General features: G+C 72.2%; 55 protein-coding genes and 1 tRNA gene (1 of these 56 cut by a window edge). 42 read left to right on the forward strand and 14 right to left on the reverse strand.

Translation table 11 applies throughout. The features are described from left to right. Position 1: 1 nt before the first annotated feature. The 3 genes from AOM00_RS12590 to AOM00_RS12600 are packed head-to-tail and all read right to left on the reverse strand — an operon-like array spanning position 2 to position 2,179. Complete coding sequence (locus AOM00_RS12590) at positions 2-772, reverse strand: energy-coupling factor transporter transmembrane component T family protein (RefSeq protein ID WP_062518124.1); 771 nt, start codon at positions 770-772, stop codon at positions 2-4. Then, positions 769-1,476, reverse strand: coding sequence for an energy-coupling factor ABC transporter ATP-binding protein (locus AOM00_RS12595; RefSeq protein ID WP_062518125.1), 708 nt, complete (start codon positions 1,474-1,476; stop codon positions 769-771). The genes AOM00_RS12590 and AOM00_RS12595 overlap by 4 nt, the downstream gene beginning before the upstream one ends. A gap of 10 nt (positions 1,477-1,486) precedes the next feature. Further along, a complete protein-coding gene (locus AOM00_RS12600; RefSeq protein ID WP_062518126.1) occupies positions 1,487-2,179 on the reverse strand; it encodes a biotin transporter BioY in 693 nt (230 codons plus the stop codon). Between the two features lie 131 nt (positions 2,180-2,310). Between AOM00_RS12600 and AOM00_RS12605 the strand changes: the two genes are divergently transcribed. Next, positions 2,311-3,909, forward strand: a complete 1,599-nt coding sequence (locus tag AOM00_RS12605) for an ABC-F family ATP-binding cassette domain-containing protein (protein ID WP_062518127.1) — start codon at positions 2,311-2,313, stop codon at positions 3,907-3,909. A gap of 113 nt (positions 3,910-4,022) precedes the next feature. Here the strand turns inward: AOM00_RS12605 and AOM00_RS12610 are convergent, their stop codons facing one another. Then, a complete protein-coding gene (locus tag AOM00_RS12610; protein ID WP_062518128.1) occupies positions 4,023-4,859 on the reverse strand; it encodes an SURF1 family protein in 837 nt (278 codons plus the stop codon). A 60-nt stretch (positions 4,860-4,919) separates the two neighbouring features. Between AOM00_RS12610 and fabG the strand changes: the two genes are divergently transcribed. The 4 genes from fabG to AOM00_RS12630 are packed head-to-tail and all read left to right on the forward strand — an operon-like array spanning position 4,920 to position 7,914. After that, on the forward strand, positions 4,920-5,627 hold the full coding sequence (gene fabG / locus AOM00_RS12615; protein ID WP_062518129.1) for a 3-oxoacyl-ACP reductase FabG: 708 nt from the start codon (positions 4,920-4,922) through the stop codon (positions 5,625-5,627). A gap of 52 nt (positions 5,628-5,679) precedes the next feature. Continuing rightward, positions 5,680-6,447, forward strand: coding sequence for an enoyl-ACP reductase FabI (gene fabI / locus AOM00_RS12620; RefSeq protein WP_062518130.1), 768 nt, complete (start codon positions 5,680-5,682; stop codon positions 6,445-6,447). A 4-nt stretch (positions 6,448-6,451) separates the two neighbouring features. Beyond that, entirely contained in the window at positions 6,452-6,964 is a 513-nt protein-coding gene (locus tag AOM00_RS12625) for a SixA phosphatase family protein (protein WP_062518131.1), read from the forward strand. Continuing rightward, positions 6,961-7,914, forward strand: coding sequence for a glycoside hydrolase family 88 protein (locus AOM00_RS12630; protein ID WP_062518132.1), 954 nt, complete (start codon positions 6,961-6,963; stop codon positions 7,912-7,914). The genes AOM00_RS12625 and AOM00_RS12630 overlap by 4 nt, the downstream gene beginning before the upstream one ends. A gap of 45 nt (positions 7,915-7,959) precedes the next feature. Here AOM00_RS12630 and serB read toward each other — a convergent pair whose 3' ends face one another. The 3 genes from serB to AOM00_RS12645 all read right to left on the reverse strand — a co-directional run bounded on the left by serB (position 7,960) and on the right by AOM00_RS12645 (position 10,512). After that, a complete protein-coding gene (gene serB, locus AOM00_RS12635; protein WP_062518133.1) occupies positions 7,960-8,592 on the reverse strand; it encodes a phosphoserine phosphatase SerB in 633 nt (210 codons plus the stop codon). Further along, on the reverse strand, positions 8,589-9,830 hold the full coding sequence (gene glgC, locus AOM00_RS12640; RefSeq protein ID WP_062307131.1) for a glucose-1-phosphate adenylyltransferase: 1,242 nt from the start codon (positions 9,828-9,830) through the stop codon (positions 8,589-8,591). The genes serB and glgC overlap by 4 nt, the downstream gene beginning before the upstream one ends. 88 nt (positions 9,831-9,918) lie before the next feature. Next, complete coding sequence (locus AOM00_RS12645; protein WP_062518134.1) at positions 9,919-10,512, reverse strand: RodZ family helix-turn-helix domain-containing protein; 594 nt, start codon at positions 10,510-10,512, stop codon at positions 9,919-9,921. Positions 10,513-10,717: 205 nt separating this feature from the next. Between AOM00_RS12645 and glgA the strand changes: the two genes are divergently transcribed. The 6 genes from glgA (at position 10,718) to AOM00_RS12675 (ending at position 15,814) form a co-directional block, all read left to right on the forward strand. Continuing rightward, positions 10,718-11,920, forward strand: coding sequence for a glycogen synthase (gene glgA, locus AOM00_RS12650; protein ID WP_062518135.1), 1,203 nt, complete (start codon positions 10,718-10,720; stop codon positions 11,918-11,920). A 10-nt stretch (positions 11,921-11,930) separates the two neighbouring features. Next, a complete protein-coding gene (locus AOM00_RS12655; protein ID WP_062518136.1) occupies positions 11,931-12,713 on the forward strand; it encodes an ABC transporter ATP-binding protein in 783 nt (260 codons plus the stop codon). A gap of 4 nt (positions 12,714-12,717) precedes the next feature. After that, entirely contained in the window at positions 12,718-13,191 is a 474-nt protein-coding gene (locus AOM00_RS12660; RefSeq protein WP_062518137.1) for an RrF2 family transcriptional regulator, read from the forward strand. A gap of 85 nt (positions 13,192-13,276) precedes the next feature. After that, positions 13,277-14,182: a sulfite exporter TauE/SafE family protein gene (locus AOM00_RS12665; protein ID WP_062518138.1), complete on the forward strand. Its 906-nt coding sequence runs from the start codon at positions 13,277-13,279 to the stop codon at positions 14,180-14,182. A gap of 104 nt (positions 14,183-14,286) precedes the next feature. Then, the gene (locus AOM00_RS12670) at positions 14,287-14,733 is read left to right on the forward strand and encodes an NfeD family protein (protein WP_062518139.1); all 447 of its coding nucleotides are present in this window, start codon (positions 14,287-14,289) and stop codon (positions 14,731-14,733) included. A 1-nt stretch (position 14,734) separates the two neighbouring features. Continuing rightward, positions 14,735-15,814, forward strand: a complete 1,080-nt coding sequence (locus tag AOM00_RS12675) for an SPFH domain-containing protein (RefSeq protein ID WP_062518140.1) — start codon at positions 14,735-14,737, stop codon at positions 15,812-15,814. 90 nt (positions 15,815-15,904) lie between these two features. On the opposite strand, the gene AOM00_RS12680 is transcribed toward AOM00_RS12675, so the two are convergent. Continuing rightward, the gene (locus AOM00_RS12680) at positions 15,905-16,900 is read right to left on the reverse strand and encodes a DUF2157 domain-containing protein (protein ID WP_062518141.1); all 996 of its coding nucleotides are present in this window, start codon (positions 16,898-16,900) and stop codon (positions 15,905-15,907) included. Positions 16,901-16,995: 95 nt separating this feature from the next. Between AOM00_RS12680 and AOM00_RS12685 the strand changes: the two genes are divergently transcribed. Continuing rightward, entirely contained in the window at positions 16,996-17,796 is an 801-nt protein-coding gene (locus AOM00_RS12685; RefSeq protein ID WP_062518142.1) for a TrmH family RNA methyltransferase, read from the forward strand. Between the two features lie 6 nt (positions 17,797-17,802). Here the strand turns inward: AOM00_RS12685 and AOM00_RS12690 are convergent, their stop codons facing one another. Beyond that, positions 17,803-19,635: an alpha-amylase family glycosyl hydrolase gene (locus AOM00_RS12690; protein WP_228373502.1), complete on the reverse strand. Its 1,833-nt coding sequence runs from the start codon at positions 19,633-19,635 to the stop codon at positions 17,803-17,805. Positions 19,636-19,799: 164 nt separating this feature from the next. On the opposite strand from AOM00_RS12690, the gene imuA' reads away from it, so the two are divergent. From imuA' to AOM00_RS12705, 3 genes are read left to right on the forward strand one after another with little or no spacing between them, the layout of a single operon-like run. Next, positions 19,800-20,486: a DnaE2-dependent mutagenesis accessory factor ImuA' gene (gene imuA', locus AOM00_RS12695; protein ID WP_062518143.1), complete on the forward strand. Its 687-nt coding sequence runs from the start codon at positions 19,800-19,802 to the stop codon at positions 20,484-20,486. Beyond that, a complete protein-coding gene (locus tag AOM00_RS12700; RefSeq protein ID WP_082097052.1) occupies positions 20,483-22,183 on the forward strand; it encodes a Y-family DNA polymerase in 1,701 nt (566 codons plus the stop codon). Before imuA' ends, AOM00_RS12700 begins: the two co-directional genes overlap by 4 nt. Beyond that, complete coding sequence (locus AOM00_RS12705; protein WP_062518144.1) at positions 22,176-25,550, forward strand: error-prone DNA polymerase; 3,375 nt, start codon at positions 22,176-22,178, stop codon at positions 25,548-25,550. The genes AOM00_RS12700 and AOM00_RS12705 overlap by 8 nt, the downstream gene beginning before the upstream one ends. 3 nt (positions 25,551-25,553) lie before the next feature. Here the strand turns inward: AOM00_RS12705 and AOM00_RS12710 are convergent, their stop codons facing one another. Next, positions 25,554-25,925 (reverse strand): hypothetical protein, encoded by a 372-nt coding sequence (locus tag AOM00_RS12710; protein ID WP_062518145.1) that lies wholly within the window; start codon positions 25,923-25,925, stop codon positions 25,554-25,556. Between the two features lie 233 nt (positions 25,926-26,158). Here AOM00_RS12710 and AOM00_RS15645 point away from each other — a divergent pair, with 233 nt between their 5' ends. The 5 genes from AOM00_RS15645 to AOM00_RS12730 all read left to right on the forward strand — a co-directional run bounded on the left by AOM00_RS15645 (position 26,159) and on the right by AOM00_RS12730 (position 29,969). Next, positions 26,159-26,302, forward strand: a complete 144-nt coding sequence (locus tag AOM00_RS15645; protein ID WP_169746856.1) for a GPGG-motif small membrane protein — start codon at positions 26,159-26,161, stop codon at positions 26,300-26,302. A gap of 127 nt (positions 26,303-26,429) precedes the next feature. Further along, positions 26,430-26,517, forward strand: a tRNA-Leu gene (locus AOM00_RS12715). A 156-nt stretch (positions 26,518-26,673) separates the two neighbouring features. Beyond that, on the forward strand, positions 26,674-28,074 hold the full coding sequence (locus AOM00_RS12720; RefSeq protein ID WP_062518146.1) for a glycosyltransferase family 39 protein: 1,401 nt from the start codon (positions 26,674-26,676) through the stop codon (positions 28,072-28,074). 19 nt (positions 28,075-28,093) lie between these two features. After that, positions 28,094-29,392 (forward strand): M20/M25/M40 family metallo-hydrolase, encoded by a 1,299-nt coding sequence (locus AOM00_RS12725; RefSeq protein WP_062518147.1) that lies wholly within the window; start codon positions 28,094-28,096, stop codon positions 29,390-29,392. A gap of 1 nt (position 29,393) precedes the next feature. Next, positions 29,394-29,969, forward strand: a complete 576-nt coding sequence (locus tag AOM00_RS12730) for a GNAT family N-acetyltransferase (RefSeq protein WP_062518148.1) — start codon at positions 29,394-29,396, stop codon at positions 29,967-29,969. 14 nt (positions 29,970-29,983) lie between these two features. On the opposite strand, the gene AOM00_RS12735 is transcribed toward AOM00_RS12730, so the two are convergent. Continuing rightward, complete coding sequence (locus AOM00_RS12735; protein WP_228373503.1) at positions 29,984-30,241, reverse strand: DUF5703 family protein; 258 nt, start codon at positions 30,239-30,241, stop codon at positions 29,984-29,986. A 42-nt stretch (positions 30,242-30,283) separates the two neighbouring features. Between AOM00_RS12735 and AOM00_RS12740 the strand changes: the two genes are divergently transcribed. Further along, on the forward strand, positions 30,284-30,595 hold the full coding sequence (locus AOM00_RS12740; protein WP_062518149.1) for a hypothetical protein: 312 nt from the start codon (positions 30,284-30,286) through the stop codon (positions 30,593-30,595). Between the two features lie 64 nt (positions 30,596-30,659). On the opposite strand, the gene AOM00_RS12745 is transcribed toward AOM00_RS12740, so the two are convergent. Next, positions 30,660-31,622, reverse strand: a complete 963-nt coding sequence (locus AOM00_RS12745) for an aldo/keto reductase (protein WP_062518150.1) — start codon at positions 31,620-31,622, stop codon at positions 30,660-30,662. Positions 31,623-31,688: 66 nt separating this feature from the next. Here AOM00_RS12745 and AOM00_RS12750 point away from each other — a divergent pair, with 66 nt between their 5' ends. Further along, positions 31,689-32,552 (forward strand): undecaprenyl-diphosphate phosphatase, encoded by an 864-nt coding sequence (locus tag AOM00_RS12750; protein ID WP_062518151.1) that lies wholly within the window; start codon positions 31,689-31,691, stop codon positions 32,550-32,552. A gap of 222 nt (positions 32,553-32,774) precedes the next feature. On the opposite strand, the gene AOM00_RS12755 is transcribed toward AOM00_RS12750, so the two are convergent. After that, positions 32,775-33,641, reverse strand: coding sequence for a PAC2 family protein (locus tag AOM00_RS12755; RefSeq protein WP_062518152.1), 867 nt, complete (start codon positions 33,639-33,641; stop codon positions 32,775-32,777). 24 nt (positions 33,642-33,665) lie between these two features. Here AOM00_RS12755 and AOM00_RS12760 point away from each other — a divergent pair, with 24 nt between their 5' ends. Continuing rightward, complete coding sequence (locus AOM00_RS12760; RefSeq protein WP_062518153.1) at positions 33,666-34,355, forward strand: HAD family hydrolase; 690 nt, start codon at positions 33,666-33,668, stop codon at positions 34,353-34,355. A 64-nt stretch (positions 34,356-34,419) separates the two neighbouring features. Here the strand turns inward: AOM00_RS12760 and AOM00_RS12765 are convergent, their stop codons facing one another. Then, positions 34,420-35,253: a RecB family exonuclease gene (locus AOM00_RS12765; RefSeq protein WP_228373504.1), complete on the reverse strand. Its 834-nt coding sequence runs from the start codon at positions 35,251-35,253 to the stop codon at positions 34,420-34,422. Positions 35,254-35,355: 102 nt separating this feature from the next. Between AOM00_RS12765 and AOM00_RS12770 the strand changes: the two genes are divergently transcribed. From AOM00_RS12770 to gltB, 19 genes are all read left to right on the forward strand, one after another. Continuing rightward, the gene (locus AOM00_RS12770) at positions 35,356-36,471 is read left to right on the forward strand and encodes a M50 family metallopeptidase (protein ID WP_169746857.1); all 1,116 of its coding nucleotides are present in this window, start codon (positions 35,356-35,358) and stop codon (positions 36,469-36,471) included. Positions 36,472-36,544: 73 nt separating this feature from the next. Then, positions 36,545-37,552 carry a tRNA (adenine-N1)-methyltransferase gene (locus AOM00_RS12775; protein WP_062518155.1) on the forward strand — a complete coding sequence of 336 codons (1,008 nt, stop codon included), beginning with the start codon at positions 36,545-36,547 and terminating at the stop codon, positions 37,550-37,552. Next, positions 37,552-38,961 (forward strand): proteasome ATPase, encoded by a 1,410-nt coding sequence (gene arc / locus AOM00_RS12780; RefSeq protein ID WP_062518156.1) that lies wholly within the window; start codon positions 37,552-37,554, stop codon positions 38,959-38,961. Before AOM00_RS12775 ends, arc begins: the two co-directional genes overlap by 1 nt. Continuing rightward, positions 38,961-40,475 (forward strand): depupylase/deamidase Dop, encoded by a 1,515-nt coding sequence (dop, locus tag AOM00_RS12785; RefSeq protein ID WP_062518157.1) that lies wholly within the window; start codon positions 38,961-38,963, stop codon positions 40,473-40,475. Before arc ends, dop begins: the two co-directional genes overlap by 1 nt. Positions 40,476-40,485: 10 nt before the next feature. Next, positions 40,486-40,674 (forward strand): ubiquitin-like protein Pup, encoded by a 189-nt coding sequence (locus AOM00_RS12790; protein ID WP_062518158.1) that lies wholly within the window; start codon positions 40,486-40,488, stop codon positions 40,672-40,674. Between the two features lie 18 nt (positions 40,675-40,692). Then, positions 40,693-42,102, forward strand: a complete 1,410-nt coding sequence (pafA, locus tag AOM00_RS12795; protein WP_062518159.1) for a Pup--protein ligase — start codon at positions 40,693-40,695, stop codon at positions 42,100-42,102. Between the two features lie 41 nt (positions 42,103-42,143). Further along, complete coding sequence (locus AOM00_RS12800) at positions 42,144-43,070, forward strand: FKBP-type peptidyl-prolyl cis-trans isomerase (RefSeq protein ID WP_156159171.1); 927 nt, start codon at positions 42,144-42,146, stop codon at positions 43,068-43,070. After that, positions 43,070-43,840 (forward strand): imidazole glycerol phosphate synthase subunit HisF, encoded by a 771-nt coding sequence (gene hisF, locus AOM00_RS12805; protein WP_062518161.1) that lies wholly within the window; start codon positions 43,070-43,072, stop codon positions 43,838-43,840. Before AOM00_RS12800 ends, hisF begins: the two co-directional genes overlap by 1 nt. Further along, positions 43,837-45,705, forward strand: a complete 1,869-nt coding sequence (locus AOM00_RS12810; protein WP_062518162.1) for an ABC transporter ATP-binding protein — start codon at positions 43,837-43,839, stop codon at positions 45,703-45,705. The genes hisF and AOM00_RS12810 overlap by 4 nt, the downstream gene beginning before the upstream one ends. Then, entirely contained in the window at positions 45,702-47,477 is a 1,776-nt protein-coding gene (locus tag AOM00_RS12815; protein ID WP_062518163.1) for an ABC transporter ATP-binding protein, read from the forward strand. Before AOM00_RS12810 ends, AOM00_RS12815 begins: the two co-directional genes overlap by 4 nt. A 158-nt stretch (positions 47,478-47,635) precedes the next feature. Further along, entirely contained in the window at positions 47,636-48,043 is a 408-nt protein-coding gene (locus tag AOM00_RS12820; protein ID WP_156159172.1) for a hypothetical protein, read from the forward strand. A 144-nt stretch (positions 48,044-48,187) separates the two neighbouring features. Beyond that, positions 48,188-48,553, forward strand: coding sequence for a phosphoribosyl-AMP cyclohydrolase (gene hisI / locus AOM00_RS12825; RefSeq protein WP_062518165.1), 366 nt, complete (start codon positions 48,188-48,190; stop codon positions 48,551-48,553). Beyond that, positions 48,550-50,100 (forward strand): anthranilate synthase component I, encoded by a 1,551-nt coding sequence (locus AOM00_RS12830; RefSeq protein ID WP_062518166.1) that lies wholly within the window; start codon positions 48,550-48,552, stop codon positions 50,098-50,100. The genes hisI and AOM00_RS12830 overlap by 4 nt, the downstream gene beginning before the upstream one ends. Before the next feature lie 35 nt (positions 50,101-50,135). Further along, positions 50,136-50,372: an HGxxPAAW family protein gene (locus AOM00_RS12835; RefSeq protein ID WP_062518167.1), complete on the forward strand. Its 237-nt coding sequence runs from the start codon at positions 50,136-50,138 to the stop codon at positions 50,370-50,372. A 77-nt stretch (positions 50,373-50,449) separates the two neighbouring features. Further along, positions 50,450-51,259: an indole-3-glycerol phosphate synthase TrpC gene (trpC, locus tag AOM00_RS12840; RefSeq protein ID WP_062518168.1), complete on the forward strand. Its 810-nt coding sequence runs from the start codon at positions 50,450-50,452 to the stop codon at positions 51,257-51,259. Continuing rightward, a complete protein-coding gene (gene trpB / locus AOM00_RS15845) occupies positions 51,256-52,470 on the forward strand; it encodes a tryptophan synthase subunit beta (protein ID WP_062518169.1) in 1,215 nt (404 codons plus the stop codon). The genes trpC and trpB overlap by 4 nt, the downstream gene beginning before the upstream one ends. Further along, entirely contained in the window at positions 52,467-53,255 is a 789-nt protein-coding gene (gene trpA, locus AOM00_RS15850) for a tryptophan synthase subunit alpha (RefSeq protein ID WP_062518170.1), read from the forward strand. Before trpB ends, trpA begins: the two co-directional genes overlap by 4 nt. After that, a complete protein-coding gene (lgt, locus tag AOM00_RS12855; protein ID WP_062518171.1) occupies positions 53,252-54,181 on the forward strand; it encodes a prolipoprotein diacylglyceryl transferase in 930 nt (309 codons plus the stop codon). Before trpA ends, lgt begins: the two co-directional genes overlap by 4 nt. Before the next feature lie 123 nt (positions 54,182-54,304). Continuing rightward, a protein-coding gene (gene gltB, locus AOM00_RS12860) for a glutamate synthase large subunit (protein WP_062518172.1) crosses the window boundary here: on the forward strand, positions 54,305-55,981 show its beginning. 2,859 nt of this gene lie beyond the right edge of the window; only the first 1,677 of its 4,536 coding nucleotides appear in the window; the start codon lies at positions 54,305-54,307; the stop codon falls past the right edge of the window.

The raw sequence follows: 55,981 nt of genomic DNA on the forward strand, positions 1-55,981 counted from the left end.
GCTAGCGCTCGCTCCGGTCCGCCTGGCCCCGGCGTCGCTCTCGGCGGCTGAGCCTGGGCACCTCGGGGATCTCCTCCGACGGCGCCTCGCGCACGGGCGGCTCGGCGAGCAGGGGAGCGGGCACCTCGGTCTCCCGCTCGCGCTCGGGCGTGCGCCTCGAGGAGCGTCCGTGCTCGGCGATGCCGCGCGCGTGGAGCGCCTGACCCAGCTGGAGCGCGAAGCCCACGGTGCGGGCGCCGGAAGGGATGAGGATCGCGCGAGGGTCCCGCTCGAGGCCTCGCGCACGGGCGGCCACGCGCGACTCGGTGAGGATCTGCGCCGCCTCGGGGATCGCGCGGAGCGTGAGCGCCACCAGCAGCCCGAGCGTCTCGGGCGGCAGGATCCACCGGATGGGGCGCGCGAGCGCGACCACCAGGTCCATCATCTGCGCCATCGACGTCGAGGAGGTGACGGCGAGCGCCAGCGCGGAGATCGCGATGAGGTCGCCCGCGAGGTCGAGCGCGCGAACGTAGTCGCCCAGCCAGATCTGGAAGCCCGCGGCCATGATGGCGAGCACGGTGATGAGGGCCATGCCCTTGAGCGTCGCCTTGAGGGGAGGCCTGGTGGAGGCCAGCAGCAGCAGGCTCGCGGCAAGGATGCCGAGGCTGGTGACGGGGTCGGAGATCGCGAGGCTCGCGATGGAGATCCCCAGCAGCATGAGCATCTTGAACCACGCCGGCGCGAGGTGCAGGGGCGTCCGGGCGGGACGGTAGATGCCCAGGAGCGTGATCACGCGGTGGCGCCCTGCGAAGCGCGGCCGAACATGAGGTCGCGGTAGAGCTGGACGGCCTCCTTGGGGTCGCCGTCGAAGACCACGCGGCCCAGGTCGACCACGAGCGTGCGCTCGGCGCGCGCCGCGGAGTCGAGATCGTGCGTGACCTCGATGACCTGGAGGGGGAGCGAGCGCAGCAGCGCGCCCACGTGGGCACGCCAGCGAAGGTCCAGCAGCGTGGTGGGCTCGTCGGCGACCACGATGGACGGCGTGCACGCGAGCACGCCCGCGAGCGCGAGGAGCTGGCGCTGACCGCCCGAGAGCGCGTTCACGGAGACGTCGGCCTTGGACGCGAGCCCGATCTCCTTGAGCGCGGCGAGCGCCGCATCGTCCCTCTCCCTGCGGTTCTTGATGACGCGTCGCAGCGACAGCGCGACGTCCTCGACCGCGGTGGGCATGATCAGCTGCGCGGAGGCGTCCGTGAAGAGGTAGCCGACCTTGCGGCGTACCTGGGCGCCCTGCCGCTGCGTGTCGAGGCCGTCGACCTCGACCGAACCGGTCACGGGCAGCACCAGCCCGTTGATGAGACGCGCGAGCGTCGACTTCCCCGAGCCGTTGGCGCCGATGATGCTGATGCGGTCCTCGGTGAGGGTGAGCGTGGTGGGCTCGAGGATCGGCACGCCGGAATCGGGCGCGACGACAGCCGCGTCCTTGAACTCGATCATGCGGACAAGGCTACGCGGTGGCGCGGGCCTGCTCGTCCTCCTGGTCCGACTGCTCGGCGGACGATGCGGCGGTCACCCGCCGCGCGGCGCCCAGCAGGCCGGGGTAGGCCCGGTGGATCGCGGCGGCGACGATGCCCGCGGTGACCACCTTGAGGATGTCGCCGGGGATGAACGGCACGACGCCGAGCGTGACGCCCGAGGCGCAGTCGACGTCGAGGAGGCCGCTGCAGTCCGGGCCGGGAAGCATCGGAAGGCCCAGGCGGTAGGCGAGCCAGGGGGCGCCCACCGCGTAGATCACCGGGATCGACACGAGACCCCCCCCGATGAGCCAGAAGGTCGCGCGGAGGCTGCCGCGCAGCCGTCCCAGGCGGGCGCCGAGCTGCGCGAGGCCGCCCACCACCACCGCGGCGACCAGGAAGCCGATCAGGTAGCCGCCGCTCGGCCCGACCAGGACCTCGATACCGCTGGCGCGTCCGGCGAAGACCGGCAGGAACAGTCCCATGAGCAGGTAGACGCCCACGGCGGCGAGGCCGCGCCAGGGTCCGAGCACGAGCGCCGTGAGCACCACGGCGAACGTCTGCAGCGTGAGCGGCACGCCGCCGAGCAGCTCGATGCCGGGCACCATCGACGCGGCGGCGATGAACGCGGCGAAGACGGCGACGAGCGCGATGGACTGGCCGGTGAGGCCGCGGTGCTGAGACATGGGGACCCCCTGGGATAATGGACGCCGTCACCCTAACGGCGCCGCCTGTCCCCATGGCCGGGTTCCGGCCGGGGTGCAGAAACGTTGTGGGGTCCCCACAACTCAGGTCGCATCGACAGCAGGGAGAACGCGTGATCATCGCCAAGGATCTGGAGGTCCGCATCGGCGCCCGAGTGCTGCTGCACCCCGCGAGCTTCCAGATCGGGCCCGGTGACCGCGTGGGCCTGGTGGGCCGCAACGGTGCAGGCAAGACCACGATGACGCGCCTCCTCGCCGGCGAGGGCCAGCCCACCGGCGGCACCGTGACCCACAAGGGCTCCATCGGCTACCTCCCTCAGGACCCGCGCGAGGGCGAGCCCACGCAGCGCGCGCTCGACCGCATCCTGTCCGTGCGCGACCTTGCCGGGCTCATGGCCAAGCTCCGCGAGGCGGAGGAGGGCATGGCGAGCACGGACCCCAAGGTGATGGAGAAGGCGATGAACGCCTATCCGCGCCTCGAGGAGCGCTTCCGGGCGGCCGGCGGCTACGCGGCCGAGTCCGAGGCCCAGCGCATCGCGGCCAACCTGGGCCTCGACGAGCGCATCCTCGGTCAGCCGCTCGGCACGCTCTCCGGCGGCCAGCGCCGCCGCGTCGAGCTGGCCCGCATCCTCTTCTCCGACGCGGAGACGCTCCTGCTGGACGAGCCGACCAACCACCTCGACGCGGACTCGATCGTGTGGCTGCGCGGCTTCCTCGCCAACTTCCCCGGCGGGCTCGTGGTGATCTCCCACGACGTCGAGCTGCTGCGCGCCTCGGTCACGCGCGTGTTCCATCTCGACGCCAACCGCGGCGAGCTCGACCAGTACGCGCTCGGCTGGGACCTGTACCTGCGCCAGCGCGAGACGGATGAGAAGCGCCGTCGCCGCGAGCGCGACAACGCCGAGAAGAAGGCCGCGGCCCTCATGGCGCAGGCCAACAAGATGAAGGCCACCGCCACCAAGGCCGTCGCCGCGCAGAACATGGCCAAGCGCGCCGAGCGCATGCTCCAGGGCGTCGAGGGGGAGCGGGTGCAGGACCGCGTCGCGGCGCTGCGCTTCCCGACCCCGGCGCCGTGCGGCAAGACCCCGCTCCGGGCCGCCGAGCTGTCGAAGTCCTACGGCTCCCTCGAGGTGTTCACCGATGTCGAGCTCGCGATCGACCGCGGCTCGCGCGTGGTGGTGCTGGGCCTCAACGGCGCGGGCAAGACCACGCTGCTGCGGCTCCTGGGCGGCGTCGAGGACCCCGACACCGGCGAGGTCCAGCCGGGCCACGGCCTCAAGCTCGGCTACTACGCGCAGGAGCACGACACCCTGGACATGAACGCCACGGTGCTCGAGAACCTGCGCCACGCCGCGCCTGACCTCGACGACACGGCGGTGCGCAACGTGCTGGGCTCGTTCCTGTTCATCGGCGACGACGCGCACAAGCCCGCCAAGGTGCTGTCCGGCGGCGAGAAGACGCGCCTCGCGCTCGCGACCCTGGTGGTGTCGCAGGCCAACGTGCTGCTGCTCGACGAGCCCACGAACAACCTCGACCCGGCGTCGCGTGCCGAGATCCTCCGCGCGCTGCGCACGTATGAGGGCGCCGTGGTGCTGGTGACGCACGACGAGGGCGCCGTCGAGGCGCTCGAGCCCGAGCGCGTGCTGCTCCTGCCCGACGCGGTGGAAGACCTCTACAACGAGTCCTACCGCGAGCTCATCTCCCTCGCCTGACCTCTCCCGCCCGACACTGCCAACGGAGCTGGTCCTGGTTCTGCGGCGTGTTGCCGCAGAACCGCGTGTCCACCGCGGCGTGTCGTGACGAACTCCGTTGGAGCTGTCAGCGGCTAGAGGGCGTCCTCGATCTCCTCGTCCGAGGGGCCGCGCTCGCGCCGGCGGCGCGGCGCCTTCGGCGGCGACGATGCACGGGCGGGCTCGGGCGCATCATCTCCGGCCTCGCCCGTGAGCTGCCAGTCGCGACGCGCGAGCAGCGCGCCCCCGATCGGGGCGATGAGCGCGAAGCCGAACCACTGCCACGTGTACGCGAGGTGCGGGCCCAGCGAGAGCGAGGGGAGCGGAACCGGGGAGCCGAGCGCCGCGACACAGGACTCGCCGTCGCAGATCGAGCGCACCATGCCGTAGCCGTCGATGGCCTCGGCGCCGGGATCGGGCATCTGAAGCGGGGTGATCCGGGTGGCGCCCTCGTCGCGGCGGCCGTCGTCGGGCTCGGCCGCGCGGAGCACCGCGGTGATCGTCACGGGGCCCTCGGGAAGCGCGGGCACCGCATCGGCGGGGTCGCCGCTGTCGGGGATGGGGACCCACCCGGCATCGACCATGAGGGAGCGACCGTCGTCGGTGTCGAACCACGCGAGCACGTGCCACGTGCGCTCGCGGTCGACCGGCCGGTTGCGCAGCAGCGTGGTCGAGCCTGCCTCGAACTCTCCCTCGACCTCGACCAGGGTCCACTCCGCGTCGCCGACGGCCTCGCCGGGCGCGACCGCGTCGGCGAGCGGGACGGGCTCGGCGCTCGTGTTCGCCTCGTAGCGCTCGATCGCGGTGGCGCGCTGGACATGCCTGCCGTGCTGCCAGAACCCGGCACGCACCGCCACGGCCGACATCACGAGCGCCACCAGCACGATGGCGACCACACGCGCGATGCGCGTGGAACGGGAGGCGGTGGTCACCCGACGATGCTAGTGCCGCGGTTTCGCGCATCCGTCCGGGGCTCCGCTAGCGTTGCCCCCATGACCTCCCGCCATGTCCTCGTCACCGGTGCCGCGCGCGGCATCGGCCGCTCGATCGCCGAGGCTTTCGTCGCCAACGGCGACATCGTCTCCACCATCTACCGTGGAGGCGACCTCCCCGAGGGCGTGACCGGCGCGATCGCCGACATCACCGACACCGACGCCGTCAACGCCGCCTTCGACGAGCTCGAGGCGCAGCACGGCCGCGTCCGGGTGCTCGTCGCGAACGCCGGCATCACCAAGGACGGCCTGCTCATGCGCATGAGCGACGAGGACTTCGCGAACGTCGTCGACGTCAACCTGACCGGCACGTTCCGCTGCGTGCGGCGAGCGGTGAACTCGATGATGCGCGAGAAGTACGGCCGCATCGTCCTCATCGGCTCCGTCGTGGGCCTCATGGGCAACCCCGGCCAGGTCAACTACTCGTCCTCGAAGTCGGCGCTCGTGGGCATGGCCCGCTCGATCACGCGCGAGGTCGGGGCACGCGGCATCACCGCGAACGTCATCGCGCCCGGCTTCATCACCACGGACATGACCGCCGAGCTGCCGGAGTACACCGTCAAGCAGTACGAGGCGACCATCCCCGCCAAGCGCTTCGGCGCGACCGCGGAGGTCGCCGCCGCAGCCGTCTACCTGGGTTCCGACGCCGCAGGCTACGTCTCGGGCGCGGTGCTGCCGGTCGACGGCGGCCTCGGCATGGGCCACTGAACCGGCGTCCGCCCCCTCCCACCCCGCATCGTCCCCTCGCATAGGAGCAACCATGGGAATCCTCGAAGGCAAGAACATCCTCGTCACCGGCGTCCTCACGGAGGGCTCGATCGCGTTCGAGGTGGCGCGGCTGTGCCAGGAGCAGGGCGCCACGGTCGTGCTGACCGGCGTGGGCCGCTCGCTCAAGATCACGCAGGCGATGGGTCGCCGCCTCCCGGTCGAGGCGAAGGTGGTCGAGCTCGACGTCACCAACCCCGAGCACCTCTCCGCGCTCGCCGACCAGGTCCGCGAGCACGTCCCGCACCTCGACGGCGTGGTGCACAGCATCGGCTTCGCGCCGCAGTCCGTCATGGGCGGCAACTTCATGTCGGGGGAGTGGGAGGACGTCTCGACGGCGATCCACATCTCCGCCTACTCGCTCAAGGCGCTCGCGCAGGCCACGGCGCCGCTCATGTCGCACGGCGGATCCATCGTCGGCCTCACCTTCGACGGCCGCTACGCGTGGCCGGTCTACGACTGGATGGGCGTCGCGAAGGCCGCCTTCGAGGCCGTCAACCGCTACGTCGCGCGCGACCTGGGTCCCCAGGGCATCCGCTGCAACGTGGTGTCCGCCGGCCCCATCAAGACCACCGCCGCGAAGCACATCCCCGGGTTCGAGCAGATGGAGGGCAACTGGGCCCAGCGCGCGCCGCTCGGCTGGGACTCCGAGGCCACCGAGCCCACCGCCCGCGCGGTGACGGCCCTGCTGTCGGACTGGTTCCCCGCCACCACCGGCGAGATGATCCACGTAGACGGCGGCGTGCACGCCATGGGACAGTGACACCGTGCCTACGCTGATCCTCGCCCGCCACGCCAAGGCCGAGGCCCCCGCGGCCGGCCTCCAGGACTCCGACCGAGCCCTCGAGCTCATCGGTCGCAAGGCCTCGACCCGCCTGGGCCAGGTGATCGCCGAGGCCGGCCTCACCCCTGACCTCGCGCTGGTCTCGCCGTCCGTGCGCACGCAGCAGACGTGGAAGCTCATGTCGGCCGCCTTCGGCGAGTGCGAGACGCGCCTGGACGAGGAGCTCTACGAGACCCACGTCGCGGGCCTCCTCGACGTCCTGCGCGGCGCCGGGGACGCTCAGACCGTGGTGGTCGTCGGGCACGAGCCCACGTCCTCCGCCGCTGCCGCCCATCTCGCCGGCTCGGGCTCCGACAAGACGGCGCTCCAGCGGGTCGCCCACGGGCTTCCCACGGCCACGGCGGCGGTCCTCGAGTTCTCCTGCCCGTGGACCGAGGTCACCTCGCGCTGCGGCCGCCTCGTCTCGGTCCTGTCGGGCCGCGACGTCGAGGAGTGAGCGCGTCCCGTCCCGCCACACCGGACACCGGGGCGCTGTGGCGCGCCCTCCTCGCGATGCAGCGGTTCGGCTGGGAGCAGGGCGTCGCGTCGCACGCCGCGATCGACAGCGGCGACCTCGCGCTCGCACGCGCGCTCGCACGTGACGCCGTGGCGCGCCAGGACGCCGACGGTCAGCTGGGCGGCATGGACGATGCCGCCGCGGTGAACTCGGGCTCGCTGCTCGAGGCGGCCCTGCTGCTCGGCTCGGAGGACCCGGACGCGGCGGAGGCGGCGCAGCGCCAGCGCTGGTGGCTCCTGCGGTTCTCTCCGCGCGACGACTGGGGCGTCCTCCATCACCTCAAGGGCGCGACCGAGGTGTGGGCGGACTCGGTCTACATGGTGGTGCCCGCGCTCGTCGCCGCCGGGGACCTGGCGCCCGCGGACATGCAGTACCGCATGCACCGCGAGCAGCTGTGGGATCAGCCCACGGGGTTGTACCGGCATCGCTTCGACATGGCCTCGCGGCAGTTCACGCGCGACGCCTTCTGGGCGAGCGGCAACGGGTGGATCGCGGCGGGCGTGGCCCGCGCGCTCCACCTGGGCGTCGAGGCGGAGACCGTGCGCGAGCGGTGGCAGGCGGAGACCCGGGCGCTGCTCGACGCCTGCGCGCGCCACGAGCGCGCCGACGGCCGCTTCCACGACGTCCTCGACGACGCATCGTCGTTCGTCGACGGCGCCGCGGGCCTGATGCTCGCGTACGCGGCGTTCACCGGCGTGGCCGACGGCTGGCTTCCCGCGCGCTACGCGGACGATGCCTCGCGATGGGCCGATGCCGCGCTCGCCCACGTCGACGACGCTGGCCTCGTGCATGACGTGTGCGGCGCGCCCGCCTTCGACTCGCCGGGCACGAGCGCCGAGGCGCAGGCCTTCGCGATCATGGCCCTGGCGGCACGCGCGCGCCTGGGCTGAGCGGACCCCGGCCCGACCGAGCGTCGGGCACCGGGGCCACCTCGCCTACGGGCGGTCGAGGATGAGGGGCAGCGCCTCGGCGAGGCTGGGACCGTTGAGCGCGACGTCCGCCTGCTCCTGAACCACAGGCTTCGCGTGCCACGCGATGCCGAGCCCGGCGGCGGCCATCATGTCCAGGTCGTTCGCGCCGTCGCCGATCGCGACCGCATCGGCGGGCTCGCAACCGACCTCCGCCGCGAACTCCCGGAGCGCCGCGGCCTTCGCCGCACGATCGATCACGGGGCCGACGGTGCGCCCGGTGAGGCGTCCCTCCGCCACCTCGAGCCGGTTCGCGCGGAACCGCGTGATCCCCAGGGATGCCGCGAGGGATCCCACGACCTCCTCGAAGCCGCCCGAGACGAGCGCGACCTCCCAGCCGGCGTCCTGCAGGCCGCCGATGAGCTCGCGCACGCCCGGCGTGAGCTCGACCTCGGCGCGTACCTCGGCGAACACGGTGTCGGGCACGCCGGCGAGGGTCGCGACGCGCTCCTTGAGGGACGCCGCGAAGTCGAGCTCGCCGCGCATCGCGCGCTCGGTGATCCGGGCCACCAGCTCACGCGCGCCCGCGCGCGCGGCGATGAGCTCGATGACCTCGGCGGTGATCAGGGTGGAATCGACGTCGAGGACGCACAGCCTCATCGGGCGACGACCGTCCCCTTCGCCACGACGGTGATGCCCGTCTCGGTCACGGTGAAGCCGCGTGCGAGGTCCGCCTCGCGGTCGATGCCCACGCGTGCGCCCTCCTCGACCACCACGTTCTTGTCGAGGATCGCGCGGTGCACCTGGGCGTGGCGGTGGATCTGGACGCCGTCGAGCAGCACCGAGTCCGACACGGTGGACCAGGAGTGCAGGCGCACGCCGGGCGAGAGCACGGATCCGGTCACGGTCGCGCCGGACACGATGACCCCGGGGGAGACGATCGAGTCCGCGGCGTGGCCCAGGCGGCCCTCCTCCGAGTGGATGAACTTGGCCGGCGGGTGCGTCACGAGGCCCTGATGCAGCGGCCACTTGTCGTTGTACACGTTGAAGACGGGCTGGACCGCGATGAGATCCATGTGCGCGTCGAAGTACATGTCGAGCGTTCCCACATCGCGCCAGTAGTCGCGGTCGCGGTCGGTCGAGCCGGGGACGTCGTTGCGGATGAAGTCGTAGAAGCCGCACGTGCCCTTGTCGACGAAGTAGGGGACGATGTCGCCGCCCATGTCGTGCTTCGAGGACGGGTTGTCGGCGTCCGCGGTGAGCGCCTCGAGCAGCGCATCGGCGTTGGCGACGTAGTTGCCCATCGACGCGAGGATCTCGCCGGGGCTGTCCGGCAGGCCCGCGGGGTCCTTGGGCTTCTCGAGGAATGCGCGGATGCGGTCGGGGCTCGCAGGATCGACGTCGATGACGCCGAACTGGTCGGCGAGCGAGATGGGCTGGCGGATGCCCGCGACCGAGAACTCGGCGCCGGACGCGATGTGCGCGTCCACCATCTGCGAGAAGTCCATGCGGTAGACGTGGTCCGCGCCGACGATCACGACGATGTCGGGCGACTCGTCCTCGATGATGTTGACCGTCTGGTAGATCGCGTCGGCGCTGCCGAGGTACCAGTGCGGACCGCGTCGCTGCTGCGCGGGAACCGGGGCGACGTAGTTGCCCAGCAGCGGCGACATGCGCCACGTGCGGGCGATGTGGCGGTCGAGCGAGTGCGACTTGTACTGCGTCAGCACCACCACGTGGAGGTACCCGGAGTTCACCAGGTTGCTCAGGGCGAAGTCGATGAGCCGGTAGGTGCCTCCGAAGGGCACGGCGGGCTTCGCACGCGATGCGGTGAGGGGCATCAGTCGCTTGCCCTCACCTCCTGCAAGGACGATGGCGAGAACTTTCGGCGCTGACATATGTCCAGCCTAGGCGATATCGGTCCGGTCGCGTATCAGGGAGTTTCGCGCGTGGCGCGAGCGGCCTCGCGAACGCCGACGCGGAGCGTCACCCCGTGATGCCCACGGGATCCGCGTGGACGGGGGCGGCGGGCTCCGCCCCGTCGACCTGCGGCGCGAGGCCCGTGGTCGACGGCTCCGCGGCCCGCGCCGGCGTGGACCCCGTGAGGGTGGGCGGGTCCGTCGCGGCGCTCGCGTCCGGGGTGGTCGCCGTGGCGTCGGCGGGCATGGTCGGCGCGACCTGCGGCGTCCCGGGCGCGGCCTTGCGGATGCGGCTGGGCGCCACCGCCTGGGGAGCCTTCGCCTGCTCCGACACCTTCGGGGGCTTCCGGACGGGCGCCGGGGTGCCCTGCACGGCCGCGGTGGGCGTGGGCAGCGGCGTCGGCACGAGCTGCTCGGCGCCGTCCGCGGGCAAGGGCGTGGGGACAGCGTGGCAGCGGTCGCCCGCGAGCGAGGCGGACGCCTCCTCCGTGAGCTCGAGGGTGGTCCGGTAGCTGAACGTGCCGCCGTCCGGGGCCTCGCAGACGACCACGACCTCGCGTGGCTCGACCTGTGCGGAGGCGACCTGCGCTGAGGCGACCGGTGCGGCGGCGAGGGTGGCGACGGCGGCGAGGCCGGCGGCGGCGAGCGGCGTGATGGACATGAACGATCCTCCAGACGGGTCGGGGTGGTGGTCCCCATCGTCCTGACGGGGGGAGATCCTCCGGCGGGACCATCGGGACGGAACGGGCGAAGTGTCCGCCGATGCGGTACGGCGTCGGGGTGCACGTGTACCGCGGGCGCGGTAGGCCGTGCCTTCCAGGGGTGAGGGGAGACCTCGCGCGGGGGGAGCCGCTAGCGTGGGGGGCATGCGCGTCGACATCCTCACCCGTGAGTACCCGCCCCACATCTATGGAGGCGCCGGCGTCCATGTGACAGAGCTCGCGGCGGTGCTCCGCGACCACATCGACGTGCGCGTGCGCGCCTTCGACGGCCCGCGCGACGAGGCCGGCGTGACGGGGTACGACGCGCTCGGCGGCGGTGTGGGCGACGCCGCGCTCGACGTGCTCGCGCACAACCTCCCCATGGCGAAGGACTGCGCGGGCGCCGACCTGGTGCACTCGCACACGTGGTACGCCAACATGGCCGGTCACCTCGCCGCGCGGCTCCACGGGATCCCGCATGTGCTGTCCGCCCACTCGCTCGAGCCGCTGCGCCCGTGGAAGGCCGAGCAGCTGGGCGGCGGCTACCGCGTCTCGAGCTGGATCGAGAAGACCGCGTACGAGGCCGCGGACGCCGTGATCGCGGTGAGCGAGGGCATGCGCCAGGACGTGCTGCGCTGCTATCCCGACGTGGACCCGGCGAAGGTCCAGGTGGTCCACAACGGCATCGACGTCGACGGCTGGGCCGCGCCGTCGACCGACGCCGAGCGGGCCAAGGCCGATGCGGTGGTCGCCGAGCACGGCATCGACCCCTCGCGTCCCGCGATCGTGTTCGTGGGCCGCATCACGCGTCAGAAGGGTCTGCCGTACTTCCTCAAGGCGGTCGAGCAGCTCCCCAAGGACATCCAGGTGGTCCTGTGCGCGGGCGCGCCGGACACCAAGGAGATCGCGGCGGAGGTCTCGGGCGCCGTCGCGAAGCTCCAGCAGGAGCGCGACGGCATCGTGTGGATCGAGAAGATGCTGCCGCGTCCCGAGCTGGTCGCGGTGCTCGACGCGTGCACGGCGTTCGTGTGCCCGTCCGTCTACGAGCCGCTCGGCATCGTCAACCTCGAGGCCATGGCCGTCGGGCTGCCCGTGGTCGCGACCGCGACCGGCGGCATCCCCGAGGTGGTGGTGCCGGGGGAGACCGGCACGCTGGTCCCGATCGAGCAGGTGCAGGACGGCACCGGGACGCCTCTGGACCCGGAGGGCTTCGCGAGCGACCTCGCGGCCGCGCTGACCGACATGGTGTCGGACGGGTCCCGCGCGAAGGCGATGGGAGAGGCCGGTCGCAGGCGCGCAGCGGAGAGCTTCTCGTGGGACGCGATCGGCGAGCGCACCTTGAGCGTCTACCGCTCGATTCTTGGATAGGCTCGCCGCCATGACTGAGGTGCTCGGCTTCGAGGGCGTGCGGGTGCGCCGTGGTGACAACGAGATCCTGCGGGACGTGTCCTGGACCGTGTCCGCCGCGGATCGGTGGGTGATCCTCGGTCCGAACGGCGCCGGGAAGACCACCCTGATGTCGATCGCCTCGGCGCGCATGTTCCCCACCGAGGGCGAGGCGCGCATCCTGGGCGAGCGGTTGGGCGAGACGGACACACGAGAGCTGCGCGTCCGGGTGGGGCTGTCGAGCGCCGCCCTCGCCGACCGCATCCCCGCGCACGAGACGGTGCGCAACGTGGTGATGACCGCCGCGCACGGCGTGACGGGCCGGTGGCACGAGGACTACGACGGCGTCGACGAGGACAGGGCCGATGCGCTCCTCTGGGCCTTCGGCATGGAGAGCTTCGCGGATCGCGAGTTCGGCACGCTCTCGGAGGGCGAGCGCAAGCGCGTCCAGGTGGCGCGTTCGCTCATGCCTGATCCGGAGCTGCTGCTGCTCGACGAGCCCGCCGCGGGCCTCGACCTGGGCGGACGCGAGGAGCTGCTCGGCGCGCTCACGGAGCTCGCGGGCGACGACCGCTCGCCGGCGATCGTCATGGTGACGCACCACGTGGAGGAGATCCCTGTGGGCTTCACCCACGCGATGCTGCTGCGCGGGGGAGAGGTGGTCGCCGCGGGTCCGCTCGAGCCGACCCTGACCGCCGAGAACCTGTCGCGCACCTACGGCATGTCGGTCGAGCTCGCCGCGAGCGGCGGACGCTACTCCGCGCGCCGCGCGTGAGCCGATGAAGGTCTCCGCGCGCGCCGACTACGCCCTGCGGGCCACCGCCGAGCTCGCGCGGGCGGGGGAGCCTCGCACCACCGGCGCGCTCGCGGCCAGCCAGGGCATCCCGCGCAAGTTCCTCGAGGGGATCCTCACGGCGCTGCGCGACGACGGCCTCGTGGTGGGCCAGCGCGGCATCGGCGGGGGGTACCGGCTCACGCGTCCCGCCGCCGAGATCACCCTCGCGGACGTGGTGCGCGCGGTCGACGGCCCGCTCATCTTCGTGCGTGGTGAACGCCCGTCGGGCCTCGAGTACGGGGGTGCCGCGTCGGAGCTGCTCACCATCTGGGTGGCGGTGCGCGCCTCGATCCGCGCGGTGCTCGAGCGCGTGACCGTCGCGGACCTCGCTGCCGGTGCGCTTCCCGATGAGATCCGGACCCTTGTCGAGGACCAAGCTGCCTGGGAGGACGCCCAAACAAACCTATCTGGCGAGTAGGAATTGATTCCTACCCACTAGGTAGGTATGGTTTATCTCTACCGACCCATGGGCGCGCCCGCGCCCGGCTCGGGTGGAGGGATCCATGCGCACTCTCGTCCTCGTGGCGATCGTCGGCTTCGGAGCGCAGCTCGTCGACGGGAGCCTCGGCATGGCGTACGGCGTCACGTCGTCCACGCTCATGCTCGCCGTGGGCCTCAGCCCGGCGCTCGCCTCCGCCACGGTGCACCTCGCGGAGGTGGGCACGACCCTCGCCTCGGGCGTGGCGCACGCGCGGTTCGGCAACGTCGACTGGCGGGTCGTGTGGCGCGTCGGCGTCCCCGGTGCCATCGGCGCGTTCGCGGGTGCGACCTTCCTGTCGAGCATCTCGACCGAGGCCGCCGGCCCGGTCATGGCGATGCTGCTCTTCGGCCTCGGCATCTACGTGCTGACGCGCTTCACCGGGACCAAGGTCGACGCCGACAAGGCCAAGCGCCCCCTGCGTTCACGCTTCCTCGCGCCGCTCGGCCTCGTCGCGGGCTTCGTGGACGCCACCGGTGGCGGCGGCTGGGGCCCCATCGGCACCCCGACGCTGCTCGCCTCGGGCCGCATGGAGCCCCGCAAGGTCATCGGATCGATCGACACCTCCGAGTTCCTGGTCGCCGCCGCGGCATCGGTGGGCTTCCTCGTCGGCCTCGGCACGTCGGGGATCGACTTCGGCTGGGTCCTCGCGCTCCTCGCGGGCGGGCTGGTCGCCGCGCCTCTCGCGGCCTACCTGGTCCGTCACGTCCCGCCGCGCATGCTCGGCGCGGCGGTCGGAGGCATGATCCTCCTCACCAACGCGCGCACCCTGCTGCACACCGATGCGCTGTCCGCGGTCGCGCCCTACAGCTGGGCCGTGTACCTCGTCATCGTCGCGGTGTGGGCGTGGGCCATCACCCGGGCTTGGAAGGGCCACCGCGCCGAGAAGGCGGCCGCCCAGGCGCTCGACGTCGAGCCTCAGACGGTCTGACACCAGGCGCGACGCACCCTTCCGGGGGAGGAGGCCCGCATCGTCCCGACGGACGATGCGGGCCTCTCGTCATCCCTGCTAGCGTGCCGAGAGACAAGGAGGCCATGGTGGAGCAGTTCCTGTGGTGGTTCATCGGCGCGATGATCCTCGGTGCGATCGAGATCTTCACGCTCGACCTGTTGTTCGCGATGCTCGCCGTGGGTGCGCTCGCGGGAGGCGTCGCCGCGCTGCTGGGCGCGCCGTGGTGGCTGAGCGTCATCATCGCGCTCGCCGTCGCCTCGCTGCTGATCGGCGGCCTGCGGCCGTTCCTGCTGCGCTCGCTGCGCGCACGGGGCGAAGGCGCCGCCGAGACCAACACCGCGGCGCTCGTGGGCCGTGCGGCCCGCGCGATCGACACGGTGACCGAGACCAGCGGCCGCGTCAAGCTCAACGGGGAGGTATGGACGGCGCGCACCGAGGACGATGCGCCCGCGATTCCCGAGGGCTCCGACGTGACGGTGCTGAGGATCCAGGGCGCGACCGCTGTGGTCGCGCCCGAGAAGGAGAGCTGAGATGGGTGACAACGTAGGCACGATCATCGTGTGGATCGCGATCGCGGTCCTCGCGATCTTCGTGATCGCCGCGATCGCGAGGGCGATCATCGTGGTGCAGCAGACGCAGGCCTACCTGGTCGAGCGCCTGGGCCGCTACCACTCGACCATGGACGCGGGCCTCCACCTGCTGGTCCCGTTCATCGACAAGGTGCGTGCCAAGGTCGACCTGCGCGAGATGGTCTACTCGTTCCCGCCGCAGTCGGTCATCACGTCCGACAACCTGGTGGTCGACATCGACACGGTGATCTACTTCCAGGTGACCGACCCGAAGTCCGCGGTCTACGAGATCGCGAACTACATCACCGGCGTCGAGCAGCTCACCACGACCACGCTGCGCAACATCGTCGGCACCATGGACCTCGAGCAGACGCTCACCAGCCGCGACCAGATCAACGGTCAGCTCCGCGGCGTGCTCGACGACGCGACCGGCAAGTGGGGCATCCGCGTCAACCGCGTCGAGCTCAAGTCGATCGAGCCGCCGCTGTCCATCAAGGACTCGATGGAGAAGCAGATGCGTGCCGAGCGCGACCGTCGTGCCGCGATCCTCACGGCGGAGGGCGTCAAGCAGTCGGCGATCCTCACGGCGGAGGGCGAGAAGCAGTCGGCGATCCTCAAGGCCGAGGGTGAGGCGCAGTCCAAGATCCTCAAGGCCGAGGGTGAGGCGCGCGCGATCCTCCAGGTGTTCGACGCGATCCACGAGGGCGACGCCGACTCCAAGCTGCTGTCCTACCAGTACCTCCAGATGCTCCCGGAGGTCGCGAAGGCCAACAACAACCAGATGTGGTTCGTGCCGACCGAGTTCACGGGTGCGCTCAAGGCGGTCGCCGCCGGCTTCGGCGTCACGGACGAGTCCGAGCCGCTCGAGCGCGACCCCGAGCGTGCACGCTCGCGCACCTCGCGCATCACCTCGGCGCTCGCGGACCCGCGTGCCGCGCTCGAGGAGGCGCGTCGCCAGGCCGAGGGCATCTCGGGCGAGGCCGAGCAGGCCGGGACGCGCTCCGGCAAGCCGTTCGACCCGGACGCCGAGAAGGGCCAGTAGGGACGCAAGGCACGGTGGGCCCCGGAGGAGCGATCCTCCGGGGCCCTCGTCGCGTCCGGGGCGCGTGACGGCCCGCCCCGCGCGCGACGCTCAGGGGCTGAGCACGATGTCGTCGTCGGCCGCGCCCGCCTCCTCGGGCTCGTGCCTCTGCCGGTCGCGCACCATCCAGACCGCGACGGCGACGAGCGCGAGCCCGGACACCATGACCCCGACCCAGGTGAGGAGCGTGTCGCCCACCAGGTGGTCGATGAGCTGCGGGACCGAGGCGAGCAGCGCGACCGCGCCCGGGACGATCAGCAGGACCAGCTCCCGACGCATGACGGCGGCGCCGATGAGCCATGCCGCGAAGGCGACGCCCAGGCCGAGCATGAGGCCGCGTGCGTCTCCGCGTGCCGCGATGGACAGACCTGCGTACGCGAGGAGCCCGCCCGTGACCAGGGCCGGCTCGCGCGGGGTGAGCAGCGGGGTGATGGCGAGCGCGATCCAGCTGATCCCGAGGATCACCCACGGCAGCCCGAGGGCGAGCGCCGACGCGTCGCTCTCCCATGGCTGCGCGAACGTCTCGACGCACCACGCCAGCGCGACGAGGAGCGTGATCTGCGTGAGGCCCCGCCGTCGCGCCAGGTACACCGCCGTCGCCGCAGCGGCAGCCGCCGCGGTGACCCAGCGCCCGACGTCCTCGTCGTCGACGCCCGCCGCATCGTGCCCGATCACCCATGCGAGCCATCCGGTGAGGACCACCGCCGCGACGAGCAGCACGGAGGCGAGCCGCTGCGCCGGCGCGCTCGCCGTGCGCGCGGCGAGGACGCCCGCGGTCGCCGTGACCGCGACCAGGGCGGCGACCAGGGCGATCCGGGCGGCCGTGGGGAGGTCGGTCCAGGTGCGGCTCAGCAGGAACGCGAGGGCCGACACCGTGAGCACGGCGCCGAGGTAGCCCACGACCTCCCCGACGAGCGCGAGGGGACGCGGATGCGCCTCGACGTCCTGCGGCTGCGCGGACTCGAATCGGCGCAGGTCGGCTGCGGTCTCGGGGCTGATGAGCCCCGCCTCGACCCACCGGCCGAGCCTCGTCTCGAGCTCGTTCATCGCCGCTTCCCTCCAGCGACATCGACACCTGCGTCGATACCTCCAGCGTACGCCGACGGCACGCGGGCGGCATGCGCGCTGGGATGATGGGCGTCATGCCCGTGATCCGCATCGACGACCCTGCCGACCCGCGTCTGGCCGACTTCCGCGACCTCACCGACGTCGCCCTGCGACGCGCGCTCGAGCCCGAGCGGGGCCTGTACATGGCGGAGGGCGCCAAGGTGATCGCGCGCGCGGTGGCGGCAGGGCATCGTCCCCGCGCGGTGCTGCTGAGCGAGCGCTGGCTCGACTCGGTCGCGACGGTGGTGCCCGAGGACGTGCCGATCTACGTCGCGCCGGCCGCGCTGCTCGAGGATGTGACGGGCTACCAGGTGCATCGGGGCGCGCTCGCGTCCATGGAGCGCCCTGAGCTGCCCGCGCTCGCGGACCTGGTGCGCGATGCGCGTCGGATCGTGGTCCTCGAGGGCATTGTCGACCACACCAACGTCGGGGCGATCTTCCGTTCGGTGGCCGGCATCGGCGCCGATGCCGTGGTGGTCGCGCCGACGTGCGCGGATCCGTTGTACCGACGCTCGGTGAAGGTGTCGATGGGCACGGTGTTCCAGGTGCCGTGGACCCGCGCCTCGGCGTGGCCCGATGCCCTCGACGAGCTGCGCGCGCTCGGCTTCACCGTCGCGGGGCTCGCGCTCGCGGACGATGCGGTGGACCTCGACGACTTCGCGGCTCGGGCCGGCGAGCGGGTCGCGCTGGTCATGGGTGCGGAGGGCGATGGGCTCACCCGTCAGGCGCTCGCGCATGTGGACGAGGCCGTCATCATCCCGATGCACGGGGGAGTGGACTCCCTCAACGTCGCCGCGGCCTCGGCGGTCGCGATGTGGGCGTTGCGGGCGCGCTGACGCGGTTCACGCGCGGCCGAGCCTCCAGACCCCGGCGGCGGCGCCGCGGGCGGTCAGGGTGATCCCGTCCCCCTGCGACGCGTCGACCTCTCCGTACAGGTGCTCGAGCGGGCGGCCGGGGAGGTCGACCGTCAGGGACGTCGCCTCGCGTGCGACCGCGACCAGGACCGCCTCGTGACCGCACTCGCGCAGGTACACCAGCGCGTCGTCCGTCGCCGCCACCCAGCGCAGCCCGCCGTGCCGGAGCGCGCAGCGGTCGCTGCGCAGCCGCCCGAGCGCTCGGTACGTCGCATGCGTGCCCGCGTCCCAGCGCGGCCCGCCGTCCTCGATCTCGGTCCACGGCATCGGCGTCCGGGAGTGCTCGCCGTTGACGCCGCTCGCCCCGCCCTCGTCGCCCGCGAACACGAACGGCGCGCCCACGTAGGTGTACAGCAGCGCGGCGGCGGCGCGGTGGCGCTCGGGTGATCCCGTGAGCGTGCGGATGCGCGCCGTGTCATGCGTCGAGAGCAGGTTCCAGGCGCGCGCCGCGACCCGCCACGGGATACCGGCGAGGACGTCGCGCATCGTCGCCGCGGCCTCGGCGCCCGTGCGCGAGGGGACGGGGACGGGCGCCTCGAGATAGCGGATTCCGGTGCCGGGCTGGGCGAGCCACTGCCAGACGGGGCGCAGGAAGCCCGCGTAGTTCATGCCGGCGTCCCATGCGCCGCGACGGAGGTCCTCGGTCGCATCGTGGAAGTGCTCGGCGACCACGGCCGCATCCGGGTTGTCGGCTGCCACGACGCGACGCACCCGTGCCGCGACCGCGGCGTTGACATCCACCGGGCCGTGGCGGCCGGTCATGTTCGCCACGTCGATCCGCCAGCCGTCGAGCGCGTACGGCGGCGCGAGCCACCGCCGCACCGCGGCCGTCTCGTCCTCGACCATGCGGGCGGCGAGCGCCTCGTCCCGCCAGTCCAGCTTGGGCAGATGGCGATGGCCGGTCCAGCCGACCCAGTCGTCGCGCGACTCGTTCCAGAGGTAGTAGCCGGCCTCCGGGGACGCGACGTCGCGGGATGCGGCGAACCAGTCGTGCCCGTCCCCGGTGTGGTTGGTCGTGAGATCGCCCATGACCCGCAGGCCGCGGGCGTGCGCGGCGCGTGCGAGGGAGGCGAGCGCCTCGTCGCCGCCCAGCAGCGGGTCCACGTGGTCGAACGTGCTCGCGTCGTAGCGGTGGTTCGAGCGCCCGGGGAAGAACGGCGTGAGGTAGAGGGTGGTGACGCCGAGTGCGACGAGGTGGTCGAGGCGGGCCTCGATGCCCGCCAGCGTGCCGCCGTAGACCTCGGTGACGGCCGCCGGGCCGTCCGTCGCGGGCTCCTCGTCCCAGGCCTTCGGGAGCGCCCAGCCGGGCAGGTCCCCGGGGGCGGCGCCGGAGGGGTCGGGGGCGAAGCGGTCGGGGAAGACCTGGTAGACCACCGCATCGCGGAGCCACGCGGGGGAGGAGTCCTCGGTGTGCAGGCGGAAGTCGTGGTGGTCGGTGACGTCGCGGCGGTGCAGGCCCGTGCCGTTGAGCCAGGCGATGTCGCCGTGGGCCTGGAGCAGGAAGCGGTACGGGGTGAGGGGGTTGTGGAGCGTGAGCCGCACGGTGAACCACCGCTCGCCGTCGCGCTCGCCCGTGGGCTCGGCCGCGACGAAGGCGGGCTCGCCGTCGAGGACCGTGCGGAGCCAGACGCGCTCGACCTGCGCCTCCTCAGCGGTCCTCACCCGCAGCGCGACCTCGTCCCCGAGTGCGACGGGACCGTCGGGGGCGTAGAGGGCGGAGCCGTCGTGGTGAGCCCATGCAAGCGTTTGCATCGATGCCATGGTCGTCCATCGTAGGGCCTTTCCGGGAGGGGGAGCACCCGTCCCTCCTGGCATCCGGGCCGCCTTGCCCGCTGTCGGAGGGTGGGGCCATAATCGAAGGATCGTTCGAACATATGTTCGAACGGATGATCGATGATGCGGGACTGTGCAGGAGGTGCGCGGCGATGGAGACGGCCGAGGCGAGGCTCGCCCGGGCGCGCGAGGCGCTCGCGGGGGTGCAGCGGCGGGTGGGGACCACCCGTGATCGCTGGGAGGCGCCCACGCTGCCTCTCGCGCCGGTGCTCGACCAGGTGCTGCCGCAGGGTCTCAGGCGCGGCCAGGTGGTCTCGGTGGTCGGCTCCACATCCCTGATGCTCGCGCTCGCGGCCGCCGCCTCGGAGTCGGGCTCGTGGACCGCGGCGGTGGGCATGCCCTCGCTCGGGGTGGTCGCGGCAGCGAGGCGAGGGCTCGATCTCGCGCGCGTCGCGCTCATGCCGCATCCGGGCGCGCAGGCCGCGGCCGTGGCGGGCGCGTGCGTCGACGGCATGGACGTGGTCCTGCTGGGCCCGCGCCTCGCGCTGTCCGACGCGGACCGGCGCCGGCTGGCCTCGCGCGCGAGGGAGCGGGGTTCCGTCATCGTCGCGGAGGGCCCGTGGTCGGGCGCCCATGCGAGCCTCACCGCGGTGGGGTCCCGATGGCACGGGCTCGGCGCTGGCGACGGGAGGCTGCGAGGGCGCGAGCTCGTGGTGCGGGTCGAGGAGCGGCGTGGGGGGCTCGCCCGGATGGTCACACTGCCGATCGAGGTGGACTCGTCGCTGCGCAGGGGTGCGCCGGCGCTCGCGCCCGTGCGCTCGCTCGGGGGTGCGGCATGAGCGTCGTGACGGTGGTGCGGCGCGCCGTGCTGTGGGTGCCGGACTGGCCCGCGGTCGCGGCGATGACGGAGGCGGGACTGGGGGCCGACGCCCCGGCCGCGGTGCTGCACGGGCGCGGGCTCGTCGCGGTCTCCGCCGCCGCGCGCGCCGCAGGGGTGAGGCGCGGCAGCACGCGCCGGCTCGCACAGCGGGTCTGCCCCGAGCTCGCGATCCTGCCGTACGACGAGGGCCGCGACTCGCGCCTGTTCGAGGCGGTCGCGGCGGCTGCCGAGCAGGCCGTCTCGGGGGTCGAGATCTCGCGCCCGGGCCTCATGATCGTCCCCTCGGACGGCGCCTCCCGGTTCCATGGCTCGGAGGAGGCGCTCGCGGAGGCGCTGGTGAGCGCCGTGGCCGAGCATGCGGGCGTCGAATGCGCGGTCGGCGCGGCGGACGGTCTGCTCGCGGCCGTGCTCGCGGCACGCTCCTCGGAGCTGGTGCCCTCGGGTGCCTCGCGCGACTATCTCGCGCCTGCGCCCATCGGGTCGCTCGCGCTCGCGGCCATGGAGCGTGTGCAGCGCGAGGAGGTCGAGCGTCTCACCAGCGTCCTCACGCGCCTCGGCATCGCCACGCTCGGGGATCTCGCGGCGCTGCCGTTCGGGGATGTGCTCGCACGCTTCGGACCCGTGGGGGTGTGGGCGCATCGCCTCGCCTCGGGGGAGGACCTCGCGCCGCCGGTGCTGCGCCGCAGCGAGGAGGACATCGCGGTCGAGCATGTGTTCGAGGACCCGGCCGAGCGGATCGAGCAGCTGGTCCATATCGCGAAGGAGGCCGCGGCTGCGCTCGACCGCGCCCTGCTCGATGCGGGCGTGCGCTGCGGGCGCGTGCGCATCACCGCGCGCACCGAGAAGGGGCAGGAGCTCGAGAGGGTCTGGCGCACCGATGTCGGCACCCGTGCAGGTGCGTTCGCACGGCACATGACGGATCGCGTGCGGTGGCAGCTCGAGGGCTGGCTGTCGGGCACGGCGGGGAGCTCGGACGGCGGCAAGGGGCCGGAGCCGTCGCCGCTCGTCTCGCTCGGGCTGGTCGCCGAGGACGTGGTCCCGCTCGGGGCCGAGCAGTCCTATCTGTGGGGTGGGGTGTCTGGCGCGGACTCGCGCGCGCATCGTGCCCTCGAACGCGTCCAGGGGCTCCTCGGCCTCGAGGGCGTGCTCGCGGTCGCCGAGCAAGGCGGGCGCTCTCCCCGTGACAGGGCGCTCCTGGCGCCCTGGGGCCAGGAGGCGCCACCCGCTCGCGCGATCGCGCATCCGTGGCCGGGACGCATCCCCGACCCGCCGCCCGCGACGGTGCCCCCGGTGGCGCGACCCGCGCTCGTGCTGGATGCGGGCGGCAGCCCTGTCACCATCAGCAGGCGCCTCGCGATCAGCGCACCGCCCACCTGGGTGCGGCTCGAGGCGGACGCCTCCGACGAGCGGGCCCGCGCCGCGAACCGCCATCCCTCCGAGGGGCATGTGGGGCGCGTCGTCGGCCCGGTGTGGGACCGCCCGCGCCCGGTCGAGTCCTGGGCCGGCCCGTGGCCCGTCTCGGAGCGGTGGTGGTCGGAGGACGCCTCGCGACGCGCCTACGTCCAGGTCGCGCTGCGCGACGGCGAGGACGCCGTGACCGCGGTGCTGCTGGCCTACGGAGGCGGGGAATGGGCGTTGGAGGCCGTCTATGACTGACCTTCCCGAGTACGCCGAGCTCCACGCGCACTCCGCATTCAGCTTCCTCGACGGCGCGAGCCAGCCCGAGGAGATGGCGGCGGAGGCGGGGCGCCTCGGGCTGACCGCGCTCGCGATCACCGATCATGACGGCCTCTACGGCGCCGTGCGCTTCGCGGGCGCCGCCAAGGGGATCGGGCTGCCCACGGTGTTCGGCGCGGAGCTGAGCCTTGCCGCCGACGGCCCGGGCGGACGTCCGGTGCTCGACCCGCCCACGGGCGTCCCCGATCCACGCGCGTCGCACCTCGTGGTGCTCGCGCGGGGGGCGCGGGGCTACTCGCGGCTCAGCCACGCGATCGGCATGGCGCACCTCGCGACGGGGGAGAAGGGCCTCGCGCGCTACACGCTCGAGACGCTCGCCGATGCCGGCGGCGGGGACCTCCTGGTCCTCACCGGCTGCCGCAAGGGCGCGGTGCGCTCCGCCCTCACCGGACCGGGTGGGGCCGCGATGCCCGGAGGGGTCTCGCGCGACGGCTACGCGGCCGCGGGCGCGGAGCTCGATCGGCTGGTCGCGCTGTTCGGGCGCGAGGGGGTCGCGGTGGAGATCACCGACACCGGCTCCCCGTACGACTCGGAGGTGAACGCCGCTCTGGCGGACCTCGCCTTCGACGCCTCGTTGCCGCTCGTGGCGACCACCAACGCGCACTATGCGACCCCCCGGGATGCCGACCTCGCGGGCGCGCTCGCGGCCGTCCGGTCACGCTCGTCGCTCGATGACATGGACGGGTGGCTGCCGGGGTCTCCGGGCCAGCACCTGCGCAGCGCAGGGGAGATGGCGTTCCGGCATCGTCGGCACCCGCAGGCGGTGGCCACCGCGGCGCGGCTGGCGGCGGAGTGCGCCTTCGACCTCGACCTGGTCGCCCCGAACCTGCCGCCGTACCCCGTGCCGTCCGGCCACACCGAGGCGACGTGGCTGCGCGAGCTCACGTACCGCGGCGCGCGCGAGCGCTACGGCCCTCCCGATGCGGAGCGGGTGCCGGGAGCGTGGAAGCAGATCGAGCACGAGCTCGCGGTGATCGAGGCGCTCGACTTCCCCGGCTACTTCCTCATCGTCCAGGACATCGTCGCGTTCTGCCGCCGCGCGGACATCCTGTGCCAGGGCCGCGGCTCGGCGGCCAACTCCGCGGTGTGCTTCGCGCTCGGCGTCACGGCCGTGGACGCGGTCACCCACGGGCTGCTGTTCGAGCGCTTCCTCGCGCCCGAGCGGGACGGCCCCCCGGACATCGACGTCGACATCGAGTCCGACCGTCGCGAGGAGGTGATCCAGTACGTCTTCGCGCGCCACGGGCGCATCAACGCCGCGATGGTGGCGAACGTCATCCAGTACCGGCCCCGCTCCGCGGTGCGCGACGCCGCGCGGGCGCTCGGCTTCGACGTGGGCCAGCAGGACGCGTGGTCCAAGTCGATCGACCGCTGGAGCGCGCTGCGCGTCCCGCCGGAGAAGCAGGAGGAGTGGGCCGCCAAGCAGCGCGACGCGATGTGGCCCGAGCCTCCGCCCACGCAGGAGCTCGACCACATCCCCGAGAACGTGCTCGACCTCGCGGACCGGCTGATGCGCCTCCCGCGCCACCTGGGCATCCACCCCGGCGGCATGGTGCTGTGCGACCGGCCCGTCATCGACGTGTGCCCGGTCGAGTGGGCGCGCATGCCCGGCCGCACCGTGCTCCAGTGGGACAAGGACGACTGCGCCGACGCGGGCCTGGTGAAGTTCGACCTGCTGGGCCTGGGGATGCTCTCGGCCCTCAAGTATGCGTTCCGGTACATGCAGGAGGTCCGCGGCGAGGACCTCGGCCTGCACTCGCTTCCGCAGGAGGACCCCGCGGTGTACGAGCTGCTCTGCGCCGCTGACACGGTCGGGGTCTTCCAGGTCGAGTCGCGCGCCCAGATGGCGACGCTGCCCCGGCTCCGGCCACGGCGGTTCTACGACATCGTGATCGAGGTCGCCCTCATCCGTCCCGGGCCCATCCAGGGCGGCTCGGTGCACCCGTACATCAACCGGGCGCGCGGTCGCGAGCCCGTCACGTTCCTGCACCCGCTGCTCGAGAGGTCGTTGGGCAAGACCCTCGGGGTGCCGCTGTTCCAGGAGCAGCTCATGCAGATGGCCATGGACGCCGCCGGCTTCGACGGCGCCCTCGCGGACCAGCTGCGGCGCGCGATGGGATCCAAGCGCAGCCCCGAGCGCATGGAGGCGCTGCGCGCACGCTTCATGGTCGGCGCGAACGAGCGCGGTATCACCGCGGACGTCGCGCACCAGATCTTCGACAAGCTCAAGGCGTTCTCGGACTTCGGGTTCCCGGAGTCGCACTCGTTCTCCTTCGCGTACCTGGTCTACGCGTCGAGCTGGCTCAAGGTGCACCGCCCGGCGGCCTTCTACGCCGGCCTGCTCGCGGCTCAGCCCATGGGCTTCTACTCGCCGCAGTCGCTCGCCGCCGACGCCCGCCGCCATGGTCAGGCGATCCTGCGCCCGTGCGTGGTGCGCTCCGAGGTGCTCGCGCGCGTCGAGGAGCTCGAGGCGCCGTTCGCGGTGCCGGGGGAGCGGCGCGAGGACATGGCGAGGCTGGTCCGCGTGGACCGCATGCTCGGGGTGCGCATGGGGCTCGCCGCGGTGCGCGGGCTCGGGGACGATGCCGCCGCTGCCATCGTGAAGGCGCGCGAGGAGCGGCCGTTCGCGGACCTGCACGACATGGCGCGGCGCGTGCGGATCCGACCCAAGGGCGTATCCGGCAAGGCGGGCCTCGCGCCCGAGAAGGGGCTCAGCACGGCGCAGTGGGAGGCGCTCGCGACGGCAGGTGCGCTCGAGGCGCTCGGCGTCACGCGGCGCGAGGGGCTCTGGGCCTCGGGGGTGCTGTCCCGCGAGGGGCCCGACACGCTGCCCGGCACGGTGCCCGGTGCGCAGGCACCCATGCTTCCCGGCATGAGCGTGGTCGAGGAGGCCGTGGCGGACGTGTGGGCCTCCGGGGTGTCCGTCGACGGCTACCCGACGATGTTCGTGCGCGAAGGGCTGGACCGTGCCGGGGTGCTGCGCGTCGCGGACGTGCTCACGCATGAGGCGGAGCGGCGCGTCACCGTCGCCGGGGTGGTCACGCATCGTCAACGCCCGGGCACCGCGCGCGGCGTGACGTTCATCTCCCTCGAGGACGAGACGGGCTTCCTCAACGTCATCTGCTCGGTGGGGGTGTGGAAGAGGTTCCAGGCGGTCGCGCGGCGCTCGCCCGCCCTCATCATCCGCGGACGGATCGAGCGTGCGGACAACGCCACCAACCTGGTCGCGGAGCATCTGGCCCCGATGTCCCTCAAGGTGCCGTCGCGCAGCCGGGACTTCCAGTGAGGATCAGGCAGCCGCCGGCCTCGGGGTGAGCAGGTGCCGCAGGGTTGCGAGCGCCCACTTCACCCCCACGACCACCGCGAGCGCGACGACCGCCGCGGTCGTGCCCGCGACGAGCGCCCACACGAGCGAGGCGACGGCGGCGATGCTCAGCAGGGAGCCCACCCGGTGGTACCACCGCTTGCGCGCGGGATCCGACTCCCACGCATCGGCGGAGCCCGTGGTGCAGGCACCCAGGCCGAAGACGAACACCAGCCCGGCCGTCATGCGGGCCGAGTCCGTGAAGGGGAGATCTGCGCCGGTGACGTGCGCCCAGGTGAGCGCGAGCGCCCCTGCCACGAACACCGTGGCGACCACATCCTTCGCCGACGCGATCATGACGCACCCCCTGCATCCGCGCGGACCCCGGGACCCACCTTCCACGCTACGCCCGAGGTGCAGGCTCGCGCGGGTCGAAGGTCCTCGCCGTCGCCGCGCAACTTCCCCCGATCTGAGCGAATATCAACGAGGTGAGGAATACCTGGGGCATCGCGTGCGGTTGACCATCACGCAGTGCCCGGGACTCGCATGACCGCAACAGAAGAAGGACAAAGAAGGAAGGTAGAACCACCATGGAGCTCATCCTGTGGATCCTTGCCGTGATCCTCGTCGTCGCCGGTGTCATCCGGCTGTTCCAGAAGCAGATCCTCTGGGGCATCGTGCTCATCGTCGTCGGGCTGCTCGTGGGGCCGGGAGGCGTCAGCATCTTCACATGACCGAGCGGCGTCCCTGGTAGAAGGCCTATTTCTGGCACCTGGACGCCAAAGGTGAAAATGGTGGCCCCGAGACCGTGCTACAGTTCTTCTCGCGCTGAGGAGCTCGGAAGAGCACCTCGGACCACCTGTCCGGGTGGCGGAATTGGCAGACGCGCTAGCTTGAGGTGCTAGTGCCCGTATAGGGCGTGGGGGTTCAAGTCCCCCCTCGGACACCACACGAAGGCCCCGACCGCAAGGTCGGGGCCTTCGGCGTTCCCGGGGGTCGGGCGTGCCCCCTCGGGAGGGCCGCGACGCGCATCGTGCCTGCGCTCGCCGCTACGATTCGGTGAACGCGCCGGACCTCGGCGCCGCACCCGACGCGAGGAGCGCCGTTGACCGTCACGCACGCGAAGAGGGGCCGTCTGCCCTCCGAGTGGCTCGGGATGGCCGAGGAGTGGGCGGCATCGTTCCGCGACTCGCGGCGTTCGCGGCTCGCCGTGCTCGCGCTGTACCTCGCGGTCGCCGCCGCGATCGTGGTGCCGGTGGTCCTCGGACCCGGGACGGCGATGTCGCGCATCGACGAGCCCACGCATGCCGACTACGCGTGGCGCGCCGCCCACTTCGAGATCCCGTACGCGGGATCGATCATCGCCCCCGAGATCCGCGACACCTGGGCCTGCGTGGGCCAGGAGCGCTACGAGCTCCCCGAGTGCGGCAGCGACGCCGAGGCATGGGAGTTCCCGTACGAGGGCCAGCAGTACAACTTCTCGCATCCGCCCCTGTACTACCTCGCGGTGGGCGTGCCCGCCCGAGCGGTCGACGCGCTCATCCCGACCGCCGACTTCCTCACCGCAGCGCGCCTTCTCGGCGTCCTGTGGCTCGGATTCGGCATGTACATGATGTTCATCGCGCTGCGGCGCTGGCGCATCGACCCGGCGGCGGCGATCATCGCGCCGCTGCTCCTGCCGGCGTTCCCGCGCGTCCTGCACGCGGTCACCACCGTGAACCCCGACGCGGCCACCGTGGTGATCGGCGCCTCCGCCGTATGGCTCGCGGCGCGCATCTTCGTCGACGACGATGCGGACTGGAGGCTCGCGGCTGCGCTCGCCGGCATCGCGGGCATGACCAAGACCATCGCCGCGATCCCGTTCATCGCGCTCGGCGCGCTGCTCGCGTTCCGCATGGTCCGTGACTGGGCGCAGAGTCGTCCCCGCGGACGCGACGCCGCGATCGTGGGGGCCATGGCCGCCGCCATCCTGGTGCCCTACGGGCTGTGGCAGCTATGGCAGGGCGGCCGCGGCGACCCGAACTGGCAGAACCCGCTCGTGGGGCTCAACACGCGCGACGTGCTCGGTCTGCCGGGCTCGGAATGGCTCGAGACGCTGTTCAGCGGCCTCAACCTGTCCTCGGACTACTACCTCCAGGAGCCGCTCAACGTCGCGCTCATGGTGGCGTGGACGCGCCTGCTCAACGTGCTGGTGATCGGCGCGATCTTCGCGGTGATCGTCGCGTGCGCCAAGGAGCCCGCGCGTCGCTCGCTCGGCTGGATGGTGCTCGCCGGCACGGCCCTGTACCCGACCATCGTCCAGATGCAGGCGTACCTCAACACGGCGGTGCCGCAGTACTTCCCGAACGTCACCGGGCGCTACGGCCTCGCGCTCATCCCGGGCACCGTCGCGTGCATCGTGATCGCCGCGTGGAAGGCGGGGTACCGGCGCCTGGTCTACGTGCTCTCCCTCGCGGGGCTGGTGGTGCTGGGGATCGTGATCTCCAACGGCTTCATGGTGATGTGAGACCGCTAGCCTGGTCGCCATGACAGAGTCCGACGTCGTCCGCCTCGCGCGCGACCTCATGCGCATCGATACCTCGAACTACGGCGACGCGGAGGGCCCCGGCGAACGCGCCGCCGCGGAGTATGTCGCGACGTTCCTGAGCGACCTCGGGCTCGAGCCGGTGATCCGCGAGGCGGCGCCCGGGCGTGCCTCGCTGACGGCCCTGTGGGAGGGCGTCGACCGCACGCGCCCGCCGCTCGTGCTGCACGGCCACCTCGACGTGGTGCCCGCGTTCCCCGAGGACTGGACGGTCGACCCGTTCGGCGCCGAGGTCAAGGACGGGATGATCTGGGGTCGCGGCGCGGTCGACATGAAGGGCGTCGACGCGATGTACCTCGCGGCGATCGGGCGGATGATCGCCGCCGGGGTGAGGCCGGCGCGCGACATCGTCATCGCCTTCTTCGCGGACGAGGAGCACGGCGGCCACCGCGGCGCCAAGTGGATGGTCGAGAACCATCCCGACGACTTCCGCGGCGCCACCGAGGCCGTGTCCGAGGTCGGCGGCTTCTCCATCCAGGTCGCGGGCAAGCGCGTCTACCTCTTCCAGACGGGGGAGAAGGGCATGCAATGGCTGAGGCTCGCCGCCTCGGGTGTGCAGGGGCACGGGTCCCTGGTGCACCACGACAACGCGGTGGCGCACCTGGGCGGCGCGATGGCGCGCATCGGCGCGTACGAGTGGCCCATGGAGATCTCGCCCACGTCCGGGCACCTCCTGCGCGGCACCGCGGATCTGCTGGGCGTCGAGTACGCCGAGGACCCGGCGACCGTCGACCGGCTGGTCGCGGGCCTGGGCGCCGTGGGCCGCATGGTCGAGGCCTCGCTGCGCAACACCTCGAACCCGACCATGATGGACGCCGGCTACAAGGTGAACGTCATCCCCGACACCGCGGGCGGCTACGTCGACTCGCGCTTCCTCCACGGCCAGCAGGAGCAGGTGCTGCGCAAGATCGAGGAGCTTGCGGGCACGCACGTCAAGGTCGAGCAGTACATCACCGAGGCGTCGATCGAGCTGCCGTTCGACGTGCCGCTGGTCCATAAGGCGATCGAGGCGGTGACCTACGACGACCCCGAGGCCATCGTGCTGCCGTACACGATGATGGGCGGCACGGACAACAAGCACCTCGCGACGATCGGCATCGCGGGCTATGGCTTCGCGCCGCTCCGCCTCCCTCCCGAGCTCGACTTCCCGGGACTGTTCCACGGCATCGACGAGCGCGTGCCTATCGACTCGCTCGAGTTCGGCACCGAGGTCATGGTGCGGTTCCTGACCGACTGCTGAGGTGGTCGTCCTTCGCGAGGACGATGCGCGGGTCGCGTCGCGCCTCGCCGACGGCTGGGTGATGGTCGCACGCTCCTGGGCGGCTCAGCTCGAGGCGGAACGCGGGGATCTGGCGGCGCTGCGTGTGGCGGCAGATGCGGCCCGGGCCTGCGGCGACCTGCGGGAGCTTGCCAGGGGCGACGTCCCGGCGGTGCTCGCGCTCGACGCCGCCACCGTGGGGGACTACCCGGGTGGGCCCGCGACTGCGCATGCGCCGCTCACGGCGGCGCGCGCCGCGGTGAGCGGCGTGCGGAGGGCGTGGGGCGTGGTGGGGGACGGCGGCCGTGTGCTGGCGATGACCTACGTGGATGTCGACGGCGACCGGGCGGAGACCGACTTCACGGTGGTCGCGCGAGACGCGCGGGGGAGAGGCCTCGCGACGGCGGTCAAGGCCGCGTCGCTGCTCGGCCTGCTCCGTGACGGGGTCGTGGTGTTCCGCACGGGCGGCTCCGCGAACAACGCGGCGATCCTGGCGGCGAGCCTGGCCTGCGGCTACCGCGTCGACGAGCGCTGGGTGACCCTCGCACCGTCCGTCTGAGGCGCGACGAGGCGTCAGGCCGCGTCGTCCGTGCGGCGCACGTTCATGACGCGCTTGCGCAGCCACACGCGCCGCGCGCCCCCGACGAACCGCTGCGAGCGGATCAGCTCCCAGCGTCCGTACTCGGCCTGTTCGGTGAGGAGCGCGCGCGCCTCGGAGCGGGTGACCTCGCTGGGGATGTCCACCACACGCCAGTGGTACCGGCTGTCCTGCGACGGCATGCCGCGCGTCGGAGTGACGATGTGGGCGATGCGCTGCTGGTCGTGGTTCATCTCGCCTCCCATTCTCCCTGTTCCGCAGGTAACGTCATAGCCATGGACTCGAACGCGCATGAGGCGCTGAGGCTGTTGGTCGCGGCATACGAGGAGCATCTGGCCGCGATCCTCGCGCGACGCGGCGACGAGGACGCCTCGGTCGACGACGCGTACGACTCGCTGGCGGACGCGTTCGACCGGTACGAGGCGGTCCTCGACGTCGAGTACGGCGAGACCCTGCCCATGCTGCTCGACGATGTCGAGCTCGAGGAGCCGGAGGAGGACGACGAGGAGGACGACGCCCTCGACGCCCACGCCGGCGAGGACGAGGACGCCCTCGACGACGACCTCGACGACTTCCAGCTGCGCTGAGGCGCCTCGCCGCGGCGGGTCCGCGCGCACATGCCGTTCCTGCTGAGGCCCGTGCGCGCCCTGCTCATCGCCGCTCCGGGTATCCCAGGTCGATCGCGGAGATCTCGTCGAGCGCGTCGACGATCGCGGGTGGCAGCGTCAGGGACGCCGCCGCGAGCGAGGGCTCGAGCTGCTCCGCGGTCCGCGCCCCTACCACCGCGGAGGAGATGAAGGTCCGGTCCAGCACCCAGGCGAGAGCCACCTCCTGCGGGGTGACGCCGAGGCCCTCGGAGGCGATGGCGAGCGCCTGCACGATCGCTCCCGCGCGCTCGTCGAGGTAGGGCTCGACAAAGCCGGACAGATGCTCCGAGGCGGCTCGCGAGTCCGCGGGGATCGCGCTGCGGTACTTCCCGGTGAGCACGCCACGGCCCAAGGGGGACCAGGCCATGACTCCGAGACCCAGGGCCGATGCGGCCGGCGCGACCTCGCGCTCGATCCCGCGCTGGAGGAGCGAGTACTCGACCTGGGTCGCCGCGAGCGACGGCCGGGTGCCGGCGAGGGTCGCGATGCTCGCGGTGGCCCAGCCCGGGAAGTTCGATACGCCCACATAGCGCGCGCGGCCGCTGTTGACGGCGATCTCGAGCGCGTGGAGCGTCTCGTCGAGCGGCGTCGCCGCGTCGAGCTGGTGCACGAGCCACACGTCGACGTGATCCGTGCCCAGCCTGCGCAGCGACGCGTCGAGCGTGTCGAGCATCGTGTCGCGGGAGGCGTCGACCATGCCGCCCGTCGCGGTGCGACGGATGCCGGCCTTGGTGCAGATCTGCACGTCGGAACGGGATACGGAGCCGCCGAGGAGGGATCCGATCAGCTCCTCGGAGCCGCCGTCGGCATAGGACGCCGCGGTGTCGAGGAGCGTGCCGCCGGCATCGAGGAACGCATCGAGCTGTCCGCCGGCCTGCTCCGCGTCCGTGTCGCGGCTCCACGCCATGGTGCCGAGCGCGACGCGTGACACCTCGAGACCCGTGGTACCGACCCGTGCGCGCTGCATGGGGAGACGCTATCGAAGGTGCGGCCCTCCCTCGGGGCGCGACGCGCGGGCGCTAGTGTTGCGGCCATGGGTTGGTGGGAAGCGGTCATCCTCGGACTGGTGCAGGGGCTCACGGAGTTCCTGCCCATCTCCTCCAGCGCTCACATCCGCGTGATCGGCGCGCTGCTGCCGCACGGGGCCGATCCTGGGGCGGCGTTCACCGCGATCATCCAGATCGGTACCGAGGCCGCCGTGCTCGTCTACTTCTGGAAGGACATCACGCGCATCATCGCCGCGTGGTTCCGCGCCTTGCTGGACAGGACCGCGGAGGGCTGGAAGCAGCGCACCATCCTCGCGCCCGATCATGACGCGCGCATGGGCTGGTACGTCATCATCGGCTCGTTCCCGATCGTGATCCTGGGCGTCCTGTTCAAGGACGTCATCGAGACGAGCCTGCGCAACCTCTACATCACCGCGTTCGTGCTCGCGGCCTTCGCCGCCGTGCTCTGGTTCGCCGACCGCATCGGCTCCAAGCGCCGGAACCTCGAGGACCTCACCATCAAGGACGGCATCCTGCTGGGCCTCGCGCAGGCGATGGCCCTCATCCCGGGCGTCTCCCGCTCGGGCGGCACCATCTCCATGGGTCTGCTGCTCGGCATGACGCGCGAGGCCGCGGCGCGGGTCTCGTTCCTGCTGGCGATCCCCGCGGTCCTCGGCTCGGGCCTCTTCGAGCTGGCGACCGAGTGGGACACGCTCAGCGCTCCCGGTGCCGCCGGGCTGGTCAACACGGCGATCGCGACCGTGGTCGCGTTCGGGGTCGGCTACGCCGTCATCGTGTGGTTCCTGCGCCTCGTCTCGCACCACAGCTACACGCCGTTCGTGCTGTACCGGTTCGCCTTCTCGGGTGTGATCGTGGGACTGCTCGCCGCCGGCGCCATCACGGCGACCTGACGCGCGCATCGTCCACCCGCCCACGGACCCCTCCCACCCGCAGGGTCGGAACATCCAGCACCGGTCATCGCGTGCCGCCGGGCGCCGCCGGGACCGTGGGTGCTGGTGAGCGCGCGGCGCCGTGAGCCGCACCAGTTCGGACCGTCCCGACGCAGCACGGACAGGACGCGCGGCCAGGACGGGCTGCCCCGATCCGGGGAGCGGACGATGCGGGGGGAGGGCCTAGGCCTTCCCGTTGCCCAGGTCGCGCCGACGCAGGAACTTCTCGAACTCCGCGGCGATCGCATCGCCGGAGGCCTCCGGGAGGCTCGTCTCATCCATGACGGACTCGAGCTGCTCGACGTGCGCGGCGATCTCCTCGTCGTCCTCGGTGAGCTCGTCCGCGCCGTGCTGCCAGGCCTCGAGCTCCTCGGGGAGGTCGTCGAGGTCGATGGGCTCGCCCAGGAAGCGCTCGAGCTGCGAGAGGATCGCGATGGTGGCCTTGGGGCTCGGAGGGTGCGCGATGTAGTGCGGCACGCCGACCCAGACGGAGACGACCGTGATGCCGCGCAGCGCAGCCTCGTGGCCGAGCACGCCGAGCACGCCGATGGGGCCCTCGTAGTCGGAGCGCTCGAGGTCGAAGGCCTTGCCCGCGCGGTCGTCCTCCGTGGTGACGAACGTCGGCAACGGGCGTGTGTGGGGCGCGTCGACCAGGAGCGCGCCGCACGTGATGAGCGTGTGCACGTCGAGATCCTCGGCGTAGTCGAGGATCTCGCGGCAGAAGCTGCGCCAGCGCATGGACGGCTCGATGCCGCGGACCAGCGCGATCTCGCGGTCGCCCACCCACGGTCCCGTGGCGGTCGACAGGACCGTCCCGGGCCACGAGATGACCCGTTCGCCGCCGTTGACGGACTGGATGGTCGGGCGGCTCACCTGGAAGTCGTGGTACTCCTCGGGGTCGAGCGTCGCGTACTCGCGCGCCTTCCACATCCGCGAGAGGTGATCGAGGGCGGCGGAGGCGGCCGAGCCTGCATCGTTCCAGCCCTCGAACGCGGCGATCATGACGGACTGGTCGGCGGCCAGGGCGGCGGGGTCGCTCTCGTGGGTCATTCGGCCAGCCTAGACTCGGCCTATATGAATGAGAAGGCGACGCACCCGGCCGCTGTCCTCTGGGACATGGACGGCACGCTCATCGACTCGGAGCCGTACTGGATCGCCGCCGAGACCGAGCTGTGCCGCAGCTTCGGCGTCGGCTGGACCCATGAGGACGGGCTCCAGCTGGTGGGGAACCCGCTCCTGGTCTCCGCGCAGGTCCTCATCGAGCGCGGGGTCGACCTCGAGCCCGAGGAGGTCATCACCTACCTGCTCGGACGCGTCACCGCGCAGGTGCGCGAGCGCACACCGTGGATGGACGATGCGCGGGGCCTCCTTGACGCGGTCGTGTCGGCCGGCATCCCGTGCGCGCTGGTCACCATGTCCTACTCGATGCTCGCGGACGCCTTCGTGTCGCGCGCGGCGGACGCGTTCGCCGTGGTGGTGACGGGCGACCAGGTGACCCATGGCAAGCCCCACCCCGAGCCGTACCTCACCGCGGCCGAACGCCTGGGTGTGGACATCACGCGGTGCATCGCGATCGAGGACTCGCCCGCGGGCATCGGCTCCGCCCATGCCTCCGGTGCCGCAACCATCGGCGTGCGTCGGCTCATCCCGGTGGAGAAGCGTCCCGGGCTGTCCCGCGTGGCATCGCTCGCGGGTCTCGATGTCGACATGCTGGGACGGCTGGTGGACGGCCACGTGGTCGACGACTTCGGTGAGACCGCCTGAGCGGTGAGCTCCCCGGGGTGCTCCCGAGCGCCCTCCGTCCGCGATGCCTGGCGGGCGCCCGTGGCTACGCGGTGACGGGCCTGACCCCGAGCGCCCTCTCGACCGCGTCCGGATCGAGCGGGCGCTCGGCGCCGCCGAACTCCGGGCACCGGTCCTGGAAGCTGCACCATCCGCACAGCTTCGACCTGCGGGTGCGGAAACGGCCGGCCGCCGCCGCCGCGGTGATCTCGCCCCAGATCTCGCGGATCTCGAACTCGATCTGAGCGATGTCGTCGCCCGTGGGGCGGATCTCGAGCCGGCCGCCGTCCTTGAGGAACAGGAGCTGGAGCAGCGCGGGCCGGCGCTGGCGCAGGCGCTCGATCACGAGCGCGTAGAAGCGCATCTGGAAGCGTTCCTTCTTGGCGCCGTACCGCGGGTCCGGGGTCTTCCCGGTCTTGTAGTCGACGATGCGGATGGCGCCGTCGGGCGCGATGTCGACGCGGTCGACGATCCCGCGGAGCAGCGGCCCGTCCTCGAGCTGGAGCTCGATGAACTCCTCGCGTGCCGCGGGCTCGAGCCGCTGGGGGTTCTCCAGCTCGAAGTAGGTCGCGAGACGTTGCCGCCCGTCCGTGAGCCATGCCTCCTCTGCGGCGGGGTCGGCATGGAGCTCCGCGAGCGCGGGGTCCTTCGCGACCATCGCGCGCCATTGCGGCTCGAGACGCGCGTGCGCGGCCTCCACGGTGCGCTCGGGCGCGGGGAGGTCGTACAGCTTCTCGAGCACCGCGTGGACGAGCGTCCCCAGCGTCGCGGCGGCGGACGGCGGCTCGGGAAGCCGGTCCACGACGCGGTAGCGGAACATGAGCGGGCACTGCTGGAAGTCGCCGGCGCGCGAGGGGGACAGGGCGGGAGGTCGAGCCATGCCGACAACCCTAGATCCAGGCTCCGACAGCGCGGCGTCCGTCCCCAGGCGACCATGCGCGCGTGTCACCGTGGTGTCGGTGCGCGCCGCTACCGTGGGGGCATGGACAGGCCCTCCCCCCGGACCCGGGCGACCCGCGGCATCAGGCTCGGAAGCGTGCTGGGCGCGCGCATCGTCCTCACCCCCTCGACGCTGGTGATGGCGCTCATCCTGGCCGCCTTCTACGGCACCGGGGAGGACGGCCTGACGCGCCACGGCTTCGCGCTGGGGCTCGCGGTCGCGATCCTGCTGTTCGTGTCGGTGTTCGTCCACGAGCTCGCGCACACCGCGGCGGCCCGCGCCTTCGGGCGCGAGGTCGAGGAGATCGTCCTCACGTTCTTCGGCGGTCACACCCAGTTCAGGAGCGCGGACCCGAAGCCCCTCGAGACCGGGGTGATCGCGGCCGCCGGCCCGTTCGCGAACGCCGCGCTCGGAGGCCTCGCGATCGTCGCCGCGAACGCGTTCGAGGGCACCGCCGGGGAGGTCCTCTGGTACGCGGGCCTGCTCAACTTCATCCTGGCCGCCTTCAACGCGCTCCCGGGATCCCCGCTCGACGGCGGCCGCGTGGTCAACGCGATCGTCTGGGGATCCTCCGGCGACCGGTGGAAGGGCCACCGCTGGGCGGCGCAGGGCGGTCGCATCGTCGCGGTCGCCGTGGTGGTGCTCGCCGTGGGCTGGCCGCTGGTCCAGGGCCGGGGCGTCGACCTCATCTCCGCCGTGTGGGCGATGTTCCTGTTCTCCGTCATCTGGCCGGCATCGTCGGCCGAGCTGCGCGCGGCGACCGTCCTGGGCCGCCGCGAGCAGGTCACGGCGCTGTCGGTCTCGGCGCCGGCCGTCGCCATCCCGTACGACTCGACCGTGACGGAGGCGCGCGAGCTCGCCACCGCGGCCGGGGCACGCGAGGTCGTGGTGCTCGCCGCGGACGGGCAGCCCGCGGGGCACTTCCCGGTGAGCCTCACCGAGGCGGTGCCGGAGGAGGCACGCGCCTCCACCACGCTGATCGCCGTCACCATGCCGCTGGCGCGCGGCGCCGCGATCCCGGCGGACGCCACGGGCCAGGCGCTGGTCGAGGCGGTCGTGCCGTGGTTCGGGCGCACCGATGTGCTCGTGGTGACGGACAAGGACGGCCTGCCGGTCGGCATCGCCAAGCTCGAGGACGTCAAGGACGCGCTCAGCTGAGGGCGCCGCCGCGCGCGGGACAGGGGCCAGCGGGGCCGCGTTCGGCCTCGTGCGCGCGCCCTAGACTGGCCGCATGACCCAGACTTCCGAGCCCGTCGGCGCGTCCGAGCGCCGCGGCCCGCTCCGTGCAGGCGACCGCGTCCAGCTGACCGACCCGAAGGGCCGTCACCACACGATCGTCCTCGGTCACGGCAAGCAGTTCCACACCCACCGGGGCCTCTTCCACCACGACGACGTCATCGGGCAGCCCGAGGGCTGCGTCGTCCGCAACACCGCCGGCATCGAGTACCTGGTGCTGCGCCCGCTGCTGAGCGACTTCGTGCTGTCGATGCCGCGCGGGGCCGCGGTCGTGTACCCCAAGGACGCGGGCCAGATCATCCAGATGGCGGACATCTTCCCCGGGGCGCGCGTGGTCGAGGCCGGCGTCGGCTCCGGTGCGCTCACCATGTCGCTGCTGCGCGCCGTCGGCGACTCCGGGCAGCTCGTCAGCATCGAGCGTCGTGAGGACTTCGCCGACATCGCCCGCGCCAACGTCGAGTCGCACTTCGGCGGCCCGCACCCCGCGTGGCGGCTCGAGATCGGCGACTTCGCGGACCGTGTGGGCGACGCGTTCGAGCCCGGCACCGTCGACCGCATCGTGCTCGACATGCTCGCGCCGTGGGAGAACATCGACGCGGCGGCCGATGCGCTCGCGCCCGGCGGCGTGTTCCTCGCGTACGTCGCGACCACCACGCAGCTCTCGCGCCTCGCGGAGGACCTGCGCGAGCACGGCGGCTACACGGAGCCCCGTGCATGGGAGACCATGGTCCGCACGTGGCACCTCGAGGGCCTCGCGGTGCGTCCCGACCACCGCATGGTCGGGCACACCGGCTTCCTGCTCACCGCGCGCCGCATGGCGCCCGGCGTGGACGCCCCGCTGCGTCACCGACGCCCCGCGAAGGGCTCCTACCCCCACGAGGAGCAGTGGACGCCCGAGGACCTGGGCGAGCGCGGCGTCTCGGACAAGAAGGTCCGCAAGGTGCGCCGCGACGCGACCGCGGTGGCGGACATCGTCCTCAACCGCGCCGACGAGGAGGACTGATGGTGGCCGAGGCGCAGGACGTCATCGCGCGGCTCGAGCGGCAGAACGCCGATCTCCAGCGCCTGCTCACGCTCGCGCGCGACCAGCTGGGGGAGATGCGCACCCAGCTGGCGGAGGCCTCGCAGCCCCCGCAGACCTTCGCGACGTTCGTCGAGTGGTCGGGCCGGAACGCCGACGTGGTCGCGAGCGGCCGGCGGATGCGCGTGGCCGTGCTGCCCACGCTCGAGGTGGACCTCGCGCCTGGCGACGAGGTGCTGCTCAACGCCATGAGCGTCGTCGTCGACGTCGCGAGGCCCGAGCGCACCGGTCAGGCCGCGATCGTCCGCGAGGTCGTCGACCAGGACCGCATCCTGGTGGTGTCGCGCGGCGAGGACGAGCGCGTGGTCACCCTGATCGGCGGTGATGCCGCGCGCCGCGTGCACGAGGGCGACACCGTCATCATCGACCCGCGCACGGGCTTCGCGTCCGAGAAGGTCGAGCGCACGGGCGTCGAGGCCCTCCTGCTCGAAGAGGTCCCGGACATCGACTACGCGTCGATCGGCGGTCTGGCGCCTCAGATCGAGCGCATCCGCGACGCGATCGAGCTTCCGCTCACGCACCCCGAGCTGTACCGCGAGCACGCGTTGCGTCCGCCGCGCGGCCTGCTGCTCTACGGCCCGCCCGGCTGCGGCAAGACGCTCATCGCGAAGGCGGTCGCGCACTCGCTCGCGGAGGCGGTGGGCGCGGACCGCTCCTACTTCCTCTCCGTCAAGGGCCCCGAGCTGCTGAACAAGTACGTGGGAGAGACCGAGCGCTACATCCGCACCATCTTCGAGCGCGCCCGCGCCAAGGCGCACGGCGGCGCACCCGTGGTGGTGTTCTTCGACGAGATGGACGCGCTGTTCCGTGCCCGCGGCTCCGGAGTGAGCTCCGACATGGAGACCACGATCGTCCCGCAGCTGCTCACCGAGCTCGACGGCGTCGAGGCGCTGGGCAACGTCATCGTCATCGGCGCCTCCAACCGCGAGGACATGATCGACCCCGCGATCCTGCGTCCGGGGCGTCTCGACGTGAAGATCGAGATCTCGCGGCCCAGCCAGGCGGCGACCGCGGACATCTTCGGCAAGTACCTGCGTACCGACCTGCCGCTCGCGCAGGTCGAGCTCGATGCGCACGGCGGCGACCGCGACGCCACGGCCCGCGCGCTCATCGACACGGGGGTCGCGAGGATCTTCGCGCACGCCGACGCCGACCGTCACGTCTCGGGCGCCGTGGTGCGCAACATCGTCGACCGCGCCAAGACCGCGGCCATCAAGGGCGTGGTCGCCGGGTACCCCAAGGGCCTCACTCGCGCGCACCTCGAGCACGCGGCGGACCAGGAGCTCGCCGAGGCCCGGGCCGTGGCCGCGGGCACACTCGCGGGGGCCTGATGCGCGTCGTCGGGATCGAGACCGAGTACGGCATCGTCGACCCCGACGAGCCGCGCGCCAACCCCATCCTCATGTCCTCGCGCCTGGTGCAGGCGTGCCGTGCCGGGGCGGGCGACCGGACGGCACGCTGGGACTACGGCGGCGAGGACCCGCTCCAGGACCAGCGAGGCTTCCGCCGCTCGCGCGCGCAGGCGACACCGGACCTGCTGACGGACGCACCCGAGTTCGACGAGTCCGCGGGCGAGGTCACGCTCCGGCGCCGGCGCGGCTCGTGGGAGGACCCGGCGCACCTCAACGCGGTGCTCGCCAACGGTGCCCGCTTCTACGTGGATCATGCGCATCCCGAGTACTCGGGCCCGGAGGTCACCAGCGCGCACGATGCGGTGGTGTGGGACCGCGCGGGCGACGCGATCGCATTCGCGGCGGCGCAGCGCTACGCCGCGGACGAGGGCACGCGCGTCGACCTCTACAAGAACAACGTCGACGGCAAGGGTGCGAGCTACGGCACGCACGAGAACTTCCTGGTGCGCCGGTCGACCAGCTTCGACGACCTCGCGCGTCGTCTCACGCCCCACCTGGTGACCCGTCAGGTGTTCGCAGGCGCGGGGCGCGTGGGACTGGGCCAGTTCGGCGAGGCGGCGGGCTTCCAGCTGTCGCAGCGCGCCGACTACATGGAGGCCGAGGTGGGTCTCGAGACCACCCTGCGCCGTCCCATCGTCAACACGCGCGACGAGCCGCACGCGACGCGCGACCGCTACCGGCGCCTGCACGTCATCATCGGCGACGCGAACCTCTTCGACGTCGCGACGTTCCTGAAGATCGGCACCACGTCGCTGGTCCTCGCGGCCATCGAGGCCGATGACGAGCGGCTCGACACCCTCGAGCTCGCCCATCCCGTCGATGCGGTGCAGACCGTGAGCCGCGACCTCTCGCTGCGCGAGCGCCTGGTGCTCGCCGACGGGGATCAGGCGAGCGCGCTCGAGGTGCAGCGCGCGCTGCTCGAGATCTGCCGCAGCTACGCGACCGATGCAGGCGACGCCGCCGTGATCGCGCGCTGGGAGGGCGTTCTCGAGCGGCTCGCGACGGATCTGTTCAGCGCGGCGCGCGAGGTCGAGTGGGTGGCCAAGCTCCAGCTCCTGGGGCGCATGCGCGCGCGTCACGCCTCGCCCGAGTCGCCGGACGGCCTGCCATGGCACGATGCCCGGCTCGCCGCGATGGACCTCCAGTGGTCACGCCTGGGAGACGGCCTCGCGACCCGTCTCGCGGCGGCGGGCCAGGTCGAGCGCATCGCCACCGACGAGGAGGTCGCGGCGGCCGTCGCGACCGCGCCGCAGGACACGCGCGCCCGGCTGCGCGGCGGCATCGTCGCCGCACGCCCGGACGTGGTCGATGCGGCCGGGTGGAGCACGGTGGTGCTCGACCGGGAGACGGACCACGGGCATCTCGAGGTGGTGCATCTGGACGAGCCGCTCGCGGCGAGCCACCCCCTCCTCGACGCCCTGATGGCCGGATAGACTCGCGATCATGGCCCAGCTCAACGCGCAAGGACAGCCCTACGAGGACGAGACCCCGGAGCCGGACGCCCCCGCACCCGCCCCGGCGGCGCAGGCGAGCGGCGATGCGCTCGACGACCTCCTCGCGGAGATCGACGGCTCGCTCCAGGTCAACGCCGAGCAGTTCGTCCGTTCCTTCGTGCAGAAGGGCGGTCAGTAGGCCGCCGGCCTCGCGCCCATGATCCCGACCGACATCCCGCCGCCGCTCGAGGTCGATCCCGCCCGTCGCATCTTCGGGCTCGAGACCGAGTTCGGCCTGCACCTCGACTCCGCCGCCTCGCGCGCCGTCACGCCCGAGGAGGTCGCCGGCCACCTGTTCCACTCCGTGGTCCAGTGGGGGCGCTCCTCCAACGTGTTCCTCACCAACGCGTCCCGGCTGTACATCGACGTAGGCGCGCACCCCGAGTACGCGACCGCGGAGTGCGACACGCTCACCGACCTCATCGCGATGGACAAGGCCGGCGAGCGCATCGTGCAGGACCTGGTGGCCGGGGGAGAGGAGCGCCTGCGCGCCGCCGGCGTCGAGGGCGAGATCCACCTCTACAAGAACAACACCGACTCTGCGGGCAACTCGTACGGCTGCCACGAGAACTACCTGGTGCGTCGCCGCGCCGACTTCAAGGCCTTCGCCTCCGCGCTGCTGCCGTTCCTGGTGACGCGGCAGATCGTCACCGGGGCCGGCACCATCACGCGCACCCCGCAGGGGGCCCACTACAGCTTCTCGCCGCGCGCCGACCACATGTGGGAGGGGCTCAGCTCCGCCACGACGCGGTCGCGCCCCATGATCAACACGCGCGATGAGCCGCACGCCAACGCCGAGCTCTACCGACGCATGCACGTGATCGTCGGCGACTCGACCATGGCCGAGCCGACCACCCTGGTGAAGGTGGGCGCGACCGACCTGATCCTCCGCATCATGGAGGCCCGGGCGATCCTTCCCGAGCTCACGCTGGCGCGCGAGATGCAGGCCATCCGCGACGTGGCGCATGACCTCACCGGGACGGCGACCGTCGAGCTCGTGGATGGACGCCGCCTCACCGCGGTCGAAGTCCAGCAGACCTACATCGAGCTGGTGCGCTCGCACCTGGGCGGCGTGATCGAGCGCACCGAGGAGGTCGACCGCATCCTGGACCTCTGGCAGCGCGGCGTCGACGCCGTGCGCACGCAGGACTTCAGCGGTGTGGAGACCGAGCTCGACTGGGCGATCAAGCACCGGCTGCTCATGCGCTACCAGGAGCGCCTGGGCTGCACGCTCGACGACCCTCGTCTCGCGCGCCTCGAGCTCGCGTTCCACGACGTCTCTCCCGAGCGGGGCCTGTTCGCGAAGCTGCAGGCGCAGGGCCTGGTCAGGCGCATCGTCCCCGAGGAGGCGATCGTGCGCGCGATGACCCAGGCGCCGTCGACCACGCGTGCGCACCTGCGCGGCGAGTTCGTCTCGAAGGCGCTTGAGTCGGGCAGGGACTTCACCGTCGACTGGGTGCATCTCAAGATCGCGGGGGCGTCCGGCACGACCGTCCTGCTCAAGGACCCGTTCCGCTCCGAGGACGCGCGCGTCGACGCGCTCCTGGACGCGCTCGCGACCCCCTGACCAGTCGTAGACTCGACGGGTCCCGAAAGGAATCCCCTGTGATGCGTCGCCTTGCCGTGCTTGCGCTCGCCCTTGTGCCCCTGGCCCTGGGCGGCTGCAGCGCGTCTCCGCTGTCCGCTGAGCCCAGCTCCTCGACCGGCGGCGACATCGCCGACATCGTCATCGGGGGATCCGACACGCTCGCCCCGTCGCTCGAGTTCATCCCGGGCCTGGACTACACGACCGAGCAGTCCGAGCTCGTGTGGGACGGCGACGGCGAGCACCTCGAGGACGGCCAGCCGCTGCTGCTCGACATCTACGGCGCCTCGCTCGATGACGGCACGACGCTCATCAACACGTACGACGGGCTGCCGCGGTCGTTCCTGCTCGCCCCCGAGGTGGTGGGCGAGGAGCTGTACCAGCGGCTGCTGCACGTGCGTGTGGGGGCGCGGCTGCTCGTGGTCGCGCCGCCGTCAAGCGACGCGGGGACGGAGGAGCCGCCGATCGCGATGGTGGTCGACGTCCTTCCCGACCATGCGATGGGCGACGAGGTCGCGGCCAACCCGGACCTGCCTGCCGTCACGCTCGACGAGGTCACCGGCGAGCCGTCGGTGGAGCTCCCCAAGGGAGACCCGCCGGCGGACCTGCAGGTGGCGACGCTCATCAAGGGCGCCGGTGCGCAGGTCAAGGACGGCTCGTACCTCACGGTCAACTACACCGCCTGGTACTGGTCGAAGGGCAAGGACGAGGACGGCAGCTGGAAGAGGGGCGACGTCCTCGACTCGTCCTGGCCGGTCGAGGCCGCGCCGTTCGAGCTTCAGATCGGCTCGGGCCAGGTCATCCGGGGGCTCGACGAGGGCCTGCTTGATCAGACGGCCGGCTCCCAGGTCCTGCTCGTGGTGCCCGCGAGCTACGGCTACGCCACCAAGGGCACGCTGGTCTTCGTCGTCGACATCCTCGATGTCTGGAACCCGGAAGGGAGCGCCTGATGGGCGTGGCAGTCCGACTCATCCCGTGCCTCGACGTGAACGCCGGCCGCGTGGTCAAGGGAGTCAACTTCGAGAACCTGCGCGACGCCGGCGACCCCGTGGAGCTCGCGGCCGCGTACGGCGCGGCGGGCGCCGACGAGGTCACGTTCCTCGACGTCACCGCATCGTCCGACGGCCGCGACACCACCTACGACGTGGTGGGACGCACCGCGGACACCGTCTTCGTCCCGCTCACGGTGGGCGGCGGCGTGCGCGCGCCCGAGGATGTCGACAGGCTGCTGCGTGCCGGCGCGGACAAGGTCGGCGTCAACACGGCGGCGATCGAGCGTCCGGAGCTCATCTCCGAGATCGCGCAGCGGTTCGGCAACCAGGTGCTCGTGCTGTCCGTGGACGCGCGGCGATGCGGTCCCGACACGGTCACCGAGTCAGGCTTCGAGGTCACCACCCACGGCGGACGCAAGGGCACCGGCATCGACGCGGTCGAGTGGGCCCGGCGCGGCGCCGAGCTGGGAGCAGGGGAGATCCTGCTCAACTCGATGGACGCGGACGGCACCACCGACGGCTTCGACCTCGAGATGATCCGCGCGGTGCGCGCGGTGGTGAGCGTGCCGCTCATCGCCTCGGGCGGCGCGGGCACGGTCGAGCACTTCGTGCAGGCAGCGCAGGCCGGCGCCGACGCGGTGCTCGCCGCCTCGGTGTTCCACTTCGGGACCCTCACCATCCAGGAGGTCAAGGACGCGATGCGAGAGGCAGGGATCGAGGTCCGATGACATCGCGCGATCAGGCGCGCCGGTACGAGACGTCCGGCCGCTTCACCCGCAAGGCTGCCCAGCTGCTGCGACACGCCGTGCGCGAGCAGCCCTGGCAGTTCGCCATCGCCGTCGCGGCCGCGGCGGCCTTCAGCCTGCTCACGGTCCTGTTCGGGACGCTGCTGGGCGACATCACCGACGAGGTGGTGATCCCCGGCGTCGCGGGCGAGCCCATCGAGGGCTACTGGGGCACGGTGACGCAGGATCCGTCGCGGGCCATCTGGGTCGCCGGTGCGGCCTTCCTGCTCATCGGTATCGCGAACGCGGTGCTGGTCGGCATCCGCCGCACCGTGCAGGGCTTCGGGGTCGCCGGCGTCGGTGCGAAGCACCGCCGTGTGGTGGCCGATGCCCTGGCCTCGCTCCCGCTCGGTTGGCACCGTTCCAACCCGTCGGGTCGCATGCTGTCCGCGATGTCCTCCGACTCGGAGACGGCGACGTCGCCGCTGCACCCGTTCGCGTTCACCGTCGGCTCGTTCGTCATGATGATCGCCGCGGGCATCAGCATGTGGCGCATGGACCCGTGGCTGGCCGTGACCGGCCTCGCGGTGGTGCCCATCATCTTCGCGGTCAACGTGGTCTACGAGAAGGTGATCACGCCGCGCTGGGACCTGGGTCAGAGCCTCCGTGCGGACGTCTCGACCATCGCGCACGAGTCCTTCGAGGGCGGCACGGTGGTGAAGGCGCTCGGCGCCGAGGAGCGTGAGACGCAGCGCTTCGCCAAGGTCGCCAACGAGCTCCGCGATGCCGACACCCGCGTGGGCCACACCTCGGCGTGGTTCGAACCGCTCATGGACGTGGTGGTGCCGCTGGGGGCCGTCGCGCTCATGGTCGTCGGCTCGTTCCGTGCCTCCGTGGGAGCGGTCTCGGTCGGTGACGTGGTCTCCGCGATCTACCTGGTCACGCTCATGGCGGTGCCGATCCGCGGCCTCGGCTGGGTGCTCGGCCAGATGCCGCAGGCGCTCGTCGCGTTCGGGCGCATCGGCGGCATCGCGAAGGCGGCCACGGAGGTCGACGAGCCGGGTCACCTCGAGCTCGCGCGCGAGGGTGCGGGCGCGGTGCGCTTCGACGGCGCTTCCATCGCCGCGGACGACGGCGACGGCGAGCTGTCCGTCATCCTGCGCGACATCACGCTCGAGCTCACGCCGGGCACCGTGACGGCGCTCGTGGGCTCGACGGGGTCGGGCAAGTCGACGGTCGCGCTTGCGGCGGCGCGTCTCGCGCGCCCCTCCGAGGGCACGGTCACGCTCGACTCGACCGACCTCGAGGCGATCGCACGGCTCGGATCGCACGTGGCGCTCGTCCCGCAGACCGCATTCGTCTTCGCGGGCACCGTGCGCGACAACGTCACGCTGGGAGAGGACCACACGGACGATGCCGTGTGGGAGGCCCTGCGCCGCGCGAACGTGATCGACGTGGTGGAGAAGCTCTCGCGCGACGGCCGCGAGGGGCTCGACGCGGTGCTCGCCGAGCGCGGCATGAACCTGTCCGGCGGCCAGCGTCAGCGCCTCGCGCTCGCACGCGCACTGGTCCGGGAGCCGCGCGTGCTGGTGCTCGACGACGCGACCAGCGCCGTGGATCCCCGCGTGGAGCGCGAGATCCTCACCGGCCTCGCCGGCGAGGACGGCCCGACGGTGCTGGTGATCGCCTACCGGCTCGCGTCGATCATGCTGGCCGACCGCATCGTCCACGTGGAGCGTGGCCGGGTGGTGGACGCGGGCGCGCACGCCGATCTCATCGGCCGCGACGCGGGCTACCGCGAGCTGGTGCTCGCATACGAGGAGGACTCGCGCCGTCAGGCCGAGGAGCAGGCGGGATACGTGGGATGAGCGAGCAGATGACGACGCGACAGCTGTTCAGGCGCGGCCTGCAGCTGAGCCCCGAGTTCCGCCAGGGCCTCGGCGTGACGCTCACGCTTGCGGCCTTCGCCGCCACCGGACGAGCGGTGTCCCCGTTCCTCACCCAGCGCGTGACGGACCTCGGTCTGCTCGCGCCCGGCGGGGTCGACACGGGTGTGGTGGTGCGCTACGCCGCCGCGGGCGTCGTGATCCTGGTGATCTCCGCCCTGCTCGCGTGGCGCGTGCGCATGCGCATGGTCACCGCCGCGGAGGCGGGGCTCGCGACGCTGCGCATCCGCGCGTTCGGCAAGGTGCACGAGCTGTCGGTGCTCACCCAGAACGAGGAGCAGCGCGGCCGGTACGTGTCGCGTGTGACGGGCGACGTCGAGACGATGCGCGACCTCATGCAGTGGACGGGTGCGGCGATGATCATCGCCGCCATGGAGTCCGCCGTGGTGTTCCTGGTGATGCTCGCGTACTCGTGGCAGCTGTCGCTGCTGGTGCTGCTCGCGTTCATCCCGATGGTGATGTCGCTGCTGTGGATCCAGCCGCGCGTGCGCGCCGCCTTCGACGCGACGCGGACGCGCATGGCGGATCTGCTCGGCAAGACCTCCGAGCAGCTGGTGGGCATCTCGACCATCCGCGCCTACGGCGTCCAGCAGCGCATGCGCGACCAGCTGGGCGAGGAGATCGACGCGATCCTCAAGGCCGAGAAGCGGGCCTCGGTGCTCGCGTCGCTCAACTTCTCCTCGACCGTCCTGGGCCAGTCGCTCGCGACGGGCATCGCGCTCATCGGCGGCACGCACCTCGCGCTGCGCGGCGACATCTCCGTGGGCACCGTGGTCGCGTTCGCGTTCCTGGTGTACATGTTCTCCGGTCCGCTCATGTGGATCATCGAGATGCTCGCGGAGATGCAGCGCGCGCTCGTGGGCTGGCGTCGCGTGGTCGAGCTGGTCGACGAGGAGGTCACCATCGCGGACCCGGCCGAGGACGGGACCCCCATCCCGCACGGCCGCGGCGACCTGTCGATGCAGGGCATCCGGCTGACCTACCCCGGCGGACCCGAGGTGCTCAAGGGCGTCGACCTCGAGCTGCACGCCGGCAAGCGGCTCGCGCTCGTGGGCCAGACGGGATCGGGGAAGACGTCGCTCGCGCGGCTCATGTCCCGCTTCTTCGACCCGACGGAAGGCGTGGTGAAGGTCGGCGGCGTCGACCTGCGCGAGGTGCCCATGAGCTCGCTGCGCCGCTCCGTCGCCGTGGTGCCGCAGGAGGGCTTCCTGTTCGACGGCTCGGTGCTGTCGAACCTCGCGTACGCGCTGCCCGGCGCCACGCAGGAGGACGTGTCGCGCCGTGCGCATGCCGCATTCGAGTCCCTGGGCCTCGAGGGCTGGGTCAAGACGTTGCCGCACGGGCTCGACACCCATGTGGGGCCGCGCGGCGAGCTGCTCTCCGCAGGCGAGCGCCAGCTCGTGTCGATCGCGCGGGCGTACCTGCGCGACCCCGACCTGCTGATCCTCGACGAGGCGACCTCGGCGGTCGACCCCGCGACGGAGGTGCGGATCTCGCGTGCGCTCGAGTCGCTCATGCAGGGCCGTACGGCCGTGGTGATCGCCCACCGCCTGTCGACTGCGGAGCGCGCGGACGTGGTCGGCGTCATGGAGCAGGGCGAGCTGGTGGAGCTCGGTCATCACGACGAGCTGGTGTCCGCCGGCGGCATCTACGCGGGCCTCCATGCGGCCTGGGTCGCCCAGACGCGGGACTGAGGTCCCCTCGCAGGACGGGTCTGTCCGCTTCGCCCGGGGTGACGTTCGTCACCTCGGGTGCGGACGCGCCAAGAAGATGCGTGTCAACAGGTGAGACGAGTGGTTTGATATCGCCCAGGGACGCATTGAGGGGCGGCCCACAGCTGGAGGAGCGGAAAGTGTCGGAGTCTTTGGCGGCCAGTGTGCGCGGGCTGCGTTTCGAGGCGTTCGACGACCACATGGAGCGCCTGCCCGGCCTCGGCATCCGCGAGGTCATCGAGCTGTCCAAGGCCCGCAGGATGGGCCTCACCGAGGTGTTCGACCTCCTGTCCGACACCGACTTCCTGGTGGGCGACTGGCATGCCTCGTGGAAGCTCGCGCATGACACGGTGCAGGAGGTCTGCTTCCGGCATGGCCTCGAGGGCCTGCCCGATGTGTGCGCCGCGGCGGCCGATGTCGCCGCGTGCCAGGGTCTCGCGCGCCTGTTCGGCTCGGACGTGCCCATCGGCACCCACCTCAAGCTCTCCGAGCCGTGGCGGTTCGTGATGGAGCGCCACTGCATGGTCTCGGAGCCCGTCGAGGGCTGAGCCACGGGGCGTCCTCCTCGGACAGCCCGGACGGATCTCGAGCCGACACGCCGCGCCGAACCCCGGCATCGTCCGTTCTCCCCGGCGTGTCGCCGCGAACTCCGTTGGCGCTGTCAGCGGGGAGCGCGTGGAAGGATAAGCCGCATGCCTCTCGACGCGGACATCGCAGCGCGCCTCAAGCGCGACCCGAACGGCCTCGTGTGCGCCGTGGTTCAGCAGCATGACACCCGTGAGGTCCTCATGGTGGCGTGGATGAACGACGACGCGCTCCACGAGACCCTCACCACCGGGCGCGCGGTCTACTGGAGCCGGTCCAGGAGCGAGCTGTGGCGCAAGGGCGACACCTCCGGCAACGTCCAGCGCGTGGTGCGCGCGAGCCTCGACTGCGACGGCGACGCGCTGCTGCTCGAGGTCGACCAGCAGGGACCCGCGTGCCACACCGGCACGCGCACGTGCTTCGAGGCCGGGGGAGACCTGGGCGCGGTCGACGGCCTGGGGGAGCAGGCATGACCGAGGCGCCGCGCATCGAGTGGGGTCAGACCTGGCCGTCGCTCGAGGGCTTCGTCGAGATCGGCGCCTCGCACCGGGTGGTGCCGGTGGTCCGCCGCCTGCTCGCCGACTCGCTCACGCCCGTGGCGGTGTACCAGGCGCTCGCGCAGGAGCGTCCCGGCACGTTCATCCTCGAGTCCGCCGAGCCCGACGGCTCGCGCGCACGCTGGTCCTTCGTGGGCGTCCACAGCCGTGCCATGCTCACGGTCGACGGGGACGATGCGCGGTGGAGCGGGGACGTGCCCGTGGGCCTGACCGACGGCGCGCCGCTCGACGTGATCCGTCACGTGCTCGCGGAGATGCGCTCGGAGTCCATCGCCGGCCTGCCTCCGCTCACGGGCGGCATGGTGGGCGTGCTCGGCTGGGACATCATCCGGCAGTGGGAGCCGACGCTGCCCATGAAGGCGCCGCGCGAGCTCGACGTGCCCGACGTGCTCCTGCTCCTCGCGACCGACATCGCCGCGATCGACCACCGCGACGGCTCCGTATGGCTGATCGCCAACGCCGTCAACGCGGATGCGCAGGAGACGGGCATCGAGAACGCCTACGCGGACGCCGTGTCCCGCCTGGACCGCATGCAGCGCTCCCTCGCGAACGCGCCCACGGGCCCCGTGTCCGTGCTGACCGGCGGCGAGGAGCCCGTCATCGCCCAGCGCAGCGCGCCGGGGGAGTACGAGAAGGCCGTGGAGTTCGCCAAGGAGGCGATCCGCGACGGCGAGGTGTTCCAGATGGTGCCCTCGCAGCGCTTCGACGTGCCGTGCGACGCGAGCCCGCTCGAGGTCTACCGCGTGCTGCGCACGCTCAACCCGAGCCCGTACATGTACTACTTCCAGCTCGAGGACGACCAGGGCCGCGAGTTCGCGGTCGTGGGCGCGAGCCCCGAGTCGCTGTGCACGGTGAAGGACGGCCGCGCGTCGACCTTCCCCATCGCGGGATCGCGGCCGCGCGGTGCCGACCCCGCCGAGGACAAGCGCCTCCAGGAGGAGCTGCTCGCGGATCCCAAGGAGATCGCCGAGCACGTCATGCTCGTCGACCTCGCGCGCAACGACCTGGTCAAGGTCTGCGAGCCCACCTCGGTGGAGGTGCTCGAGTTCATGGTGGTCAACCGGTACTCGCACATCATGCACATCTGCTCGACGGTGGTGGGCGCGGTGGAGCCGCAGCACACCGCGCTCGACGTCTTCACGGCCGTGTTCCCGGCCGGCACGCTCTCCGGCGCGCCCAAGCCGCGTGCGATCGCGCTGATCGACGAGATCGAGCCGACGCGGCGCGCCTTCTACGGCGGCGCCGTGGGCTACTTCGACTTCGCGGGCAACATGGACACCGCGATCGCGATCCGTACCGCGCTCATCGAGGACGGGACCGCGCACGTCCAGGCGGGCGCCGGCATCGTCGCCGACTCGGTCCCTGAGACCGAGGCGGCGGAGACCCGTCACAAGGCGGCCGCGCTCATCCGCGCGATCGCCACCGCATCGCGCCTGGAGCCTGCCCCGGCTTCGCTAGACTGACGCGCACTTCACCTTAAGTCCCCAAGGAGAACCCCATGTCGAGCGTGCACCTCGAGCCGCAGGACCTTCCCGACATCGCCCCGCACAACCACGGCAAGACCACCGCCGCGTGGGTGACCAACTGGGGCCTCGTGCTCGCGGCGGTGCTCGCCTCCGTGGGGATCGCGATCCCCGTGCACGCCCTCACCTTCGCCGGCATCGGCGTCGCCGTGGTGGCGCTCGCCGCCGGCGCGGCGCTGCGCGCGCTCGGCCACGGCCAGCCGCTTTCATGAGGCTGCCCGCCGTGCGCCTGGGCCGTCAGAGCCGACCCACGCCCGGCGGTAGAGTGGGCGATATGGGTGGGAGCGGCGTGAGCGTACTTGACAGCATCGTCTCAGGAGTCCTGGAGGACCTCGAGGTCCGCAAGGAGCTGACGACCATGGACGCGCTCAAGGAGCGCGCCGCACGGCTGCCCGAGGCGCTCGACGCCCGGGCGATCCTCGCGCAGGACCAGGTCGGCATCATCGCCGAGGTCAAGCGCTCGAGCCCGTCGAAGGGCGAGCTCGCGGACATCACGGATCCCGCGCTCCTGGCCACCGAGTACGCCGCGGGCGGCGCCTCGGTCATCTCCGTCCTGACGGAGCAGCGCCGCTTCAACGGCTCGCTCCAGGACCTCGACGAGGTCCGCGCGAAGGTGGACGTGCCCATCCTGCGCAAGGACTTCATCGTGACCCCCTACCAGGTGTGGGAGGCGCGCGCCCACGGGGCGGACGTGGTCCTGCTCATCGTCGCGGCGCTCGAGCAGCTCGCGCTCGAGAGCCTCATCGAGCGCGTCCACTCGCTCGGGATGCTCGCGCTGGTCGAGGTGCATGACGAGGAGGAGGTCAAGCGGGCCGCCGACGCCGGCGCGACCGTGATCGGCGTCAACGCGCGCAACCTCCGCACGCTCGAGGTGGACCGCAACACGTTCGCGCGTGTCGCGCCGACCATCCCGGACGGCATCCTGCGCATCGCCGAGTCCGGGGTGCGCGACAGCCACGACGTGGTGCAGTACGCACGTCAGGGCGCCGATGCGGTGCTCGTGGGCGAGGCCCTGGTCAAGGACCGGGACCCGCGTGCGACGGTGGCCGAGATGGTCGCCGCCGGCGCCCACCCCGCGCTGCGGTCGGTCCGTCCGTGACGGGCTCCCTCCAGGAGGCCCCCGGGCCCTACTTCGGCGAGTTCGGCGGCAGGTTCGTGCCCGAGGCGCTCATGGCGGCGCTCGACGAGCTCACCGACGCCTACGACAAGGCGCGCATCGATCCGGAGTTCACCGGCGAGCTCGAGAGGCTCGCACGTGAGTACACGGGACGGCCGTCGATCGTCACCGAGGTGCCGCGCTTCGCGGCCCACTGCGGCGGCGCGCGCGTGCTCCTCAAGCGCGAGGACCTCAACCACACGGGCTCGCACAAGATCAACAACGTCCTCGGCCAGGCGCTGCTGACCAAGCGCCTGGGCAAGTCCCGCGTGATCGCGGAGACCGGGGCCGGCCAGCACGGCGTCGCCACCGCGACCGCCGCGGCGCTGATGGGCCTCGACTGCGTGATCTACATGGGCGAGGAGGACACGGAGCGCCAGTCGCTCAACGTCGCCCGTATGCGCCTCCTGGGCGCCGAGGTCATCCCCGTCGCGACCGGTACGCGCACCCTGCGCGACGCGATCAACGAGGCGTTCCGCGACTGGGTCGCGAACGTCGAGACCACCAACTACGTGTTCGGCACCGCGGCGGGCCCGCACCCCTTCCCTGCGATGGTGCGCGACTTCCAGCGCGTCATCTCGGTCGAGGCGCGTGCCCAGATGCTCGCGCTCGGCGGGCTCCCCGATGCGGTCCTCGCATGCGTGGGCGGCGGCTCGAACGCGATCGGCTCGTTCGACGCCTTCCTCGACGATGCGGACGTGCGCCTCATCGGCTGCGAGGCCGCGGGCGACGGCGTCGAGACCGGCCGTCACGCCGCGACCCTCACGGGCGGCCGCCCGGGCATCCTCCACGGCTCGATGTCCTACATCCTGCAGGACGAGGACGGTCAGACGCAGCCGTCGCACTCGATCTCCGCGGGGCTCGACTACCCGGGCGTCGGGCCCGAGCACACGTGGCTGTCGAGCATCGGCCGCGCGGAGTACTGGCCCGTCACGGACGCCGAGGCCATGGAGGCGTTCCGCCTCCTCACCCGGACGGAGGGCATCCTGCCCGCGATCGAGTCCGCGCACGCGCTCGCCGGCGTGATCCGCCTGGGCCGCGAGCTCGGCCCGGGGGCGACGCTGCTGGTGACGCTGTCCGGGCGCGGCGACAAGGACGTCGAGCAGGCCGCGCGCTGGTTCGAGATGCTTCCCGAGGACGAGGAGACCGCGTGAGCGCGCTGACCGACCGCCTCGACGCGTGCAAGGCCGAGGGGCGTGCCGCGCTCGTCGGCTACCTGCCGGTCGGCTACCCCGATGTCGCGACGTCGCTCGCCGCGATGCGTGTCCTGGTCGAGGCCGGCTGCGACATCGTCGAGGTCGGGCCGCCCTACTCGGACCCGGTGCTCGACGGGCCGATGATCCAGCATGCCGCCGCGCGCGCCCTCGAGGGCGGCGTCAAGGTGGACGATGCGTTCGCGGCCGTGAGCGTCGTCGCCGAGGCTGGCGCGGTGCCCGTGGTGATGAGCTACGCGAACCTCATGCTCCAGCGCGGCTGGTCCCGTTTCGCTGCGGACCTCAAGGCCGCCGGGGGAGCGGGCGTCATCACGCCCGACCTCACGCCGGACGCCGCCCCCGCCTGGGTGGACGCGGCGCGCGAGGAGGGTGTCGACACGATCTTCCTGGTCGCGCCGTCGACCACGCGTGAGCGCATGCAGCTCACGTGCGACGCCTCGACCGGCTTCGTCTACGCGACGCCGCTCATGGGTGTCACCGGTGAGCGCGCGTCGGTCGGCGACGCCGCCGAGCGGGTGGTCAAGGGCGCGCGCGACGCCGGCGCCGAGCGCGTCTGCATCGGTGTCGGGGTCGCGACGGGCGCCCAGGCGGCCGAGATCGCCGGCTATGCCGACGGCGTCATCGTCGGCACGGCGCTGGTGCGCGCTCTCGGCGACGAAGGCGACCTCGAGCGCCTGCGCGCCAAGGTGACCGAGCTCGCCGAGGGGGTGCGCGCAGCCCGATGACCGCGTCCATCCCCAGCCCGCCGATCGAGTGGAGCTCGTTCAGCATCGGCCCGCTCACCATCCACGCGTACGCGCTGTGGATCCTGCTCGGCATCTTCGTGGCGCTGTGGCTCACGTCGCGCCGGTGGGTCGAGCGCGGCGGCGATCCCGAGGCAGTGTGGGACATCGCCTTCTGGGCGATCCCGTTCGGCATCCTCGGCGGGCGGATCTACCACGTCATCACCACCCCGGCGCCGTACTGGGGCCCGGACGGCAACCCGTGGGACGCGCTGAAGATCTGGGAGGGCGGCCTGGGTATCTGGGGCGCCGTCGCGCTGGGCGCGCTCGGCGCCTGGATCGGTGCGCGCCGCACCGGGGCGAGCTTCACCGCCTTCGCGGACTCCGCCGCGCCCGGTGTGCTGATCGCGCAGGCGATCGGGCGCATGGGCAACTACTTCAACCAGGAGCTCTTCGGACGGCCCACGGACCTGCCGTGGGCGCTCGAGATCGATCCCGCGTTCCGACCCGAGGGCTACGAGCAGTTCGCGACGTTCCATCCGACGTTCCTGTACGAGCTGCTGTGGAACCTCGCGGGCGCGGCGCTCATCATCTACCTCGACAAGAAGCTCGACCTGCGAGGCGGACGGGTGTTCTGGCTCTACGTCATGGTCTACGTGTCGGGCCGCCTGTGGATCGAGCACGTCCGCATCGACGATGCGGTGCACATCGGCCCCCTGCGTATCAACGAGTGGGTCTCCCTCATCGCGCTCGCTGGCTCGACCCTCGCCTTCGTGGCCCTAGGATTGCGTCAACGCAAGGCTGCCGTGCGACCGGATCGGTCGCAGCTCGCGGCACGCGTCCCGCACCCTGAGGACGCCGCCTTGACCGATGACGACGTGCCGTCCGACGTCGCCGACACCCCCGGCGACGACCCCGCAAGGGAGTGAGGCGGGGGTTTTCCCGTCGGAGGGCGTTCGCGATAGGCTGAACGCCCGTGTCAACACCGGGTCGAAGGCGCCCCGAAATCTACGAATGTCCCCGTGTGCGCGGGGACGCTTAAGGACGGTGTGATGGTCGCGCATCTTGGCGCTCCCCAGCCCGCAGCGGGGCTCTACGACCCCGCATACGAGCATGACGCGTGTGGCGTCGCCTTCGTCGCGACCCTCCGCGGCACGGCGGGCAGGGACATCGTCGATGCCGGCCTCACCGCGCTGAAGAACCTCGAGCACCGCGGCGCCGTGGGCGCCGAGACCGAGACCGGCGACGGCGCCGGCCTCCTCACCCAGGTGCCTGACGCCTTCCTGCGCGAGGTCGCGGGCGTCGAGCTGCCCGCCGCCGGCGAGTACGCCGTGGGCATCGCCTTCCTCACCCCCGGCCAGGAGGCCGCCGAGGTCGCGGCGGTCGAGCGGGCCGCGCAGATCGAGGGCGTGCGCGTCATCGGCTGGCGCGACGTCCCGGTGAACCCGGAGCCCTTGGGCCCGAGCGCGCGGGGCGCGATGCCCACCTTCCGCCAGCTGTTCCTTGCGGCGGACGGGCTGTCCGGCATCGACCTCGACCGCCGTGCGTACCGCGTGCGCAAGCGCGCCGAGAGCAACGGGGGACCGTTCTTCGCATCGCTGTCCAGCCGCACCCTGACCTACAAGGGCATGCTCACCACGTACCAGCTCGAGCAGGTGTTCCCGGACGTCCTGCACCCGCTGTTCGCGTCCGAGCTGGCGCTGGTCCACTCCCGCTTCTCGACCAACACCTTCCCGTCGTGGCCGCTCGCGCAGCCGCTGCGCGGCATCGCGCACAACGGTGAGATCAACACGGTGCGCGGAAACCGCAACTGGATGGCGGCGCGCGAGGGCACCCTCCGCTCGGAGCTGCTCGGCGACATGGCCCCGCTCATGCCGGTGTGCACCCCGAGCGCCTCGGACACCGCATCCTTCGACGAGGTCCTCGAGCTGCTCCACCTGGGCGGGCGCCCCATCCACCACGCGCTCCTCATGATGATCCCCGAGGCGTGGCAGAACAACGAGTCCATGGACCCGGCCCGCCGCGCGTTCTACGAGTACCACTCGGCCCTCATGGAGCCGTGGGACGGCCCCGCCGCGCTGCACTTCACCGACGGCACCGTGATCGGCGCCACGCTCGACCGCAACGGCCTGCGCCCGGGACGCTTCTGGGTGACCGACGACGGCCTCGTCGTGTGCGGCTCCGAGGCGGGCCTGCTCGACATCGACCCGGCGAAGGTGGTGCGCAAGGGCCGCCTGCAGCCCGGCCGCATGTTCCTGGTCGACACGCGTGAGGGCCGCATCGTCGAGGACGAGGAGATCAAGTCCGCCCTCGCGTCGGAGCAGCCCTACGAGCAGTGGGTGGCCGACAACGCCATCCGCCTGTCCGAGGTCCCCGACCGTGAGCACATCTCCCACTCGGCCCGCTCGGTCCAGCGCCGCCAGCGCGCCTTCGGGTACACCGAGGAGGAGCTGAAGATCCTGCTCGGCCCCATGGCGAAGGAGGGCATCGAGCCCATCGGCGCGATGGGCTCGGACACCCCGATCGCGGTGCTGTCGCAGCGCCCGCGCCTCCTGTTCGACTACTTCGTGCAGATGTTCGCGCAGGTGACCAACCCGCCGCTCGACTCGATCCGCGAGGAGATCGTCACCGCGACCGGCGGCGCGCTTGGCCCCGAGCCGAACCTGCTCGACGCGACGCCCGAGCACGCTCGCAAGATCATCATCGACTTCCCGGTGATCGACAACGAC

It is taken from the genome of Demequina gelatinilytica (genome assembly GCF_000971115.1).
GTDB classification, from domain to species: Bacteria; Actinomycetota; Actinomycetes; order Actinomycetales; family Demequinaceae; genus Demequina; species Demequina gelatinilytica.

Coding starts and splice junctions, on each gene's coding strand:
- AOM00_RS12595 (WP_062518125.1), bottom strand. CDS start 1,476: ATGATCGAGTTCAAGGACGCGGCTGTCGTCGCGCCCGATTCCGGCGTG.
- AOM00_RS12600 (WP_062518126.1), bottom strand. CDS start 2,179: ATGTCTCAGCACCGCGGCCTCACCGGCCAGTCCATCGCGCTCGTCGCC.
- fabG (WP_062518129.1), top strand. CDS start 4,920: ATGACCTCCCGCCATGTCCTCGTCACCGGTGCCGCGCGCGGCATCGGC.
- fabI (WP_062518130.1), top strand. CDS start 5,680: ATGGGAATCCTCGAAGGCAAGAACATCCTCGTCACCGGCGTCCTCACG.
- serB (WP_062518133.1), bottom strand. CDS start 8,592: ATGAGGCTGTGCGTCCTCGACGTCGATTCCACCCTGATCACCGCCGAG.
- glgC (WP_062307131.1), bottom strand. CDS start 9,830: ATGTCAGCGCCGAAAGTTCTCGCCATCGTCCTTGCAGGAGGTGAGGGC.
- AOM00_RS12645 (WP_062518134.1), bottom strand. CDS start 10,512: ATGTCCATCACGCCGCTCGCCGCCGCCGGCCTCGCCGCCGTCGCCACC.
- glgA (WP_062518135.1), top strand. CDS start 10,718: ATGCGCGTCGACATCCTCACCCGTGAGTACCCGCCCCACATCTATGGA.
- AOM00_RS12655 (WP_062518136.1), top strand. CDS start 11,931: ATGACTGAGGTGCTCGGCTTCGAGGGCGTGCGGGTGCGCCGTGGTGAC.
- AOM00_RS12660 (WP_062518137.1), top strand. CDS start 12,718: ATGAAGGTCTCCGCGCGCGCCGACTACGCCCTGCGGGCCACCGCCGAG.
- AOM00_RS12665 (WP_062518138.1), top strand. CDS start 13,277: ATGCGCACTCTCGTCCTCGTGGCGATCGTCGGCTTCGGAGCGCAGCTC.
- AOM00_RS12670 (WP_062518139.1), top strand. CDS start 14,287: ATGGTGGAGCAGTTCCTGTGGTGGTTCATCGGCGCGATGATCCTCGGT.
- AOM00_RS12675 (WP_062518140.1), top strand. CDS start 14,735: ATGGGTGACAACGTAGGCACGATCATCGTGTGGATCGCGATCGCGGTC.
- AOM00_RS12680 (WP_062518141.1), bottom strand. CDS start 16,900: ATGAACGAGCTCGAGACGAGGCTCGGCCGGTGGGTCGAGGCGGGGCTC.
- AOM00_RS12685 (WP_062518142.1), top strand. CDS start 16,996: ATGCCCGTGATCCGCATCGACGACCCTGCCGACCCGCGTCTGGCCGAC.
- AOM00_RS12690 (WP_228373502.1), bottom strand. CDS start 19,635: ATGGCATCGATGCAAACGCTTGCATGGGCTCACCACGACGGCTCCGCC.
- imuA' (WP_062518143.1), top strand. CDS start 19,800: ATGGAGACGGCCGAGGCGAGGCTCGCCCGGGCGCGCGAGGCGCTCGCG.
- AOM00_RS12700 (WP_082097052.1), top strand. CDS start 20,483: ATGAGCGTCGTGACGGTGGTGCGGCGCGCCGTGCTGTGGGTGCCGGAC.
- AOM00_RS12705 (WP_062518144.1), top strand. CDS start 22,176: ATGACTGACCTTCCCGAGTACGCCGAGCTCCACGCGCACTCCGCATTC.
- AOM00_RS12710 (WP_062518145.1), bottom strand. CDS start 25,925: ATGATCGCGTCGGCGAAGGATGTGGTCGCCACGGTGTTCGTGGCAGGG.
- AOM00_RS15645 (WP_169746856.1), top strand. CDS start 26,159: ATGGAGCTCATCCTGTGGATCCTTGCCGTGATCCTCGTCGTCGCCGGT.
- AOM00_RS12725 (WP_062518147.1), top strand. CDS start 28,094: ATGACAGAGTCCGACGTCGTCCGCCTCGCGCGCGACCTCATGCGCATC.
- AOM00_RS12735 (WP_228373503.1), bottom strand. CDS start 30,241: ATGAACCACGACCAGCAGCGCATCGCCCACATCGTCACTCCGACGCGC.
- AOM00_RS12740 (WP_062518149.1), top strand. CDS start 30,284: ATGGACTCGAACGCGCATGAGGCGCTGAGGCTGTTGGTCGCGGCATAC.
- AOM00_RS12745 (WP_062518150.1), bottom strand. CDS start 31,622: ATGCAGCGCGCACGGGTCGGTACCACGGGTCTCGAGGTGTCACGCGTC.
- AOM00_RS12750 (WP_062518151.1), top strand. CDS start 31,689: ATGGGTTGGTGGGAAGCGGTCATCCTCGGACTGGTGCAGGGGCTCACG.
- AOM00_RS12755 (WP_062518152.1), bottom strand. CDS start 33,641: ATGACCCACGAGAGCGACCCCGCCGCCCTGGCCGCCGACCAGTCCGTC.
- AOM00_RS12760 (WP_062518153.1), top strand. CDS start 33,666: ATGAATGAGAAGGCGACGCACCCGGCCGCTGTCCTCTGGGACATGGAC.
- AOM00_RS12765 (WP_228373504.1), bottom strand. CDS start 35,253: ATGGCTCGACCTCCCGCCCTGTCCCCCTCGCGCGCCGGCGACTTCCAG.
- AOM00_RS12770 (WP_169746857.1), top strand. CDS start 35,356: ATGGACAGGCCCTCCCCCCGGACCCGGGCGACCCGCGGCATCAGGCTC.
- AOM00_RS12775 (WP_062518155.1), top strand. CDS start 36,545: ATGACCCAGACTTCCGAGCCCGTCGGCGCGTCCGAGCGCCGCGGCCCG.
- arc (WP_062518156.1), top strand. CDS start 37,552: ATGGTGGCCGAGGCGCAGGACGTCATCGCGCGGCTCGAGCGGCAGAAC.
- dop (WP_062518157.1), top strand. CDS start 38,961: ATGCGCGTCGTCGGGATCGAGACCGAGTACGGCATCGTCGACCCCGAC.
- AOM00_RS12790 (WP_062518158.1), top strand. CDS start 40,486: ATGGCCCAGCTCAACGCGCAAGGACAGCCCTACGAGGACGAGACCCCG.
- pafA (WP_062518159.1), top strand. CDS start 40,693: ATGATCCCGACCGACATCCCGCCGCCGCTCGAGGTCGATCCCGCCCGT.
- AOM00_RS12800 (WP_156159171.1), top strand. CDS start 42,144: ATGCGTCGCCTTGCCGTGCTTGCGCTCGCCCTTGTGCCCCTGGCCCTG.
- hisF (WP_062518161.1), top strand. CDS start 43,070: ATGGGCGTGGCAGTCCGACTCATCCCGTGCCTCGACGTGAACGCCGGC.
- AOM00_RS12810 (WP_062518162.1), top strand. CDS start 43,837: ATGACATCGCGCGATCAGGCGCGCCGGTACGAGACGTCCGGCCGCTTC.
- AOM00_RS12815 (WP_062518163.1), top strand. CDS start 45,702: ATGAGCGAGCAGATGACGACGCGACAGCTGTTCAGGCGCGGCCTGCAG.
- hisI (WP_062518165.1), top strand. CDS start 48,188: ATGCCTCTCGACGCGGACATCGCAGCGCGCCTCAAGCGCGACCCGAAC.
- AOM00_RS12830 (WP_062518166.1), top strand. CDS start 48,550: ATGACCGAGGCGCCGCGCATCGAGTGGGGTCAGACCTGGCCGTCGCTC.
- AOM00_RS12835 (WP_062518167.1), top strand. CDS start 50,136: ATGTCGAGCGTGCACCTCGAGCCGCAGGACCTTCCCGACATCGCCCCG.
- lgt (WP_062518171.1), top strand. CDS start 53,252: ATGACCGCGTCCATCCCCAGCCCGCCGATCGAGTGGAGCTCGTTCAGC.